Source organism: Chryseobacterium lineare (genome assembly GCF_977014045.1).
Map to the genome: position 1 here is coordinate 3655001 of NZ_CDRNIQ010000001.1, position 57671 is coordinate 3712671.

The window sequence follows — 57671 nt, forward strand, 5'->3', positions numbered from 1 at the left end:
TTGTCCATGGTGAGGCAATGATCAGCGGTACTCTGTATCCTAAACCAACTGTTCCCTCAATCTTTTCGTGATCTTTCAGTGTTTCTGATGACATATATTCCTGATTTCTGTCTACATATTCAACACCATCCGCTCCATTCATATCAACAGGCTGGCTGGGATTTAACGGTGGAGAAAATGGAAGAACATGATCGAAATAGCCGTCATTTTCATCATAATTGATAATGAAAATTGTTTTCTTCCAGGTTTCAGGATCTTTCGTTAAAATATTCAACACTTCAGAAATATACCACGCTCCGTACCATGGCGAACCAGGATGATCTGAGAAGTGCTCCGGAGCTATCAGCCATGACACCAGAGGTAGTTTTTTTTCATCCACATCTTTTCTGAACTGATGCAGAACATCACCCTTAGGAACAACTAATCTTTCACCGTTTTCATCCTGTCCGATTTCAAGATTCCAGTAGTCCGGATCGTCTGAATTGATAGTGAATGCTTTTTCATGAATATTTTTTTCTGTTTGAGAAAGGTTTGCGTAATTATCAGGATGATACTTAATTTTATCTTCCTCCAATTCCACAATCATTTTTTCAAATTTTTCTTTCCTATCCGGATGCTTTTCGATTTCGTTTTGCAGATAAGTAATTATGTTTGGGATATTTTGATAGTAACCTTTTGAAAACTTTACATTAAATTTAGAAAACCATTCAATCGGGTTATCGGTAAAGTTACTGAGCCAGGCTTCCTGCTCGCCTGACATTCCTTTTTGCAGGCTGATTTCATTCTGATATATTTTCCATGAGATGTTCTGTTCTTCCAGAATTTCCGGGAAACTTTTCCATTTTGCCTGATGATCTTTATCGTAATCAATATTATCGTTGTAAACATTTGCTTTTACTTTTCCATTTTTCTGTTCACGCAAAGTTCCGGACCAATGAAAAAGTCTGTTCGGTGTAGTTCCCGTTAAAGAAGAACAGAAATACTGGTCAAAAATCGTAAAAGCATCTGCCAGCTGATAGTAAAACGGAAGATCTTCACGGTTGTAATACCCCAATGTAAGAGGAATATCTTTATAATCTTTATTTCCGGAATGTTTTGCCTGAAGCCACTGATCGTATTTTCCTTTATTTAATGCTTTTTGCTGATTGTCCCAGGAATGAGGAAGTGAGCTCATCCACGTAGATTTTGTATTTCTTAAATCCAGACGTGCAGGAGCTGCATATTTCCCATCATTATTTTTTTGGAAAAAAACAGAATGCCCATCCTGTTTTCTGAAAGCTTTCTGATCCAAAAATCCTCTCACTCCTTTCAGAGTTCCAAAAGCGTGGTCAAAAGAGCGGTTTTCCTGCATGAGAATAACGATATGTTCTGCATCATAAAATGTAGACTCGGCGGCAGGATCTATTGTTAATGCTTTTAAAATAGCCGGATGTAAGATTCCTGAAGTTCCTAAACCTGCTAAAAGCAAACTTGATTTTTCTAAAAATTCTCTTCTTTTCATGTTGAATTGTAATAGAAAGAAACCGCAAGTTAATTTCTTTTCCTGCGATTTCTTTTCTTTTAATGTTAAAAAATAATCAGATTTTTACTGTAACCACCAAGGTTTGGAATTAATATTATCATTTCCTCCGTATTGTGAAGTCAGCGCCGTTTTAAGATTGGCATTGTTGTAATTGTATTCCGATTGAGGATACCTGAATCTGAAAGGTGCGGAAACTCCTGTCTGTAGAGGGAAGTTTGGGTATCCTGTTCTCAGATAATCATAATAAGAAGTCCATTGTGCCTGGTGAAACATGGTCATATATTTCTGAGTCATGATTTTTTCAAGCTGTGTTGACAGTGAAGCGGAGTTATCATAAACAACCAATGAACTTGCAAGATAATTATTGACATTAAATCCTGTAAAGTACTGTCCCGGATTTTTAACATATGTCTGATAAAATGTGAAACTTGCTTTAACAGCATTATCATAATGTGTTTTGGCAGATCCTGAAATCCATCCTCTGGCCGTAGCTTCTGCTAAAATAAATTCCAGTTCGGAATAGCTTAAAACTGATGAAGGTTCGTTGGTAGGATCTTTATAAAAACGGTCGTTTACCTTAGAAATATTTTTTGCGGTAATCAATGCTGCATTATCAGAATATGGAGAAACAGGATTTCCACCGTTGTATCCTGAAAAATCAGTGATTGGTTTCCCTGCTTCTTTAGCGCCGGTTGTCTGCGCAGCAAAAGTAAATAGTCTGGGATCTTGTCTGTCTTTAAATAAGTTGATAAAATAATTTGCCATATATAAACTTGAACCGTAACCACTATTGTTGAACATTGAATATCTGCTGTCTGCAGCATCTGCAAATTTCAGCTCCCCGTTGTCTGTAATGGAAGTCATTAAAGGCTGGCTTCCTGCAACAGATGCAAATTCTGTAGCAACGTTGTAATTACCAACGGTCGTTTTTTTAGACATCGTTATTAAAATTTTCAGGCGGAAAGAATTAATGAGTTTTTTCCATTTTGATGCATCGCCGTTGTAGATGATATCGCCTTCAATCTTGTCATTGGAATTAATTAAATCATTGGCTTCTTTTAATTCCGATAAAATTCCGGCCATGACGGTTTCCTGAGAATCGTATTTTGGCTGTGTAATACCTGATTCTCCTTTTACTCCTTCTGAATACGGGATGCTTCCGAATTTTAAACTTAAATTAAAGAAATAGTATGCTCTGTAAAATTTACCGATGGCCTGGTAATTTTTATTATTGATCTTCTCTGCTTCCTGCATCATTTTTACAGTGTTGAGAAGTCCTTTTGAATAAGTATCAAAAGAAGCATCATTCCATTTCAGATATTGGTAAACATTTTCACCGTCGGTTCCTATCATCATTCGGGAAGCGTACATATTGTCACCGTTTACCTGAAAAGCATCTGAGGAAACATAAGTAAGTAAGACTTTAGGATCTACACTTGCTTTATCATTAGGGTTTTCGTTGATAGTGTCAAGATTAGATTCACAAGCGGTTAATGACAATATTCCTGCAACAAAAACTGATTTTATACTATTTTTCATTTCTTATTTTTACGTTTTAATTAAAATTTAAGATTAAACCCAACTCCGATCCATCTGCTTGAAGGATCCTGAATGTCATTTCCTGTCCCGATTTTATAATCCGGATCTGAATACAGGTTTTTAGATTTTTTCCAAATTGCCAGATTGTATCCTGAAATATTGGCAGTGAAGCTTTTTACCATTCCTTTTGGATTCAGTAAGTAAGAGAAGTCATATTCAAGAGTTACCGATCTTAATTTCACGAAAGTTCTGTCGAAAACGTTTGCAAACAATTCACTTTCATCTTCTGTTACTCTTGCTCTATAAGGATAATTCTGCGCCCAATCCTGGAAGCTTATGGCTTTGGTATGTGGCGTGTACGTTCCTGTTGCTGCATTGTAATTGACACCGTCCGGAACGAAATAGTAAGTTCCCGGGTTGGCATATTCAAGATCTCTGTAGGCGGTAGAGTTCGGATGCTTTCCTCCCCACCACATTTTTTCTACAACCTGCGATCTCATGACACCGCCGATACTTCCGTCGATTCCGATATTTAAAGTGAATTTTTTATATTTAAAAGTGTTGTTGAAACCAAAAGTCCAGTCAGGATTGAAGTGACCAAGATTGGTAGGAGTGTTTGCTTTGGTTGGCATCCCGGTGTTGGCGTTCAGGATTACTTTTCCGTCCGGAGATTTCTGCCAAGTATAGTCGTAGTAGCTGTCCATTCTTTCGCCCAATTGGATGTTGTTGTAATTCGGCATATCGGCATAGATAGAAGTCAGCTTCTGTTCATAAGTACTCCAGTTGATTAAAGATTTCCAGATGAAATTATCTGTCTTAACAGGAGTAAGTCCTAGGGATATTTCCAGACCTTTTGTGGTGTACTCATTTCCGTTGACATACTGTGAAGTAAATCCTGAAGACTGCGCACTCGGAAACTGAAGAATATTATTATAATCCAGTGTTCGGAAATACGTGGCATCCAGCGTAATTCTATTGTTAAATAATCCTGCGCTTAATCCTAATTCATAAGATTTTGTCTGTTCCGGCTTCAATGTATTTTCAACATTCAAAGTGGTAGGATAATAGTATGTAGGATTTCCGTTGAAGGTTATTCCGCTGTTATTGACATAATAATTTCTGATCGAGTAAGGCTGAAAATCATACGCCACTTTCGCCCATGAAGCAGATAATTTTAATAAGCTGATCGATTCCGGCATTTTCACAAGATTTGAAATCACTGCACTTAATGAAGCGGAAGGATAGAAGTAGGATCTGTTGGCTTTAGGCAAAGTAGAAGACCAGTCATTACGTCCGGAAACATTCAGGAAGAAAGCATTGTATAATCCGATATCAATGGTTGTATAGGCACTGTAGATGAGTTTTTCTTTTAAATAATCATAATATTTTACGGCACCGATAGAATTGTCTAATGTGTACAGCTCAGGGATTTTCAGACCATCTGTAGAAGCATTGTCTACATCATTTTTATAATAAAAGGCAGAACCTCCGGCATTAATGGTAAAATCAAAATTCTCTGAAATTTTCTTTTTATAGGTGGCTAAAACATCATAGTTAAGGTTCCATGTTTTGGTATCGTTCAGAATGTATCCGCCACTTCTTGGCGCACTGTAATTGAAATAGGAGTACGGACTCTGAATTTCCTGCTTGTTGTGATTCTCAACAATTGAAATCTTACCTTTTACAGAAAAATCTTTAGTCGCTTTATACTCCAAACCGGTTTGTGCATTGATGATATCGGTTCTGTTTTTATTCTTATAATATTCTGCGCCGAACCATGGGTTGTTGTACCATGCATAATTCCAATTGGCTTGTGCGGTGCCTTGTTTTCCGGGAATCCACATATGATTTTTAAGATCTCTTCCGTCTACGTCGCCTCCCATCCAGATGAGAATGGTGTACATGTGGCCGCTCGGATTATAATCATAGTTTGGAATATTCGGAGTAAACGTTTGGTTAAAATTAAACTTTGTATCGAAGATCAGCTTTTCACCCAGATGATTTTCAGATGAGAAATTTATCCCATAACGCTGAAGGTAAGACTCTGGAACGCGGTCGTCATAATTCATAAAATTTCCGGAAAGCCTGTAAACGTCTTTATTGTTTTTATAGCTGATTGCAAAATTATTATTATTAATAACGGCCGGCTTCAGGAAAGTGTCAAGATTGTCATGATATTTCCAGTCGATGGGTACTCTTTCATATCTTGATTTATCATCATATTGAGTTCCCGTCACGGCCCCATACCACGGTACTACCTGTCCGGTCTGTTTATCTCGGATCGGGCTGTTCCATTGTGCAATTTTCAATCCCGGAACAAATTTCGGTCCCCAGATCATATCACCATCATTCACACCGCCGTCGGCACCGTCCCAGAATTCATACTTACCGTGCGAACCGTTTCCGTATTCGGTCTGTGTTTTGGGAAGATTGGTGAATCCTGCTGTAACCATCGTATTTTGGGAAAACTCTACGGTAAACCCTTTCTTTTTAGCACTTTTCGTAGTGATCAGAACGGCTCCGAATCTTCCTCTTGAGCCGTAAAGCGCTGAAGCAGTTGCTCCTTTCAGAACGTTGATATTGTCTATATTATTCGGATCCAGATTCTGAAAAACTTCTTTTTCAACGATCACGCCGTCGATTACAAAAACAAGATTACTGTTTCCTCTTAACGTAAACTGCGGGGCCTGTTGCATTCCTGTAGGATTTGAAACATTCAATCCGGCAACCTGCCCGGAAAATAAATTCCCGATGCTTGGAGTAGTGATCGTTTCAAATTGTTTAGTCCCGACTTCTTGTGTCGCATACCCGATCTTTTCTTTCTTTTTGGCAATCCCTAATGCAGTGATCACAACGCCTTCGATCTGCTTTTCATTCACCTTTTTCAGAACGACTGAATAATTTCTTCTTGTTGAAACTTCAATCGTATAGGCAGAAAATTCCGGAGCGTAAAATTCAAGAATGTCTTTCGGATTGGCAGAGATGGTGAAATTACCATTTTCGTCGGTGATCGCAGTTTTCCCTGTGTTTTTGTCTGTAATATTGACTCCGGAGACACTGATGCCGTTTTCAGATTTTACGTTTCCGGAAATGTTGATTTCCTGAGCCGTAAGATAAAGGGGAAGTAAAAAAACAGCAAAAGTGGCTAAAGTTTTCTTCATTTTTTTTGAGAACAAATTTAGACAGGTATTGTTACCACAGTTTTACGTCGACATTAAGAAAAAAATATAATTTCAATATGGGACAATGATAAAATTTAACATAAAAATAAAGTCCGGGAACTTGCATTATTCCTCAGATTTTTATTTTTTTTACTTATTATATAGTATCCGTTTTAAGTTTTGGGAAGCAGACCTAAAATTTTGGCAAATTAACCTAAAGTTTTGAGAAGAAGTTCTAAAATTTAAGCAAGGAGATCTAAAAGGAACGTAAATTCACCTAAAGCTTTGTCAAAAAGACCTAAAGTTTTAATGAAGAAGATCAAACGCCCGGTTAAGTAAATTTTGTGTCTGCTTTTAAATTTGACTGAAAACAAGTCTCCCGAGATTATGCAGATATTAATAAAAAAATCCGCTCAATTTGCTCAATCTGCGAGAACATGTAAAAGCCGCACTAAAATCTACTCAGAAAGCTCGTTGTTTTTTAAAATGTAAATTTGCCTGAGAAAAGTCTCTAGCATCATGGAGATTACGCAGATATTAATACAAATAAAAAATCTGACTAAAATCTACTCAGAATTCCCCAATGAATTTTGATATCATTAAACTTAAAAGGATTTCCAAACTCATTACCGTTGGAAAGCTGGAAACTCATAAGCCCGATCGGAATAAAGAAATTGAATCCGAGCCCGACACTGTAGAGTTTGGGTTTTACGTTGAGAGATTTATTGTTGAGCTGACCGTACTGTCCGAATACATCAAAGAATGCCTGACTTCCTATAAGATACCGGTATTCTAAACTTCCGTAATAATAGAAATCGGCGGCGAGAGAATTTTCATTGAAACCCCGCATCGAGTTCCAGCCCCCGAAGCGGTACAATTCATTCGCGGAAAAGTCAACCTTTGAATCCATCATCGCACCTTCCGCTTTGATGTTGAGGAAATGGTTTCCGTTGATATGGTAATTGTGTTCTCCGAAAAAATAGAACTGGTTTTGCGGAGACGTAATATTATCTTTTGTATAAGTTGTGGTGAGATAATCGTATCCCGCGTTGATTCTCGTTTTGTAAAGGAAAAGATCGATATCTGTAGGCTCTACCATTTCAAACCATATCCCGATCCCTTTTTTGTTGTAATCTTTCCCCTGCACATATAAAGTGTCTATGATGCTGGAACTTTCAAAAGTTCCTCTCAGACCGATTTTATTTCTGGAATTGAGGTGATAATAAAACGCTGGAAGCGCTTTTACATTCGCAAAAGTAGAATCCTGGCGGAAAATATTGACTTTCATATTCAATCCGACATTCGATTTGAAAAGATAGGGAACATCAGCTTGAAGATCAAATGTCTGTCCTTTATCCGGATTTCGCTGCCAGTACAGATTGATCGTTTCAAAGCTGTTGAAAATATTTCTGAAATTTACATTCAGGGTTCCGTTCAGCGTAAACTTATCTGTTTTATCATTTCCGAACCCGATCACCCCGTCGAAGCTGTTGGTTTTTTTCTTTTCCATGAAAAGATAAATACTCGTAGAATCTTTGGTAAACATGGTCTGCGGAGGACGCTCCAGGCTTACAAACTGATGACCCTGAAAAGATTTGTTGATCGAGAGAAGGTTTTTGTCGTCATAGGTTTTACCTTTAAATTCCTTTTCAAGATTTTTCATAAATCTTTTCGGAACGCTGGTATAGCCTTTTACTACAAACCCGTCGATGGTTCTTTTATCGTTCTTATTAATGTCTAGCTCTACGATAGGATAGCCGTTTTTCTGCCCCTTATATTTAGATTTGATCCTGCTGAATGCAAAACCATCATCAATATACCTTTTATTAATGTTCTTCTTGGTGGAATCTAAATTTTTGGTAAAAAATTCTTTCTGAATTTTAGTTTTAGATGAAATAGAATCGGAAAGGTTTACATACGTCTGATTAAAATTTTTTCCTTTATCGAAAATTATTTCTGTGCTGTCGCCTTTCGTTCGCACTTCTTTTAATTGGGTGAAAAAATAATTGTTCTGTGCCAGCGAATCAAGAAACTTCACTGCCGAAGCAGAATCTTTTACCTTTTTCTTCACCTTTGTTTCTGAATCTATAAGGAAATAGGATTTCTTCTGCGCCTGAATAGAGACGCAAAAGAGGATAAAAAATATTTTTAAAATTAATTTCAAATTGTCATTCTGAATGTAGTGGAACGGAATGAAGAATCTCGATAAAAATACAAAAAGATTCTTCACTGCATTTCATTCCGTTCAGAATGACAATGCACCATTCAATTAACTGTTTTTAATCCAGTTTATTGTATTTCTTCATCAGATTCTCATAGGTTCCCTGCGGAAGAATCCATTTTAGAGGAACTCCTATTTTCTGCCCGAATTTACCGAAATAATAATGCGCTTTCCATTTGTTTTTATGCAAAAGCTGATCGACATATTCTGCAACTTCAAGAGGCTCGGTTCCATCTCCTACATGGCTGTTCATTAAAGCGTATACTTTATCGAAAACATTCTTATACGGTTCCGAAACTTTTGTCCGAACACGGTTTTCAGCAATATTGGTTTTGATATCGCCTAAATGTAGCGAGCAAACATGGATATTCCAAGGGTAAACTTCATACCTCATCGCTTCTGTTACTTTATCCAAAGCAGATTTTGAAGCTGAGTAAAATCCACGGAAAGGCAGTCCCATCTCACTTCCAATACTGGAAACATTGATGATTTGCCCGAATTTATTGTCGCGCATTTTCGGTATTACAGCACTCATCATCTGCACCGCTCCTACGAGATTCAGGTTGAAGAGTTTTAAAATATCTTCTTTTGAAGAATCTTCCACGGCGCCTACCATTCCCATTCCTGCATTGTTGATCAGGACATCAATTCTTGTTTCTGTTTTCAGTACTTCTGCGATAGCATTTTGAACGGCATCGTTATCCGTTACATCGGTTGGAATGGATCTGAAATACGGGCTTTCGGTATGCTTTCTGCTCAGGCCGTAGACTTTATGACCTCTCTTTCCGAAATATTCTGCTAAGGCGAAACCTATTCCTGATGAAGTTCCGGTGATGATTATGGTTTTTGTATTCATGAATTTTCAGTTAAAATCAATTGTAAATCTTCCCAAAACATCGGATATGATTTTTCGACGACATCTTCATCTTCAATATGTAATTCTTTAATAAGGCAGAACGGCGCAAAAGCCATTGCCATCCTGTGATCCTGATAAGTTTTGATGGAAATATTATCCTCAGGCTCACTAAAGCTAAGTGATGTAATGGTAAGATCCGTAAATTCGGTTTCCGTACCCAGCTTTTTCAATTCTTGATGTAATGCTAAAAGTCTATCGGTTTCTTTTACTCGTAATGTTCCCAAACCTGAAATCTCGAAAGGTATTTTCAAAGCGGCTGCTGTTACACAGAGTGTTTGAGCAATGTCGGGACAATTGTTCATATCTAAAATGATCTTTTCAGGAAATATAAAATCAGGATCCGGATTTAGCGTGATTTTATGTTCATCTCCATTGAAAATGGTTTTAATTCCAAAGAATTCTTCATAGATTTTTGCAATGGCAGAATCTCCCTGAGTAGATTCCTTATAAAAACTTTTCAGATGAATGGTCTTTCTTCCCAAAGCGGCAAAAGAGTAGAAGTAGGACGCAGAACTCCAGTCACTTTCTACTTCATAATTGATCATCGATGATTGGTAATTGGTAAAAGGTTCTACTTTAATCGTATTTCCGGTGAAACTCGTCTTAATACTGAACTTTGCTAAAATGTCGAGAGTCATTTCGATATAAGATCTTGAAGTGACTTCACCAATCAGGTTTATTTCCAGTCCGTTTTCTAGTTTTCCGGCGATTAACAGAAGAGAAGTGATAAACTGGCTTGAAATATTTGCCGGAACATCTACTTTTTCCTGAGTGATTTTTTTGCCTTTAATTTTTAATGGAGGAAACCCTTCATTTTCCAGATATTCTATTTCTACACCGAGATTCTGTAAAGCGGTGACCAGATTTTTGATCGGTCTTTCTTTCATTCTTTTTGAACCGGTAAGAATTGTAGTTTTTCCTTCCTGAATAGAATAATAAGAGGTAAGGAAACGCATCGCAGTTCCTGCATGGTGAATATCTATAATCTCCGTATTCTCCGATAAGGCTTTTTTCAGAAGACTGGTGTCCTGGGAATTCGAGAGGTTTCCGATTTGTATATTGCTGAACAGACTTTCTAAAATCAACAAACGATTCGAAATACTTTTCGAACCGCTGATCTGTATGGTCTGGTTTTCTTTTAATTGTGATTTTTCTAACTTCATTATTTCTTCATTTGGGAAGCTTGGGGCTGGAAGGAGGAAGTATAATAGCTGTACTGAACTTCCTGCTTCGATCATCCGTCTTCATACATTATTTTAATTTCTCATTATTCTGATGACGGTCTTTGTCGCGATCCGTTTTTATCTTCATTTTTTTATCGAAAGTTTCCTGCAGATTGACTCCGGTTTGATTGGCTAAACATAAGGTGACAAATAATACATCTGCAAGCTCTTCGCCGAGATCTTTGCTTTTATCACTTTCTTTTTCACTTTGTTCTCCATATCTTCTTGCAATAATCCTGGCTACTTCGCCGACTTCTTCGGTCAGCATGGCCATATTGGTGAGTTCATTGAAGTAACGAACCCCGATGGTTTTGATCCATTCATCAACTTGCTGCTGCAGATTCGTGATTTCCATTACTTTTTATTATTGATCTGTTTTTCAAGACTGATGATCTTGGTGTTCAGTTGTTTGATTTCTTCTTCCTGATTGGTTGATTGCCCTATTTTTTCAGTAAAATCTGCAAATTTTTTAAACAGTTTTCTCACAATCAGATAGACTGCAATCAATACAACAAAAGTTCCTATTTTTACAATATTGAAATCCATTTTAATTAAATTATTGATATTGGTATGCTCCCAAAGTAGGATTTGAAGTTCTTGAAATTCCTGCGATATCCGTAGGAACGGTTGCCGCAACGCCTGTGCTTCCTTTTCCGATAGCCGGGGAATTCTGCTTTACTCTTAAATTCATTTGTGCTACAAAATAATTTACAAATAAAGGATCCTGATTTTTAACCAGCTGAATTACACTCGGAGCCGTATCCAGAAAACCTGCTTCTGATTGGGTGGAATATTTTAACAGACAGTTTTCTAATACAAAATTAAATAACTGCCCCGGAGTTTGTTCAAAAAATACTGAATTATCACGATCAGAGTAGACAATGCTGTTTCTTACATTCAGGATTAATGCTCCCTGTTCTGTTTGGTTTGACTCATTTTTCCATTCGTTGGTTGCAAAAATTCCGTTTCTGTTGTAAGATTGCAGAAGATCAGAATAATTGGAAATGGTACAATGCGTAAGATTATAGGTTCCTCCCCTGAAAATTCCTATGGCAGATTCTCCACAGTTGTTCATCACCAAATTCCTGGCAGTAATTGTAGATCCGACAGCATAAATCCCATATTCCTGGAAAGTATGAATGAAAGAATTATTGATCGTAGCATTGGTTTGTTTCATTTCGAGACCTTTTGTACCACCAAAAAGTCTTGCATAGTTCATATTTAAAACAGAGCCGGTTTCCATTTTAATGGAATTCCAGTTTTTAGGAATGGTATCGTATGCGGGATCATTTCTGTCGCCACGTAGTATAACATTATTGGCAAGCGTACCGTTAATATTCAACGTTGCTCCTGAGAGAACCTTCATACCGCTGTTTTTATGAAAATACACTTTGGTTCCCGGCTGTATATTCAGGATTACATTCTGATCGACTGTTAAATCACCGTAGATAATTTTAGCTTTATTATTGTTCCATGTTGCATCAGAAGTGATAATATTCGGATTGGATGAGCTTTTAATAAAGAATTCAGCATCCTGAACCACGGAGAATAAAACAACGTTCTGCTGTCCGGCAGGGCTGTCGAAAAGAATTTTATCTTCAGCAATAGCTTCGGGACCGGTAGCTTCCGGAGCAATTTCTACAAAAATATAAAGGCTGTCTTTCTTTCTTAAAGGAACATCTTTAAAATCATATCCCGGTTTCCCGTCTACATTGATTTTATATAATGATGAAGCTCCTTTTTCCAGATGAATTCTCGGAATCAGGATGTCCTTATCTTCATTGTTGTAAACTTTCACCGCATATGTTTCAGAACGAACCTGATGATAAACCGTATCACAGAAAACGGTGTCTTTTGAAAAACTTAGTTTTTGCGAAGGCGCATCAAAACTGATGTCATCCTTATTGCAGGATACTGCCATAACAAGCATCCAGAAAGAAAAAGCCAGTATTAATTTGAATTTCATCGAAATTAAAGTTTAATAAATTTCAAATGTAACGAAAATACTTCGGATTTCTTATGAAGAAAAAAATATTGACATCATATTTGCAAATTCAAAAAAATATTGTACTTTTGCAACCTAAAATTAGCAGAGAAATATCCATTACTATTTCGAAAGCAAACTTTAATTTTTAACATTGTATTATGAAACCGCAAGGTTACATGTGACATTAACAAAAAAAGAAATTTACACATGAAAAACGGAATCCACCCAGAAAATTATAGACTTGTTGTTTTCAAAGATATGAGTAACGACGAAGTATTTCTTTGCAAGTCTACAGCAGAAACAAAAGACACTATCGAGTATGAAGGACAAGAGTATCCTTTGATCAAAATGGAAATCTCTTCAACTTCTCACCCTTTCTACACTGGTAAAGTGAAATTGGTTGACACTGCAGGTAGAGTTGATAAGTTCATGAACAAATACAAAAAATTCGCTAAGTAATTTTTTGACATTAAAATATTTAAAAGTCTTTCGGTTTCGGAAGACTTTTTTTTATTGTAATTTTGTTAGACTTGAATTTTAACATTAAACTTAAAAAAACTGAACGATGCAATTAGTATTTTCAGATGCACAATATTGGGAAGATTTTCTTCCGCTTACTTTTACTCGTCCGGTAGCAGAAATGCGATGCGGAATTCTGACATTCTCCGAGAGATGGCAGAAAATTTTAGAGAACACCGAAATCTCTTTTTTTACCGAAACTTATTTACAGAAAAAATTCCCGGAGCCTGAAAAAAAAGAAAGTCTTTTCCTGGTAACGAATTTTTTGCCCAGTGAAAATGTCATTCAACAAATAAAAGATCTTAAACAAGGAGAAGCATTAGTGTATGAAGATGAATTAATTGCCGCTAAAATTAATATGGATGGTTTTTCTCTACATCAGATTGAGAAAATGACCGACATTAAAGAAGAGCTTGTTTTCTTTAAAAAACCAACAGATCTTTTTACCTATAATCAGAAAGCTATCGATTTTGATTTTGATTTGCTTACAAATGGGAGAACTTCTCAAGAGCTTTCTTCCACCAACGGATTCTTGGGTGATAAAAAAGATCTCTTTATTGAAGAAGGTGCTCAGATTGAATTTTCAACGATCAATACCAAAACAGGAAAAATCTATGTTGGCAAGAACGCTGAAGTGATGGAAGGATGTAATCTTCGTGGCCCAATTGCGCTTTGTGAAGAATCTAAGTTTAATTTAGGCGCAAAAATTTATGGTGCAACGACGGTTGGCCCACATTCTAAAGTAGGTGGAGAGGTGAGCAATATTGTTATTTTTGGATATTCAAATAAAGGACATGATGGCTTTGTAGGGAACTCTGTAATTGGAGAATGGTGTAATCTCGGAGCAGATACTAATTCTTCTAATCTTAAAAATAATTACGGAAACGTGAAACTGTGGAACTACAGAACAAAAGCTTTTCAGGATACGGGGCTTCAGTTTGCCGGACTGATCATGGGGGATCATTCTAAAACGGCTATCAATACTCAGCTCAATACAGGAACAGTTATTGGTGTGGCTTCCAACATTTTCAAAGAAGGTTTTCCTCCAAATCATATTGAAAATTTCTCCTGGGGAGGTTTTAAAGATGATGAAAAATTTAAGCTGGATAAAGCCTATGAGGTTGCAGAAAGAGTGATGGCAAGAAGAAAAATACTTCTAACTGAAGAAGACAAAGCTATTTTAAAACATATTTTTGATACATATTAAACCGATTAATAAAGGAAACTTCAAATTTTTTTGAAGTTTTTTTACTTTTAATGTAATATTATGTAAAATCTGATTGTCTTACTTATAGAAACAAAACTTATGACCCAAGAGACTTTTAAAAGTACGGTATTCATTCTCAAAAATGAGATGTATCGCTTTGCGAAAAGGTTTGTCATGAGTAGTGATGAAGCAGAAGATGTAGTGCAGGATCTGATGATCAAATTCTGGCAGAAAAAAGAAGAGCTTGAAAAGTTTGGGAATTTAAAATCCTATGCGTTGAAAGCGGTCCGGAATGAATGCCTGAACAGACTGAAGCATCACGATGTAAAGATGGGTTTTGCAGATATGCAGGTCCATCGGTCAGAGCTTTACAGTATGGAAGTTAATAATTTGAAAGAACACATCATTGGTTTTATCAATCAGCTTCCGGAAAAACAAAAGATGGTTATCCATTTGAAAGATGTGGAAGAGTATGAAGTCTCGGAGATCGCAGAAATGCTGGAAATGGAAGAAAACGCAGTACGAGTAAATCTGATGCGGGCAAGACAAAAAGTAAAAGAACAAATCTCACAATTGATGAGCTATGAGCAAAGACAAATTTCAAGATAAATACGACGAGATCTTCCAAAATTTAAAGGAAGAAAAAATGGACTGGGATTTCGAGGATTTTCTGAAAAAAGCGGAAGTAAAAGATAATAATGGAACTCCTGTTATTCCGATTGACAGCAAAAACAAACCTTCGATTCCGAAATGGTTCTGGATGGCGGCGAGCGTAGTAGTGCTGTTAAGCATTGGATTTATATTTAATTATAATAATAAAAATATTGAAGACCAAGCTCAGCTGGTGGAAAATCAGATCAAATTGCAGAAAAATAATTTCATCGAAGAAAACAGTGAGCATCAGGCTCAGGTTGCTGTAAACCATGTGTCGGATTCTGTTTCAGGAGCGAAGAAAGATTCTCTTTTTCAGGAAAATACAGTAGCTGAAAAGGATTATTTAGATGAAATTTTACCAAAAAGAGGAAGGCTTAAAAAAGAAAGAAAGCCACGATATGTTTACAACTCCTCTTATCGAAAAGCTTCAAAAGATTCTACAGGATATAAGAATTCTTACGTTATTGTGAACGGAAAAAGAATTGATAATGTAGAAGAAGCCATTAATGTGACTAAGTATTCATTCCAAATATTTGCAAATAACGTCAGTGAAAAATTAGCAAAACCAACAGTCGTAGACGACGATTATTAATTAACCTTAAAAGATTTATGCACCTGATCAGGCACTAATAATCAAAAAAAATAAAATTGACTCATGAAAAAAATATTCATAATATTCGCACTGGCCTTTTCACATTTTTTCAATGTGTATGGGCAGAAAGATAAAGTAGACCAGCTTTTTGATAAATATCAGGAGGTGGAAGGGGTAACTACCATTAAAATTGCAAAACCGATGTTCGGGATGCTGAGCAATCTGGATTTGGGAGATGCAGAACTGGATCAGATAAAACCTCTTCTGGCAAAAATAAAAGGCCTTAAAGTACTGATTGCAGAAAAGCCTTCAAACTTGAAATCGGTCAAGGCGCAGGAGCTGTCGCAGATTAACAAAGATATCAGATCTTATTTAAGTGATCTGAATTACAACGAGATCATGACGATGAACAGTAGTGGCGCGAAAATAAAATTCCTTTCAGCAGAAGAAAAAGACGGAATTCTGGATGATCTCTTGCTGAGCATTGATAGCGGTGGTGAAGAAAGTATTTTGATAAAGCTTGACGGCAGACTTTCTATGGATGACATTAATAAACTCATTAATTCTACAGAAACCAAAACAAATTCTTCAACCAGTACAAGAACCAGCTTTGCTGCTCAGAATACGTCTTCATATCTTAATGGTGAATCCAGAAATGTGGGAGAATTCTCAGGCGTTCAGGTAAGCACCGGTGTCATTGTAAACTTTAAACAGGAAAATCCTACTTCCGTAAAGGTAATTGCAGACGCAGATAAACTTCAATATATTATAACAAAAGTTGACAACGGAGTTCTGAAAGTATATGTTGACAATAAAGGACAGCGAAATTTAAAGTTTAAAAATATCAATGTAAATGTTTCCTCACCGAGAATTGATAACATTAAAACCTCGTCGGGCGCTATTTTCAATGCTGTTAATAATATAAACGAAAATATGGTATCAGTTGATGTTTCATCAGGATCTGTGGTCAATGGTAACTTTAATATTTCAGACAATGCAAAAGTAGAGCTGAGTTCGGGTGCAGTGGTAAACTCTATGATAAATTCAACGTCAGTAAACGTAAAAGCATCAAGTGGTGCAGCAGCAAATCTCAGCGGAAGAGCTAATATCGGATCGATAGATGTGAGCAGTGGTGCCGTTTGTAATGCAGAAAAATTTCAGTTCAATGAGCTTGAGGCTGAAGCTACTTCCGGGGCTGTCGTATCCGGTCATGCAGTGGAAAGCTTAAAGGCAACTGCATCTTCCGGAGGAACCATAAAGTACAAAGGAAATCCTGTCATAAATTCTAATATCAGTAAAACGTCAGGCGGAAGCTTGAAACAAATTAACTAAAAATTAATAGCCATGAAAATATTAAAAAACATCTTTATAGTTCTTTCCGTAATGTGCATGATGCAGTCCTGCATTGTTTCCGAAAAGCCGAATATGGCATACTTTTCAGAGTCGGGACGTGACTTTAAAGGAGCGAAGTTTGTAAGCATTAATGTTCCGTTGTTTTTGGCTAAACCTTACATCAAAAAAGCTTTAAGGGAAGACGGCGGAGATGAAGAACTTATCAGATTGGTGAAAAAAGTTTCTAAGATTAAAGTGTTGACTGTCGAAAACGGAGATCGCGAAATGCTTAAAGATTTTGCCAGCTATCTGAATAACAATAACTATGAAGAGTGGGCAACCATAAAGCACGATGGAGATAATGTAAACATTCGGGTAAAGCAGAAAGGCGATGCTATTAAAAATATGCTGATTACTGTAAACTCAGATAAAGAACTCGTGTTCGTTGATATTAAAGGAAGTTTTACAGCAGATGATATCTCAAGAATGATTGCTTCCGCAAAGGATAAATAGACATTTTCATATTCAATCATATTCTAAATTTTATTTTGTACAAAAGGCCATTTCTCATTAAGGAATGGTTTTTTAATTTACGTCATTGATTATTAAGTTTTATTTAAACTATTAAAATCCATTTTCGTATTTCATCAAAAAACCTTAATTTTGCAAGAAAGTAAAGATGTCTATTCATAACAAAATTGTAGAGACAGCCATCACTTTCGATGACGTGCTTCTAGTCCCTTCTTATTCTGAAGTTTTACCTAATCAGGTTTCATTAAAATCAAGACTTACCGACAAAATTACGCTGAATGTCCCTATAGTTTCTGCTGCGATGGATACAGTAACCGAAGCTGAACTGGCCATTGCACTGGCAAGAGTGGGAGGTTTGGGTTTCATTCATAAAAATATGACGATTGCAGAGCAGGCTGCACAGGTAAACCGTGTAAAGCGTTCTGAAAATGGGATGATCTCTGATCCGGTAACGCTTACAAAAGATCATACTCTGGCTCAGGCTAGGGATACGATGGCTAAATATAAAATTTCCGGACTTCCTGTCGTTGATGCCGAAAATACTTTAATAGGAATCATCACCAACAGAGACGTAAAATATCAGGAAAACCTTGATATGAAGGTAGAAGAGATCATGACAAAAGATAATCTCATCACTTCCGATAAAAATACCAATCTGGAAAAAGCCAAAGAAATTCTTTTGAAGAACAGAGTGGAAAAACTTCCTATCGTTGATGCTGAAAATAAATTGGTTGGATTAATCACTATTAAAGATATTGATAATCAGTTGGAATATCCAAATGCTAATAAAGATCAGAACGGAAGGTTAATCGTTGGAGCAGGCGTTGGAGTAGGGGAAGACACTCTTCAAAGAATTGAAGCATTGGTAAAAGCTGGTGTGGATATTATCGGAATTGATTCTGCACACGGACATTCTAAAGGCGTTTTAGATAAAATCTCAGAAATCAGAAAAACATATCCGGATCTGGATATCGTTGGTGGGAATATCGTTACAGCGGAAGCTGCTAAAGATTTGATCGAAGCAGGAGCAAACGTTCTTAAAGTAGGAGTTGGCCCTGGTTCTATCTGTACAACGAGAGTTGTTGCAGGAGTGGGAGTTCCACAATTATCTGCTATCTATAACGTTTACGAATATGCTAAAACTAAAAATGTCGCGGTCATTGCAGACGGTGGTATTAAACTTTCAGGAGATATCGTAAAAGCTATTGCAAGTGGAGCAGGAGCTGTAATGTTAGGATCTCTTTTAGCCGGAACTGATGAGGCTCCGGGTGAAGAAATTATTTTCCAGGGCAGAAAATTCAAAACATATCAGGGAATGGGAAGTCTTTCTGCGATGAAGAGAGGTGGAAAAGAAAGATATTTCCAGAGTGAGGCTAAAAAATTCGTTCCGGAAGGAATCGAAGGAAGAGTTCCGAGCAAAGGTAAATTGGAGGATGTTATTTTCCAGTTAACCGGAGGTCTCAGAGCAGGAATGGGATATTGTGGGGCTAAAAATGTTGAAGCTTTACAAGCAGAAACCAAAATGGTAATGATCACAGGAAGCGGATTGAAAGAATCTCATCCTCATGATGTTATTATTACTCAGGAAGCTCCGAATTATTCTTTGTAATAATAAATTCAATATAAAATGTAAGGCTATCTCAGTGTTGAGGTAGCCTTTAAATTTATAGTTCATAACATAATTCAAAAATCTTCCTTTAGATTGCACGGTTTTGAATCTTTCAAAGATTTCTGAAGGAACCTTCAAATAGTCATATACCGCACCCGACTGATAAATAATTCTTAAAATTTCAGTCTCAGGAAAATACAGATATTTATGGACTACTGATGACGGCATACATAGTTTTAAACAAAAAATATTCCTTTAACTATTGTTTATCCATAAAAAAGCCTTCCGGAGAATTCCGAAAGGCTGATGAGATATTTTTTAATGAATTATTTGCCTAATTTGTCTTTGAAATCATCGATCCTGAAATTCGTTAAAGCATTTCCTTTTTCTACCTTTTCTTTAGAATAGAGTCGGAAATCATTTTCTGTTTTTTCCAGGAGATAATCATAAGGTCCGATATGAGAAATTAGTTTAACCAGCACCGGAGAAATCTCGAGACAAATGAAAAGTCCCATGATGAAAGCGGCTGCCAAACCAATAATGGCTGAATTTTTACCCAACTCGTCCAGAGCCTGAAGCCGTGCTGCAAAACCGTTAAATTTATCTTCAAATGTTTCCGTAGATTTTCTCTCCGTTTCCAGATTGGTGTAGACTTTTGAAATTTCTTTGTCTAAATATTCCAAACGAGGAGCTGCCTGTTTCTGATAATTTTCCAGATCCAGCCGTCTTTGTTCCTTTAGTTCCTGTTTACGTTTTGCATTGGGTCCGAAACCCTCTTTTCCGCTGGTTAATCCTGATTGTTTTCCCAGAATTTCTTTTTCGAGTTCTACTGATGCAGAATCATAAGATTTCTGATAGTTGGCAATTTTTTCTGAGATCTGCTTCTTTTCGGTTTCAAAAGGTCCGCTTTGCTGCAGAATTCTTCCGTTCATTTCACCCTGAAGCTGTTTTTTATTTCTCTGAATAATGGTATTCAACTGTTTATTAACTTCTTTTTCAAAGATTTTAAGTTCTAACGGTTTAGAAATTATAATTCCTAAGAAAGTTGCCAGAATCAGTCTCGGAATGGCCATTAAAACCTGATTCCACCAGGTCCCTGTCTTTTTAATGGAAGAAACAATGTAACGATCAAGATTAAAGATCATCAGTCCCCATAAAACACCAAAACCGATGGCAGACCAGATATTGTCAAAAACAGTGTACATCGCGTATCCTGCAGATAGGGTAGCGAAAACAGCCGTAAATAAAACGATTCCTCCGATCCCGGCAAATTTGTTCCATTCGCTGGGTGTTTTTCTTAAAATATGAATATTTCCTCCGGAGCATACCATTAGAAATTTCTGAAACCAATTTATGTTATGATTCAACTGATTTATAGTTTGTTGATTATTTTTCATGACAGAAAATTTATACAAATGTACTATTAAAAATCATACCAATGCAAAAGATAGTATTATGTTTTACCAAGTATGATTAAATATTAAGTTATTTTACTGTTAATCAATAAATTAAAATTATTTAAGAAAATATTCTTATCTTTAAGTAGCAATCACTAAAATTTTAAATATGAAAAATGTAATCAGCCTTTCACTGGTATGCTTATCGCTCGCCTTAACTTCGTGTAAAAAAGAAAAAACAATTGATGACGATCTTAAAGAAGTTGCTGCCAATATCAACAAAACAACACCACAAAACCTGGCCGATGGAGTTCGTCTTGATAGTGTATCCGCGCAACCCGGAAAAATTTTCAGATACAATTATACTTTAACTGAAGATGTAAACGAAAGTGTGACCCCGGAGCAGATAGAAGCTTTTAAAAAAACGGCAAAAGAGGGAGCCCTGCAAGTCATAAAAACTTCTCCTGATATCAAGGAATTCCGTGATAATGATGTTACAATGGTTTATACTTATTATGATAAAAATGGTAAACCAACAACAGATTTTAAAATTACTCCTCAGGAATATAAAACAAAATAATTACAAAATATCCCGGAGATTTTCATGCAATATTAGATGAAATCTCTGGGTTTTATTTTAAACGATTTGGGTTTTGCTTTAAAAAACTTTCCCAACCGGTGTAAGATTTCGTGTCTGCAATGGTTCCCATATTGAAATGATGGCATACGGCTACAGCGAGACCATCGGATGCATCAAGATATTTTGTGGGAAATTCTTTTAGATTCAAAAGATTTTGCAGCATACCCGCAACCTGTTCTTTACTGGCATTTCCGTTTCCGGTAATGGCCATTTTTATCTTCTTCGGAGAATATTCTGTGATGGGAATATTGCGGTGAAGACTGGCTGCCATTGCAACGCCCTGGGCGCGTCCAAGCTTCAGCATACTTTGCACATTTTTGCCGTAAAATGGGGCTTCCAAAGCAACTTCGTCAGGATGAAATTCATCAATCAGTGCTAAAGTTTTATCGAAAATATATTTCAGCTTAGTCTCGTGATTTGGATATTTTTTTAGCAATAATTCATGAATGGAAATCATTTCCATTTTACCTTTTTTTATGGAAATAATTCCAAAACCCATTATCGTTGTTCCGGGGTCGATTCCTAAAATAATCTTCTCTGCAATCATTGGGTCAAAGATATGACATTGTCAGAAAATTAGATATTTAAATCATATTTAATTTTCCTTACAAAACTATCGTTTATTTAATCGTTGAAAGGCGGAAATCTGTATAAACTAAAACATTAGTTTATGTACTTTATTTTAAAACCAGATCACAAAACCAGAAAACATAGTCTCCATCATGGCTTTCAATGTCGGATTTTGGTTTGGGATAGGTCTTTTTAACAATTTCACCAATTTCAAAATCAATTGGATTTTTAAAAATCGGTCCATCAAAAGTGAATGTGTGAAATTCTCCGTTTTCTCCGCACGGATCTACATTTGCCGGTAAATCATTAATGAAATTTTTATCGATAATTCTTCCTGCAAAACTTTTGTCAAGATAAGTTTCGTTCACACAAGTCACAATAGTTTTAAAACCTAGATCCAGAAAATCATGAATAAGATCGGTTGTATTGATTTTCCACAGTGGAAAAATACCCTTAATTCCTACAGATTCTAATTGATCCTCTCGATATCTCCTTAAATCTTCCAGGAAAATATCTCCAAAAACAGAATGAGTAACTCCATTGGTTTTAATTTCATTCATGGTTTTACTCATGATTTCACGGTATTCTTCCATAGTCGGTTCTTTCGGAAGCTCCATTTTGATTAACGGAAATCCTAAACTTTCAGCCTGTTTTTCCAACAGCGAGACATGAACGCCATGCATTGATATTCTTTGGAATTCTTTATTAATGCTTGTCAGTAAAGAAGTAATTTCAAATTGGTTTTCTTCTAAAATTTTATATAGAGCAAATGCAGAATCTTTTCCGCTGCTCCAGTTGAAGATGACTTTGGGTTTCATGTCTTAAACTTAGAAAATATTAAATAAAAATCTCGGAACAAATTTATGTTCCGAGATTTATATTTTTTAAATTTTATTTTAAATGTACATTTTTTTCTTCCTCTTTGGCTTTATCTAAAGCTTTTCTTACTCCTTGTACTGAGTTCTCATAATTATTATCTTTCCATTTTTTAAGTGCTTCATTTTTCATATTCATATCAGATAGAACGAGACTTTGATCTGTTAAATTGATAAGGCTTGTATTTAAAAGGACATGTGCCATTTTTCCGGTTTCAATCATTCCATAATATGAAATCATGAAGCCATAGTTTACATCTGTTATTAATAGCTCGTCCACATTGTATTTATTTTTAAAGCTGCTAAAATCATAACGTGAATATTTTTTACCTTCAGTTTTTGGTCCTTCAAATTTAGGAGCTGTTTTCGGATCAAATGCTTCATCAATGATTACAACTTCTTTACCTCTTGATTTCAATATCTCAGAATATAAACTGATTAATTCTTCTTTAGGTTTAATTCTTTCTCCAATTACATTCAGCCCTTCCTGATATTTGTCTCCCGAAGTAACAGCCATATCTAAAAGCCCTTGAGATCCTTCTTTATATTTTGCCGGAGCTCCTGAATTAATTAAAATACCAACTTTTGACGGTTGACTCCAATATTCCGGTGTTAAAGCTACTTTTGGAAGACAGCTTGTTAGTAAAGTTAATGCTGCAAAAACAAGAAATAATTTTTTCATCGTTATCTTAAATTTGGCGCAAAATTAAAAAAAAAAACTCTTGAAGGAAAATAGACTTTGTAAAAAGTTAACCTTTTAGTAAACAAAAAACCTCAAAGAAAATTCCTTGAGGTTTAACTTTATTAAATATTGATACAGTTAGTATTCAATAATTGCCAGTCCGGCTACGGACTACATATTCCGTCTATACTTGCCACCCACTTCAAACAAAGCGTTGGTAATCTGCCCAAGCGAACAATATTTCACAGCATCCATCATCACTTCGAATAAATTTTGCTGATTAATCGCAGCGTGTTGCAAAGTTTTCAGAGCGGCTTCGGATTTATCTTCATTAGATTTCTGGAAGTTGTGTAATGTTTCAATCTGAACCTGCTTTTCTTCCTCAGTCGAGCGGATCACTTCTCCCGGACGAACCGTTGGCGAACCGTCTTTTCCTAAGAATGTATTCACCCCGATGATTGGATATTCTCCGGTATGCTTCAACCATTCGTAATGCATAGATTCTTCCTGGATTTTAGAACGCTGGTACATCGTTTCCATTGCACCCAAAACACCGCCTCTTTCTGTGATTCTGTCGAATTCTGCATAAACTGCTTCTTCCACAAGATCTGTCAGTTCTTCAATAATGAATGAACCTTGAAGCGGATTTTCGTTTTTCGCCAATCCTAATTCTTTATTAATGATCAACTGAATTGCCATTGCTCTTCTCACAGATTGCTCAGTCGGTGTTGTAATCGCCTCGTCATAAGCATTGGTGTGAAGTGAATTACAGTTATCATAGATTGCATAAAGAGCCTGTAAAGTCGTTCTGATGTCATTAAAATCAATTTCCTGCGCGTGAAGCGAACGTCCTGAAGTTTGGATGTGGTATTTCAGCATCTGGCTTCTTTCGTCTGCGCCGTATTTCAATTTCATCGCTTTTGCCCAGATTCTTCTCGCCACACGTCCGATCACTGAATATTCAGGATCAATCCCGTTGGAGAAGAAGAAAGATAAATTTGGAGCAAAATCATTGATGTCCATTCCTCTTGACAAATAATATTCCACGTAAGTGAAACCGTTTGCCAATGTAAATGCCAACTGAGAAACCGGATTTGCTCCTGCTTCTGCAATGTGATATCCTGAAATAGAAACCGAGTAGAAGTTTCTTACTTTTTCGGTAATAAAATATTCCTGAACGTCACCCATCAATCTCAAGGCAAATTCAGTAGAGAAAATACAGGTGTTCTGAGCCTGATCTTCTTTTAAAATATCTGCCTGAACGGTACCACGAACGGTCGCAATCGTTTTAGCCTTAATTTCAGCATAAGCTTCAGCAGGAATCACTTCATCTCCGGTAATTCCTAATAATTTTAAACCTAAACCGTTGTTGGAAGGAGGCAATTCTCCGTTATATTTTGGTCTTTCTAAACCTTTGTCATCGAATTTTGATTTTAAAGCTTTTTCAACATTGGCTTCCAATTGATGTTCTGCGATATATTTTTCAACATTCTGGTCGATCGCGGCATTCATAAAGAAGGCTAACAACATCGGAGCGGGACCGTTGATTGTCATTGAAACGGAAGTCATTGCATTCACCAGATCAAATCCGGAATACAGTTTTTTCGCATCATCTAATGTTGCAATAGAAACACCTGCATTTCCGATTTTACCATAAATATCCGGTGGTAAAGCTGGATCTTGTCCATATAAGGTCACAGAGTCAAATGCTGTCGATAAGCGTTTTGCATCCATTTCCGCAGAAACATAGTGGAATCTTCTGTTGGTTCTTTCAGGACCTCCTTCGCCGGCGAACATTCTCGTTGGATCTTCTCCGGTTCTTTTGAAAGGGTAAATTCCGGCGGTGTAAGGAAATCCTCCAGGAAGATTTTCCTGACCTTTCCATTTAATCAAATCGCCCCAGTCGGTATATTTTGGTAACGCTATTTTTGGAATTCTTAAGTGTGATAAAGATTCTGTTGAGGTTTCCACTTTAATTTCCTTTCCACGAACGAAATACGAATAAAACTCCTCGTGGAAGGCTTTTTTCGTATCATCCCAAGATTTCAGAAAGTCAATATTTTCCTGTTGAAGTTCTTTTTCAGCTTTTTGATATTCAGCATCCAACGTTTCATTAGAAAGGAAATTTTTCACTCCTTCAATATGATACATTTTTCTTGCTAATTCGGCTTGCTTTTCAACATTAGCATCATAAATTCTGTTGTTTTCAACAATTTCAGATAAATAACGAACTCTTTTTGGAGGAATAATCGTTACTTCTTCTGTAATTTCGTGTTCTTCGAAACCTTTTAAATTTAAATCTGAAAATTTAGCGTTCACTTTTTCAACCAATCTGTTGTACAGTTCGGTTGTTCCGTGGTCGTTGAACTGAGAAGCTTTTGTCGCATAAACAGGCATTTCGTCTAATGGTTGTTCCCACAACAAATGGTTTCTCTGGAACTGTTTTCTTACGGCTTGAAGCGCATCAAGAGCTCCTCTTTTGTCGGATTTATTTAAAGCTACCAAATCTGCATAATCCAACATGTCAATTTTTTCCAACTGTGTTGAAGCTCCATATTCAGGCGTCATCACGTACATGGAAACATCCGCAAAATCCGAAACTTCCGAACCGGATTGTCCGATACCCGAAGTTTCCAGAATGATGACATCCGGATGAGCCAGTTTCAAAACATTCAACGCTGAATGAATGAAAGGCGAAACAGAAACATTGTTTTCTCTGGTTGCCATAGAACGCATATAAACCCGTGGATCATTGATCGCATTCATACGAATTCTGTCTCCCAACAATGCTCCTCCGGTTTTCTTTTTCGAAGGGTCAATGGAGATGATGGCAATTTTTTTATCTGTATTGGAACGAAGGAAACGTCTTACCAATTCATCTGTTAAAGAAGATTTTCCGGCCCCGCCAGTTCCCGTGATCCCGATGATTGGAATATTTAAATCTTTTGATTTTTCGTCAATCGCTTTTACCAATTCCGGTTTTTCTTCTGAAAAGTTTTCAACCGCAGAAATGATTTTTGCGATGCTTGTAGGATTTTCAAAATTTATAGAATCTAAATCATTAACATTAACATCTTTTCCTGTTGCAAAGTCAGATTTTTGAACCAGATCGTCGATCATTCCCTGTAGGCCAAGCTCACGGCCGTCATCCGGAGAATAAATTCTGTCGATTCCGTAATCCATGAGATCTTTGATTTCTTCAGGTAGAATAACACCACCGCCGCCGCCAAAAATCTTGATCTGCGGCGAGTTTTTTTCTCTTAAAAGATCGTAGATATATTTAAAATATTCATTGTGGCCGCCCTGATAAGAGGTAAGGGCAATCGCGTTGGCATCTTCCTGAATGGCTGTATTTACGACCTCTTCCGCAGATTTATCGTGGCCGAGGTGGATGACTTCACATCCTGTTCCCTGGATTACACGACGCATAATGTTGATCGCAGCATCATGACCGTCAAATAATGAGGCCGCCGTAACAATTCTTACTTTGTTTTTAGGAGTATATTTTTGGGTTTCCATAAAAAATCTGAACAATTTCTAAATTCCAAATATAACAATAAAATAACAACCTCTTGTGTGTGGTTAATATTTTGATTTTTAAATATTTAATAAAAATTGATGGGTTTTACACTTGCCTAACGAATAAACATTCGTTTAGGATTAAGGTTGAGACTCGAACTAAATTTGAGGTAAAAAAACTTTAAATGGGTTTTGTAGTATTAATTTCAAAAATCAGCAGCTTTTAAATTCTCAATTAATTTCTTTACTTTTGCATTACATTTAATGGATATGAAAAAGGCATTGCTCTATTTTTTATTGGGAACAGTTGTAAGTTTTTTAATCAATTATTTCTTTTACAGTTCAGAGAATATAGGACTTGATATTTACTATGCCATCGCTTTTGGTTTTGCGTGGGGAATTGCCTATTATCTGGATACGCCCAATTTTACACTGCCGCAAAAGTTAGGTCTGTCTTTTTTGGCAATGGCAATATTGGTAGCGGTTGGTGCTTTACTATTCAATCTTGAACTTGCGATCCCTTCAATCCTGAAGTTTTCTACAGTCTTTGTAGCGTATTATCTCATTGCGAGTTTCAGGGCCGGTAAAACGCTTCGTGATTAATGCATCATAATAAAGCTTGTGTACATCAATAAAAGCAGCATGCATAAAATTCCGACGAAGTTAATGATAAGCAGTAAAATACCTTTCATTACACTTATTCCTCTTGAACTTTCATATACACGATGGTGTGCTATGAAAAAGTAAAGAAATAAATAAGTGATACCGGCTATATAAGCTAATGTCTGCAAGATACTAAGGATGATATTGTCTGGAATAATATCAATAAGCCTATTGAAAAATATCAGAATCAGAATTCCTAATAACAGGAAAGAGAAATAATGCAACGTGAAAATCCCATGATCAAAGTACCACCATTTCTTTTTATTGTGGAAAATCCAGAGAAAAAAGGCAAAAATAGGGAGATATATAAAAAGAGCCTTGGGAAGTGTATGAACAAAAGTTTCAGAGAATCTGTTGAAGATTTCTTCTCTTCCCAGACCTTGGCCCTGCAGGTGAAATACTTTTTTAGCGAAAGGTCTCAGGAAGTCGAAAATACGTCGGTCACTAAGTCTTTTAGCATATAAAGAATCAAACTGCTTCATATTTGATGCTCCGAGAATACTTATTTTGCCATCTTTGGTTTCTGATAAAGCATCGGTTTCTATATCATTGCCATTGACTTCTGTGATTTTGGTATCTTTATAATATGCTTTTTTCCCTTCAGCGTTCTGTTTGTTTTTTATCTGTTGTGTAAGGCTGTCTGTAAACTTTGCAATCTTCTGTTCCTGTTGTTTTTCCCTAAGAATTGTCTGGGATGCTTTTTCTGTTTTATCATGCCCTTCCTCAGATTCTTCAAAACCTGAAAATAAGGAAGGAAGAAGGAAAGTAATGAAACTTATAAATATATACAGCTTTACCGGTGCAACATATGCCTGTCTTTTTCCGTTAAGATATTCTTTGGTGAGCCTTCCGGGATTAAATAAAAGATATCTGATTGTTTTCCAGAACTGACCGTCATAATGGGTGAAATCCTCAATAAAATGAGTAAAAAGATAATGGAACGGCTGTTTTGTTTCCGTATTTTCCTGTCCGCAGTGCGGGCAGAATCTTTCTTCAACGGGATGACCGCAATTAAGACAGTTCTTATCTGCTCTGATTTTTCCGTGGCTCATGGTTTTATAAGATTTACCGCAAATATAAATATTTAGTTAATATTGTGATTGTATTCTTAAACTTTAAATACGTTATTGAATAAAGTTTAATAAACGGAGCGTCTTATAATATTTCTAATATTCTTAAATAGGGTAATATGCCTTTAAGGTTATTCTTTTATAAACTTTTCAGAATAAATAATTCCATTCATTGTATAGGTGATAAAATAGATTCCGGGGGTTAATTCATGTATAGAGATCCAATATTCATCATTCTTAAAGACTGATTTACAGTTTGTTTTCTTTCCGTTACTGTCGAGAATTTCCATACCGGATAATTTTTTATCTGTTTTAATTTTTAGAATATCTTTAGCAGGAACCGGATAGGTTTTAAAATCAGGCTTTGAGATTTCAGCCGTTCCTAATGTTGTAATATTTATTTTTTTTATTTTGGTCGTTAACTGTCCACAAGCATTTGTTGTTAGTTTTACATCATATGTGCCCCCGTTATAGATATGCTGAGGATTTTCTATATTAGATACTGTACCATCTCCAAAGTCCCATTGGAAAGTTGTAGCTCCTGAAGACTGATTGGTAAACTGTACAGTATTTACATTTATAATCTGATAATTAAATCTTGTATGGGCATCATTAACATTAATATACCAGGTATCCATGTTATTATAGACTACATTCTTTACGGCATTCCTCACGATATTGGCATCAGCAGGAGACAAATTTCCATTGAAAGTAACTGTAGTAGGATCTCTCTTAAATATAGCAGTATAAAAGGTATAGGCAGCAATCATTGAACCTAAATAACTGGGATGCGATTCATCACTTTCATACAGCTCTAATGCAGGATATTGCGTACGTATATATCTCCATACCCTGCCTACAGGTGAAACTATGCTTTCGTTATCCGACGCAGCCTGCATATATCGCTCATAAAGCATATCATCCATTCCTTCATAGGTGCACAGGTAAGAGCCTGGGGTACAGTTTTGCGTATCTCCGTTTTTTCTACCCCACGTCATATAGAATATGACATTTCCGCAGGGATTGTTATTCCTTATATTATTTGCCAGCTGAGCTGCGAATGGGAAAAATTCTGTTTGAACAAATGATGTGGAAAAAGCAGGTATCTGACTTTGCTCCTGCAGGACCACATAATCCCAGTTTCCCTGACTAATCGTATTTGAAACAACGGGATTTCCTGCATGATCTTGTAATGTAGATCCGCCCGGAGTATAGCTTTGGAAGTTGAGATTGTCACCGGCACTGCCTGCTATGTTACTGATAAGTTGCGGAAGATTGTTTTCTCCGGTGTAGCTATTGCCAATAAAATAAACATTTTTTGTAACCTGACCGGAATTTAGGGAGCCAATTAATAGAAATAAAAAATATAATTTTTTCATCATGAGATCATTTGTTTTGTAAATATAAAAAAAATATTCATTCTTATCAATATTGCTCTACTCATTTTTTATATGATAACAGACTAAATATCTTGATTTTATGTTTACAGGTGTAATAATTCTAAGATATGTTTTTGGGTTACCAAAATAATTTGTACCTTTGCACACCCTTTTAAGGGAAAATTATGTTTAATCTTTAACTAAAACGTGTGAATACATTAAGTTACAAAACTGTTTCAGCGAACAAAGCTACTGCTAATAAAGAATGGGTTGTGGTAGACGCTGAAGGACAACCGTTGGGAAGACTAGCTTCTACGGTTGCAAAGATTTTGAGAGGTAAGCACAAAACAAACTTTACACCTCACGTAGATTGTGGTGATAACGTTATCGTTTTGAACGCTGGGAAAGTTACCCTTTCCGGAAACAAGTGGAACGACAAGACTTATATCTGGCATACAGGATACCCTGGAGGACAGAAGTCTATGACTGCGGCTGAACTTCAGAAAAAAGATTCTTTAAAAGTATTGGAAAAATCTGTAAAAGGTATGTTGCCTAAAAACAGATTGGGAGCTGCTTTATTAAAGAACCTTTATCTATATGAAGGAACTGAGCACAAACATGAAGCTCAACAGCCAAAAACAATTAATGTTAACGAATTTAAATAATTAATTATGTCTATAGTTCACAAAATCGGAAGAAGAAAAACTTCTGTAGCTAGAGTTTATGTAAGACCAGGTTCTGGAAACATTACAGTAAACGGTAAAGATGCTGCAACTTATTTCTCTACAGACGTGATGGTTTACAAATTAAACCAGCCGTTCATCCTTTCTGAAACTGTTGGTCAGTACGACGTTACCGTAAACGTATTCGGTGGTGGAAATACAGGTCAGGCAGAAGCTATCAGATTAGGTATTTCTAGAGCACTTTGCGAAATTAATGCTGAATTCAGATTAGCTTTAAAACCTGCAGGTTTACTTACAAGAGATGCAAGAATGGTAGAAAGAAAGAAGCCAGGTCAGAAAAAAGCAAGAAAGAGATTCCAATTCTCAAAACGTTAAGAATTGCGGTAAGCTTAAAGCAATATGCGATAAGCTATTTGAACTTATTAAAATTTTTAATCCGCTTGAAAGCTTACAGCTTAATGCCTAAAGCTTAAAGCAACTTTGCCCGTTACGTTTAGCATCCAAACATTTCTCCCATCTAAAGAAATTGTTGATTGTTTAAAAAACGGAAAGTAAACTAACAAAAACAGAAAACATGGCAAAAGCAAATGTAAAAGACCTTTTAGAGGCTGGCGTACACTTCGGTCACATGACCAGAAAGTGGAACCCAAATATGGCTCCATACATTTTTATGGAGAAAAACGGTATTCACATTGTAGACTTACATAAAACAGCAGTTAAATTGGATGAAGCTTGTAGCGCTTTAGAAAAATTAACTTCTGCAGGTAAAAAAGTTCTTTTCGTAGCAACTAAAAAGCAAGCGAAAGAAGTAGTGGCAAAACACGCTGCTGAACTTAATATGCCTTATATCACAGAAAGATGGCCGGGAGGTATGTTGACGAATTTCGTTACAATCAGAAAGGCTGTTAAAAAAATGAACTCCATCGACAAAATGAAAAAAGATGGAACGTTCGAAACTTTATCTAAAAAAGAAAGATTACAGGTAGACAGACAAAGAGCTAACCTTGAGAAGAACTTAGGTTCTATCGCTGACATGGTGAGACTTCCATCTGCTGTATTTGTAGTTGATATCTTGAGAGAACACATCGCTGTAACTGAAGCTAAAAAATTAGGTATCCCGGTTTTCGGTATCGTTGATACAAACTCTGATCCTAGAAAAGTAGACTTCGTAATTCCAGGGAATGATGATGCTTCTAAATCTATTGATATGATCCTTAGCGTAGTTTCTGAATCTATCAAAGAAGGTCAGTCTCAGAGAAAAGCTGATAAAGAAAAATCTAAAGAAGAAGGAGAAGTAGTATCTGCTGATAAAGATGCTGACTTTGATGGAGAATAATTAAGATTTTCTTACCATACAAAACCGCGCCGAACGTAAGATTCGGCGCGGTTTCTTTTGTTATACATAAAGCCCTTGGTCAATTGGAAACCGTCACTTTATAAGAACTTTCTATAAATTTTGTTTTTTGATAAACCGCGTTACACACCATTCCCGACAGGTTGTAATTCTGATTTTTAGGAACCATCACTGAGCTTGATTTATAGGCTGCGATAGGTATTTTCTTAAAATAATTAGTGCTGCTTATTGTCATAACCGTATTACAACGTGAATTATTTTCTATCGTGATTGAGGTCCTGGGATCGTCAGAAGAATTATTCAGCAAATAGGTTAAAACCTGCGCTGTCTCAGATTTGTATGTTTTCATTAATGCCTCATACTCTCTTTCAACCTGAGCCGTAGAAGTTGTACTGCTTCCTGTATTTGTGGAAATAGGATGGAGTTTCCTGACAGGGTAGTTTGTCTTATGATTTGTAGTGCCACAACTATTCAGGAGCAGAATAAAAACTACTGAAAAAGGAATGTATTTCTTCATATTGCTACATTATATCTGCAAATGTAGTCTTTTTACTTTTTTACTGAAGTTTTGCCTGTCTCAGGTTTAGGATTGTTTATCGTTAAAAACAGACTCTTGTTAATCTCTTTTTTTGAAGAATAAACAACATCACAGACATTGCCATTCAATGTGTAAGTGCCTTTATTTATTACAATAAAATTTTCACCTTTTGCCGGGACGGCCATATTATAAAAATCTTTTCCCTGAATTTTCAGGACAAGATTGCAGTCAGATTGATTTTTAAATAAGAGAATAACTTCCTTACTGTTGATGTCTTCATTGAACATGGCATTCAACAGTTTTACCGTTTTATCTTTATGTTCCTGTGACGTTGATGCGATCAGACGTTTAAATTCTTCGGCCTCTTCTGAGTTGGGTCTTCTGAAGGCATCGCTTGGGATTTCGGAAATTATAGGTCTGGCTTCCATAGGTTTGGCATTCTTCTTTCCTTTGGTCCATTCAGCATTTTTCAAGGCAATAAGTTTAGGCTTCAGGACGCTTCTTTTCGGATCATCAGGATGAGTTGTAGCCAGGTAGTTTTCGATTTCCTTGATGTCTGTACTTTCTAAAATGTTGTGGGAATGGTTTTTAACGCTTGTGCTTTTACAGGCGAAAAGCGTACATAACAAAATAATAAAGATGTTTTTTTTCATGACTGATTTTTTAATGTGTTTTATACGAACAAGAATGTAAGGACGTATAATTTACATCCTTTATAGTGAGCAACGATAAGTTGCTTACATGCGATAAGTTAGATTTGTAATAGCGAGTATTGTTTTTTTTTCATCATTTCTTTGTTTTTTAATTAATTCTGAACTTGATATAAGTAATCGTTTTCCCTTTAGCAGAAAACAATTCTTCGTAATAAGTTTTGATGTCCCTTAAATGCGGGGTGTCAGGGTCGTATTCCGGTGCGCCATAGATATCATGATGTGCAGTAATGATTTCATATCCGGCACCCTGCAGAAAGCCAAGAGTATAGCCGTGAAGGAATTCAGAATCTGTTTTTAAATGAATAATGCCGCCGGGTTTCAGGAATTTTTTATATCTGTTTAGAAAGTCGGGATGCGTAAGCCTGTGCTTGGTACGCTTGTATTTGATCTGAGGATCCGGGAACGTGATCCATATCTCATCTACTTCATTTTCACCAAAGAAATAGTCTACCAGCTCAATCTGAGTTCTCAAAAAACCAACATTGTGCATCTGGCTTTCATGGGCTTCTTTAGCGCCGAACCAGAATCTGGCACCTTTAATGTCAATTCCGATAAAGTTTTTCTCAGGAAAGGTTTTAGCGAGTCCTACAGAATATTCTCCCTTACCACAACCCAGTTCAAGAACGATCGGGTGATCATTCTTAAAGAATTCTGTTCTCCATTTTCCTTTAAGGTCAAAACCATTCAGGGCATCTTCTCTTGTCGGCTGAATAACGTTTGGTAATGTCTTGTTTTCTGCGAATCTTGCTAATTTATTTTTACCCATAGACACTTCTAAAATCTTGCAAAAATAGCGATTTTTATAGATATTTTGTTTAAATGGTAAAATTAAAATTAAGATTTATTTCTTGGATGAGCTGCCGAGAGCAACCATTAAAGGTTTCTGTATTGTTTTTTGAGATGCGTACTGAGCTCCGCATACAATGCTTGTAAAAAGATAATCTCCTTTCTGCACCACAATAGAATTGTCTCCGTGGGCGGGAACAGGAAGCCTGTACTTCGTGACGCCGATGCCTTCCATTCTTACAATAATATTACAGTCAGATTTGTTTTCAATCATTACAATACATTCTTTGGCTGTGGGATCGTTATCAAAAAGAGAGTTCAATATTTTTACGGTTTTATTTTTATGCTCTACAGGGTTTTCTGCCATCAGCATATTGAACTCCGAAGCTTCGGTGTCGGGAATTGCAACAGTCTTTGCTGTTTGGGTGGAGACGGTAGGAGCTATATACACATTTTGCGGATTACTCGGAGTGTAAACGACAGCAGATTGACCGACCTGTAATTCTTTCTGATATTTTGCAATTTGCTTTTTCCTGATATTGGCATTCAGTTCCTCGAAAGATATTTTTGTGGAAGGGCGCCTTCTCAGCATGGCAAGCCAGTCCTGCATCTGCTTTACCTTTGTGTCACCGGGCTTGGCATTTTTAATGTATTCCTTCATCATATCCATAACGCGTGGTTTCAGAACAGATCTTCTGGGATCGTCGGGGTGCGCATCCCTCAGGAATGCATTGATTTCATAGATATTTTTACTTTTTAATATATCACTGTAGTCTTTACCTTTTTTCTGAGCTGAAATATTGACAAAGAGTATTGCGCTAAAAATCAGGAGTATCTTTTTCATTCACTGTCGTTAAAATTATTATCAAATTAAGGTGTCTGAAATATAACGGAAAATATGAGGTTTTCTGCGAAGGTCATTAAATTGTGATAAAAATAAGTATAATTTTTAAAAACAAAAAATGCATACTACAACGGGCAATATGCATTTTGGGGTGTTATGGGTGATGTATTATTTTACAACTTCCTGAAGGTGAGAATTTCTGAGTCTTCTCTGATAGATAGGCAGATATTTCTCGATCGGAATTTTTACAGCCTCGAAATTACCGGTCATAATATAAGGTTCTATATTTTCTGAAGTATATACAAACTGAAGAAAGTTATCAATAAGATTTTCAGGAATTTTAAACTTGATAAAATAGTCTTTTCCCAGATAGTTTTTAATCTGATTTACGGAGCTATTCATTTTTTCATACGCCATATAGCGCTGTTTCTTCTTGCGTTCACCGGAAAGGATATCGTAAATACTTTCCAGGCTGAAGGTTAATCCGCCATCTCTCAATCCTGCCACAGGGAGCTGAGGAGGTGTGCCGTCTCCTTTAGGTTCGGGAAGTCCGATCACTTTTTTTATTGCCAGTGCCTTATCTTCTTTTCGGATGGCATTTACATCGTATCTGAGATTTCCGGTAGGCTTAAACCTGTTGATCACAACTTCCTGAATATCATGATATGCTATTTTTAGTTCGATTAAATTTCTCTGCCCGATCATTTGAGGGGTCAGTTTAATATCCTTTCTTTCGGTGACAATTGATGTGAATCGTATCACATCGCCGCTATTGGCGGAAATCGTAAAATCACCATTGAAATCACTGAGAACGGTGTTCTGAGTAGTAAGATTGGTGACGTACACCTGATTAAGATATAAAACGGAATTATCTCTTAAAAAAACTTCACCGGAATAGGACTGCGCGTTAATTTTCACCAGAAAAACCAACACCAATAGTGTAAATAGCTTATTCATATAATTAGGGCAAAATTACGCAGAATTGTATCAATTTATACCTATTTTAGTAGTGAACAGTGGTTAAAGTTATATTAAACTTTGCTTTATAATTGTTAATGAATGTTATAAATATTTATTTTAAATGAAATTTTAGCTTTGATTTAATAATTTTTCACGAGCAGCCAGCTTGAATATTTTACGGTTGTTTTTCCGCCGAATTCAGTCCAGCTGATGAAATACCAGTAGGTTGCAGTATTTACGTGTCTTCCTGTAATCATTCCGTCCCAGATAAATTTGTTAGTGGGAGTTCCTCTGAAAACTTCGGCGCCATATCGGTCGAATATTCTGAATACGATATTGTCATTATTCATTAATGATGAATAATCAATCACATCGTTGTATCCATCCTGATTAGGCGTAATGGTATTGATAAGGTTGATAATCACAAAATCCTTTGTCACCTCATCACATCGGTTTGAATCTCGAACATGCACAGTATGATTTCCGCGAGGTACATTTACAAAAACATTCGAACTTTGCCAGTTGTTGCCGTCCAGAGAATATTCATAAGGAGGAGTTCCTCCGCTTACCCCGATTGTAACTGTGCTTCCGCTTATCTCAATCAGCGAAATGACAGGAAGTACAGACTCTGTAACCGTCACATTCTGTCTATACGTACAGCCTCCAAAAGTAAGGTCTACCCAATAATCGCCGGGGCCGACATTGTTGATGGAAGGAGTTGTTGCTCCGGTATTCCATAAATAACTGTCAAAACCGGGGCCTGCATCCAACATGGTTTTTGTTTTGGGACAGATTACTTTATTGACCAGAATGTCGGAATGCTTCGGTATTTTAATATTAATGATAATGGAAGCAATATTGGGGCAGGATCCTGGTTTTTCAAAACGGATGTAAATTGTCTGCGTTCCTGTAATGTCTATTGGGTTTGAGGATACTGCGGTATTATTTTGTGCATCCGACAGAGTGGGATGAAATGTTACCGTCACAAGCGGATCTGTCGTGAACTGACTGATATATGTTGATAGGTCAATCGTCTTTGTGCCATCCAGATTATCGTCACATACCGAAACGGAATATGATGTTTTAATAAGAGGAATTTTAGCACCAATCGTAAAGACGAGAGGTTTCACTACCGGAGCACATCCGTCCGGAGAATCTACTCTTATGTAGATGGTGGTACTCGCTGTATAAGACCAGTTGTTGGGAAGTGTATTATTGTTCCCGGCATTTGCATCATTAATATTTCCATAATATCTTACCCCTGGAAAATAACCTGGGTTGCTCAGCACAATAGGGGTAATATTTGATAAAATTACATTGATGACACCGTCCAGATTATCATCGCAAAATGATCCTGTATAGTTAGAAACGACTGTGGCATAAGGATATAAATGAAGAGTAATTTGTGCAATATTTTTACAGCCCAGACTGTTTTTTACTACGGCGTAAACAATAGTTCCATTGGTAGCCGTATAGTTGGAAGAGGTTGTAATATTCGTTCCGGGAGTTTCATTCTGTGCAGCCAGTAAAGATGGATAATAGGTAATGGTTACGGGAGAATTACTTGTTACGTTGGCGGTTGTTAAATTAAATATTCCCTGTCCCGATCCATTGTCACAAGCATTAAGAGTTACGTTGTTCACCGTTATGGTCTGAATATTAATCGTTACCGTTACCGTCTCGCAATCCGGAAGATTGGGGTCATTTCCGCAGAAAGTATAAGTAAATGTATCTGTTCCTGCTGTCCCCGGATTGGTAACAGTATAGGTGATCACTCCTGTGCTGGCGTTCACTGTTGCTGTTCCCAAAGTTGGTGCAGTAAGGATGGAAACTGTTGACGTAAGAGGTGTTTGTGCGGAAGATGTAAATGCCGGAGTAATGGTTTTTGTCGTACAGACATCATAGGCTATTGATGAAAGCTTAGTACAGTTCAGGACTTTATACGGTTCGGTCACCAATGGCGCACAACTTCCCATCGTTACCGAGCAGGTGTAATATCCTGATTGGGTAAGGGTGATTGATGGGTTTGTTGCTCCAGGAATGATATTTCCGTTATTGTACCATTGATACGTGTCGTAAATAATAGGATCGACTGTAAGAATAATTCCGGGCACGCAATCTCCGCCTGATTTTAAAATCACCGGCTGGGTAGGAAATCCTGCGAAAAATCCTCCGTATCCTACAGCGTCACTTCCTGCATTGATTCCCGCCATGATTGCTTTGGATGAAACAACTGTTATGGTACCTGTTGTATTCGGAATGCCATAGGTTACCCAGTTGTTGGTACCTGTCATATTAAAAGGTCCCGTAGTGGCAGGCGGTACCCCTCCGTTTACGGTAACTACAGCGCCACGTTCGGTGATAAGATTTAATTTTGTAGGAATATTTAAAATTCCCGTTGGATTTCCGTTGGAATACACGAAATTTTCATCAATAAAACCGAGCTCATTGATCTGTTTGGGAAGGTAGCAGTTTAATGCCGGAATAAAATTGAAGCCTCCGGTTGCGACCTCGTTTCCTGCAGTACTTGCTCCTGCCAGTACCTGATAAATATAAGCATTTTTCGAAGTTCTGATATACAGATTATAATGTCCGTTTCCCTGAAGCTTATATTTCGAATCCGGGATCATAAAATACTGCCCGATATTTAAAGTGGCAATAGGCAGTGTTTCGTCATTCACACGGACTTCAGTATTATTTTCTGTGGCAATGACCAGCGCTCCTTCCATATTGGAACCTATACTGCCATTACCTTTTACAAGGGCAAATTCATTTCCGAGCCGTTCTACAGGAACCGACTGGTCCATAAGGATATCCGAGCTGGTAGGGAAATTTCCCGCATACTGCCCGTTGAAGTTCCCGTTTGTGACATTTACAGGTTTGTCGGAAACTATTTTTGCTCCGATAAATCCATCGGAATTTCCTGCAATATTTCCGATACCGTCGATAATGTATGATTGTCCTTTGTTTAAAGTAAAAGTAATTGTCGGGTTTGTAACTCCTGTTGTTCCGTTGGAAAACTGCACTACAGGCTTATATCCGGAAATGGTAACGGTTGTGTTGTCTTCCGTTGCCAGCACACTCGTCATAAAATTCAGAATGCTGTTATTTACGGTAATCGGTGCATTAGCAGCGTAAAAAAGCTTTCCGGTGGATGGAATTCCTTTTGATGTAATGATTTCCGCATGATTGTACACGGAAAATCTTAAATTGGCATAAAACGGAAATTCTGCTTTTACATAAATTCCTTTTGTAGTGGGCGTAAACAAATCCGTTTGTAATGTGGTAATAATAAAATCCCGGGGGATGTCAATCTTCTGAGGATTTCCTTTGCTGATATTAACTGTAGCGATAAGAACATTATTATTATAAATGCTTACCGGGAAACTCGTAATACGATTGGTGGAAAGATATAATTTCTGGTAAGGGTTGGCGTTTCCGGTTCTGTCTACCATAGGTGCAAACCAATGCTCCCTGTCCAATTGTGCAAATGCAGAGGTGAAAAAATAAAATATTAATAAAAAAGATAGAATTTTCTTCATTCAGATATTGCTTTTGTCACAAATTTAATAATAATATCCATTACCTTATTGAAAATATACAAAAAACCATAACCGAGCGTTATGGTTTCTGTATATCTGAATATTAATCAATATTTTTTACCAGAATCCAGCCGGAATATTTTACCTGGGTTTGCGCTTTATTAGGCTCTGTCCAGGTGATTTCGTACCAGTAGGTTGCGGTTGGAATCTTCTTGCCGTACATTGTTCCGTCCCATCGATAAGAATTAAACTGATTGGCCTGATGTACTTTATTGCCATATCTGTCATAAATATTGAATACCAGGTTTTTCTTATAGGATAGCTCAGAATAATCAATATAATCATTTTTGTTGTCTCCGTTCGGTGTGATGGCGTTCAGTAAATTAGGAACAGTGACTGTGACATCAATCGGTTCACAATTGTAAAAATCTTTTACATATATGCTGTTTTCGCCTCTCGGAAGATTGTCAAAGAAGTTTGAATCCTGCCAGTTGAAACCGTCCAGAGAATATTTGTATGGAGGTGTTCCTCCGACTGCGGTTACGGTGATCGTATTGTTTTTGATCTCAAGATTCGAGATAACAGGTTGGGTAGCAGGTACTACGTTCACATTTTGTCTTGTAAAGCATTCTCCTGTTTTCAGATTTACCCAATAGCTTCCCACTCCTGCAATGATCGTCTGGCTTGTCTCTCCGGTACTCCATTGATAAGCATCAAATCCGGGGCCTGCATCAAGAGTAGCTTTATTTTCGATACAAATGATTTTATCACTTAAGACCGTAGATTTTACCGGCGGAATGACCATCAGCGTGATTTCGGCAATATTAAAACATCCGTTGGAGTTAATCACCTTTACATAAACTTTAGTATTGGAAGAAATGAATGCTGATGCAGGCGAAATTTCATTCGTTCCGTTGTTGAGGTCTGTCAGAGTCCGGTAATATTTTTTAATCAGCCCGGTTTGAGTGGTAAATCCTGAAGTTTCAAGGTTAAAGGATGCGGTATTGGGATTGGATTCAATAGGGCAGGATCTCACCATCACGTTGGTTACTTTAGGATTGGGATCTACAATAAGGCTCATGGTAACCTGCTCGCAGCCTACACCGCTTATTGGATTGGCGCAAAAGTGATATACCATCGTATCTGTCCCGGAAAATCCCGGATTGGGCGTGTAGGTGATATTTCCTGTGGCGGGATCTAATGTAGCGGTTCCGTTGTTTGGTGGTGTGTCAATTGTTGCCGTACCTAAAACAACAGAAACATTATGATTGGTAAACTGCGGGACAATTGTTTTCTGAGTATCACAAATGATTAAGCTCTTTGTCACCTGTTCGTAGCAGGATTCTACAACGAAAAGCGGTGTTGAGGTAAAGCAACTTCCCATTCCTACTTTTACCGTGTAGGTTCCGGCCTGCATTGGAGTGTATGTGTGGCCGGTGGCTCCGGGAATTGGGGTGGTACCGATGTACCACTGATAAGAATCAAAACTGTCACCTGTTTCCAGAACAGCTCCGGGGATACAGTCTTCGCCCGATTTAGTGATCGCCGGAACAGAAGTAAATCCTGCAAAATAACCTCCATATCCTACAAAGCCACTGCCTCCGGCAATTCCTGCTGTTACTGCTTTTGTTGAGGTAATGGTTACATTTCCCGTAACGCCCGCAAGAGAATAGGATTCCCAGCCAAGAGTTCCGGTGACGTTATACGGTCCCTGAGCTGCTGTCGGTATTACGCCGTTTACGGTAACGACGGCACCTTTTTCCGTTAGAATATTTAGTTTAATATTATTGTTGCTCTGAGTGTTAGGTGCCAGGGGAAGCATTGAAATCAAACCGATTTCATCAATTTTCCTGGGCAGCAGGCAGCTCAAAGGCGGAATGTAATTAAACCCGATAGTAGCGCTGGTTGTAGCCGTTCCTGCAAGAAGCTGATACACATACACATTTTTGGAGGTCTTGATATACATATTGTAATGTCCTGCTCCTTGATCGATATAATTATTATTGTTGACTTCATTTACCCTGTAGTGTTCCCCTTCATTAATAGTTGTCACTGCTACAGGATTATCGTTGACATAGATCTGGGTATTATCTTCAGTAGCTACGATAAGGGCATCTTCAGTTGCTGCAGAAATATTTCCGTAGCCTTTTACAAGAACAAATTCATTCCCAAGTCTGTCTGTAGGAACCGACTGATCCATCACGATATCTCCGCCCGTCAAAGGGGTTCCGAGATTATATTCCCCCAGGAAGTTTCCGTTGGTTACAGAGATTGGTTTGTCAGAGACAATTTTGGCACCGATAAAGCCTTTCAGGTTTCCGGGTTGGTTTCCTCTGCCTTCTATAATATAAGATTGCCCTTTGTTCAGGGTTATATTTAAAGTAGGAGAAACTGCACCGGTCACTCCGTTTGTAAAAGAAACGGTTGGGGCATATCCTGAGACCGTAACCGTTGTATTATCTTCGGTGGCAAGGACGCCGGTGGTGAAGTTCATTCCACTGGTAGAATTGGTGATAGGAGCGACAACTGCATAGAATTTTTTTCCGATACCTGCTTTTCCTTTAGACGTTAAAATTTCACCATGTGCAGGAACGGTAAACCTGAATGTCGCAAAAAAGGGTTTTGTTCCTTTCAGATAGAGGCCTTTACTGCCTACTGTGAAAAGATCTGCAGAAGAAGATCCGATCATATCTGCAGCATTAATATAGTAGTATTGCGGGCTACCTTTGCTGATCGTAATAGTCGTAATGACCGTATTGTTATTATAGATTTCAACAGGAAAGGGAACTGTAGAATCTGTTGACAGGTAGACAGCCTGTTTTGCTGAAGAGGACAGACTAGCCGCTGAAAAGGGAGCAAACCAATGTTCAGTATCTCTTTGTGCCGAGATGTGGTTAAATGTAAATAGAAATAAAATAATAAAGTAAAGCTGTTTTTTCATAGCAATCTGTTTAGTTTTTTAGCAAAAATAGATTTTTATTTTGTAAATGGTATAAAAAATTCAAAAAATATAGCATAATAGCCATGTTTTTACTAATGATATATTTCTCTGCAATTGTCTTGCACCGAGCGTATCGGATACCTTACATCGGGCGGTGCATGCCTCTTGCATCGGGCGTCACAATCACCTTGCATCGGACGATATAAGTTCCTTATAAAATATAGCGAGGGATTCTCAATTTCTGACGGGACTAACCTTAATGATAAATTAGATCCCAAAAAAAAGCTGTCTTTATGACAGCCTGGGTATTTGAATCAGTTTTTAATTAATGTTTTTCACTAGTATCCAGCCGGTGTATTTTATCGGTGTTTTCTCTTTATTGGTTTCATTCCAGTTGATGTGATACCAGTAGGTTCCGGTGATGAGTTTTTTGTCATAATGTTTTCCGTCCCACTTGTAGTTACTGAATTTATCTCCTGTAAATATTTTGTTTCCGTATCTGTCGTAGATTACAAACGAAAGATTTTCTTTGTAGGCAAGTTCACTGTAATCAATGAAGTCATTCTTGTTGTCACCATTAGGAGTGATGGCATTGATCAGATTCGGTACCGTTACTTCAACAAAGACCGGCGTACAGTTATAAGAATCTTTTACATAGAAAATATGCTGTCCTCTGGATAATCCGGTGAATACGTTGGAATCCTGCCAGTTGGTAGGTGAATCTACTGCATACTGATAAGGGCCTTGTCCGCCTGTAACATGAACGGTTGCGGTGTTATTTGAAATTTCAATTTCAGTAATGACCGGAGCTTCGGCTTTCTTTACATGTATAAATTGTTTCACAAAGCATCCGTTGTCTTCCAGAATTACCCAGTATTCTCCTACTGTTACCCCTTCCAATACCTGTGTTGTCGCACCGGTATTCCACTCATAAGATTCATAGCCGGGTCCTGCATCAAGATTTGTTCTTCCGTCGATACAGATGATTTTGTCTGTGAGTAGTTCAGATCTGTTGGGAGGAATTACCTTTAAATTGATTTTTGCGATAGTGTAGCACTGATTGCTGTTGTAAACCCTTGCAAAGACAGCACCATCTCCCGAAATATACAAATCAGAGACAAGTATTTCATTGGTTCCGTTGCTGGCATCTACAAACGTAGGATAATATTTTTTTGTAACAGGGCTTTCGGTGGTTACACTGGCCAGGTTTAAATTAAATTTAGCTTTTGTTTCATCAGCTTCCAGGAAGCATTCACTTAAAGTCGCTTCGTTTACCACAGGGGAAGGCAGGAATGATAATGTTATTTTGGCAGTTCCCACACATCCTTCATTGGTCGTGACTCTTACATAGACAAATCCTTCTGTTGAAAGATAATTGGTAGGGTTATTAATCTGGTTGGTGCTGGCATTAAGATCAGCAAGGGTAGGATAGAACTTCTTGGTCACCGGATTATACATAGTAACATTTGCGGTCGTAAGATCGAAGAAACCTTTACCATTGTACTGGCATGCCTTGATGGTAGTATCTGTTAAAATGAAAGGAACTACATTTAAGTTTAATGTCACATGTTCACAGTCGGTAAATTCGGCAGCATTGCCACAGAACTGGTAAACGATAGTATCCGGACCGATGTATCCTGCATTCGGAATGTAAGTGATCTGTCCTGTAGCAGGATTCAGGGTAGCTGTTCCGTGGGTAGGATGGGTAAGGATGGTCACGGTACTTGCTACCGGAGTCTGCGTAGTGTTGAATGAAAACGCAGGGACGATTACTTTGGTTGCACATGCATTAAGATTAGCCGTTGTGTTTTGTACACAGGAGAATACCTTGTAAATAGGCGTAGTCTCCGCCTGGCATGTTCCCATGGTTACTTTTACCGTATAATTTCCTGCCTGAGTCGGGGTGTAAACATTTTGGGTAGCGCCAGGAATGGCAATATTGTTTACGTACCATTGATAGGTGTCAAAACTGTCATCAACCTCAAGAACTATTCCCGGAACACATTCTCCTGATTGTTTTGCAATTACCGGGATGGATGAAAACCCGGCAAAATATCCTCCGTATCCCACAGCTCCACTTCCTCCTGCGATACCTGCAGTTACGGCTTTCGTAGAGTGTACGGAGATATTGCCTGTTAGTCCGGGTATAGAGTAAGTGACCCAGTTTGAGGTACCTTGCACAGGATATGGTCCCTGTGCTGCCGTTGGTGTGATTGGGGCGCCGCTTCCTGTATTATAGGTAACTGTAGCTCCTGCTTCTGTAATAATGTTTAATTTAATATCATTTAAACTTCCGTTAAGATTGTTAATTAAAGCAATCTCATCTATTTTATTTGGTAAAAAACAGTTCAAAGGTGGAATATAATTATAGCCCAAGGTTGCAATACTGGTTGCCAGACCTGCGAGAAGCTGATAGACATATACATTTTTAGAGGTCTTAATGTGCATGTTGTAATGCCCGTTACCCTGATCTATATAGTTCACATTATTGGCAGGAGTTCCTGCATTTGGACCGTTTACTCTGTAAAACTGCCCTTCATTAAGTGTTGCTACTACCGGACCGCCGTTAATTCGTACTTCCGTGTTGTTTTCAGTGGCAATAATGATGGCGTCTTCCATCTGTGCAGATACATTACCATTTCCTTTTACTACAATAAACTCGTTTCCTAATCTATCTACGGGTACAGACTGATCCATAATGATATCAGAACTAGAACCGACAGGTCCCCACGAAAACTGTCCGTTGAAGTTACCGTTGGTTACTGAAATCGGTTTGTCAGATTCAATTTTAGCGCCGATGAATCCTGTTGCATTTCCGGATTGGTTTCCTCTTCCTTCAATGATGTAAGATTCTCCTTTATTCAGAGTGAAAGACATGGAAGGGGTATTGGCCCCGGTAGTTCCGTTAGAGAATATTACACTGGATGAATATCCTGAAACCGTAACGACGGTGTTGTTTTCTGTCGCGAGAATTCCTGTCATGAAGTTATAGATAGCACCGCCCCCGATATCAGTAATCGGTGTAGCAGCTGCATAGAATTTTTTGCCGATTCCGGCCTTTCCTTTGGAAGTGATGATTTCACCGTGGCTGGGAATTGAAAATCTAAGATTGGCATAATAAGGTTTAGTCCCCTTTGTATAAAGCCCTTTTGTAATTGGTTGGAAAAGATCGTTCTGTAATGTTGTGATAATATCTGAATTCCCGCTTGTGATCGGAATATTATAAATTACCGGTGAACCTTTAACGACAGTTACCGTTCCGATTACTACATTATTATTGTAAATATCAACATCAAAAGGAACGGTAGAATCGGTAGAGAAATAAATTGACTGGCTGTTTGCGCCACCGTTCAGACCTGTTCTGTTCATCATTGGCGCGAACCAATGTTCTGTATCTCGCTGGGCAAAAACAGTATTAATTGCCAAAAGCATTAATACGAAAGATAGTAGAAATCTTTTCATATGGAATGGATTATGATTTCTACAAAAATAAACTTTTATTTAATACATTATTAATAAATCATAAAGAAAGTTAATTTTATTCACGATTTTTAATCAATAGCCATCCTGAATATGAAACTGGTAATTTTGTATCGGGTTCTGTCCATTTTAATAAATACCAGTAGGTTCCTGTAGATAAAGGTCTTCCGTTCAGCTTTCCGTCCCAGGTGTAATTCTTATCGGAAGATCTGTAAACAGGAGTTCCGTATCGGTCTACAACTTCTATCGAAACATTTTGTTTGATTCTGAGATCAGAATAGTTCAGAATATCATTGATGCCGTCTCCATTCGGGGTGATTGCATTAATAAGGTTTAACACTAAAAATTCTTTAACAACCGGGAAACAGCGGTCTGCACCCAGAACATATACGGAATGCATTCCTCGGGATAAGCCTGTAAATACGTTCGATGTCTGATAATCAATTCCGTTTAAAGAGTATTGGTAAGGAGGTTGTCCTCCGGAAACAAAAATGGTGGCATTATATCCGGAAACTTCAATTTTATTAATGACAGGAGACTGAACCGTAGTGACATCCACTGATTGGCGATAGATACACCCGTTGAATTCAAGATCTACATAATAATTTCCTGCGCCTGCTATTATAGTCTGGGTGGTTGCTCCGGTACTCCATTTATACGATGTAAAACCTGGTCCGGCATCTAAAATAACTTTTTGGTCATTGCACACAATCTGATCTTTCAGTATAGTCGATTTTTTCGGCGCCTTCATATTAATGGTTAAAATACCTGTATTGGGACATTCCGTTGCGCTGGTAAATCTTATGTAAAATATAGTAGTAGATGCATTGACGGACTGGGCCGGAGATATGGCATTTGTTCCTGCCTGTGCATTGGCAAGTGTAGTGTAGAATGTCAGAGTAACACCTGCATTTGTTGTAAACAGGTTTTTATAATCATTTAAGTTTACACTTTCAGAGCCGTTGATATCGTTGTCACAAACTTCAGCATTGGCTGCTGAGGTAAGTAATGTAATCCTGTTACCTGTTTTAAAGTTAATCTGTCCGAAAGCAGGAGGGCAGCTTCCTGTAAGTGCATCAACACGTACATACACTGTTGTGTTGGCAGTATAGGTCCAGGCGGTTGGTAGGTTGTTGGCATTTCCGGCATTGGCATCTGTCTGCAGGAGATAGTATCTGACATTAAAATTAGCAGGATTGGTAACAATAGTTGAGGTGACTGTGGAGAAATTAACATTAACGATTCCGTCGAAGTTATCATCACAGAGCGTAGCATTGAAATTTGCGGTATTAACAGTCGGGGAAGGGGTAGTGGTTAATATGATCTGTGCCACTTTTGGGCATCCATATTGAGAAGTAACGTTGGCATAAACAATCCCTGCCGGTCCGTTATAAGCCGAAGAGTTGGCAATCGGAGTTCCCGTTAAGGCTGAATTTGTAAAATACTGAACCGTAGTTCCGGAATCCGGGGTAACATTAACGGAAGCCAGATTGAAAGTTCCGTTACCGTTTGAATCTGCGCAGGATGTTAATGAACCATTTGTTGTTTGTAAAACATCTATATTAATAATTATTTTAAAATACTCGAAATCGGCGGGATTGCCATTTCCTTCAGCGTAGTAGATAAAAGTATCTGTTGCATCTGATGTAAGCCCGAGGTTGGGAGCATAAGTAATTTGCCCTGTTGCAGGATTTACCGTTGCCGTTCCTGAAGTTGGTGCTGAAATAATACTGGTGTGGGAAGGTACAATGGCCTGAGTTGATGTAGTAAAAGCGGGAGAAATAACTTTCGTATTACAGGAACCGATATTGTAGGTTGTAGTCGTAATAGGCGGACACAAAGTATAATTATAACCGGTTGTCAGTTTAGATTCGCAGTTGTTTTTCGTTACGAGGCAAGTATATGTTCCGGCTCCATATAACTCCGGATTGATAGAGTATGAAGTTGCGCCGGAAATAATGTTTCCGTTCAGGTACCATTGATATCCGTCGTATGTATTGTCTACCTGCAATAAAATTCCCAGATAGCAGTCTCCTGTTTTTGAAATGACAGGGATTGAGGAAAATCCGGCGAAATATCCGCCATATCCTACCGCGCCGCTACCGGCTGCGATTCCTGCCGTAACTGATTTTGTAGAGTTTACCGTAATGGTTCCCGAAACACTGGGAATAGAATAAGTAACCCAGTTTGGGTTTCCGTTTACAGGAACAGGACCGTTGTTTGCGGCAATTGGGTTTCCATTTAATGTAACTGTTGCACCGGTCTGTGTAATGATGTTGAGCCTTGTACTGTAAGTCTGGCTTCCTATTCTGTTGATAAATCCTATTTCATCAATTTTATTGGGGAGAAAGCAGCTTAATGGTGGAATAAAATTCATGCCTCCCGTAGGATATTCATTGCCGGTTGAGATTCCTGCCAGAAACTGATATACATACACATTTTTATTAGTGGAAATTCCCATATTGTAATTTCCGTTTCCCTGATTGATGTAGTTGGAGCTAGGAATCATATAGTATTGACCCGTATTTAGCGTAATTCCGGAATTCACACCGTTAACAGTGATTTGTGTATTGTTTTCAGTGGCTACAACCAAAGCTGATTCCATTTGTGAAGCTACGGAGCCGTTGCCTTTAACGACCACAAAATCTTTACCAAGCCTGTCGACCGGTACAGCCTGATCCATGAGAATGTCGTTATTGCTAAGGCCATTATCAGGATAGTGCATTCCGTTAAAATTACCATTGGTCACAGATACTGGTTTTGTTGCCACAATCTTTGCTCCGATTAATCCGTCCAGGTTATAAGGGCTGTCTACAGCTAAGGCATCTAATATATACGACTGTCCTTTATTGAGGGTAAAGCTTTTTGTAGGAGTAGACGAGCCGTCAGAAAAAACAACATTGGGATTGTATCCCGAAACGACAACCGCTGTATTGTCTTCAGTTGCTGTAACTCCGATAGTTGAATTTATTATAGGAATACTTACATTCGGAGAATTACTGTTATTAGGAGCCATTGCGGCATAAAAAGTAGTACCCAATCCTGCTAAACCTTTCGACGTGATGATTTCCGCATGGTTCTGAAGTGAAAACCTGTAATTGGCAAAGAATTTCTTGGACCCTTTTACATACATTCCCATAGAATTCGGGATGAAAAGATCCTGCTGGTTCGTAGTAATCAGAAAATTGTTCGGAATTGATACTTCTGCGGGATTACCTTTGCTAACCTGTACTGTAGTATATAAGGTATTGTTGTTGAAAACCTGCACGTTAAAAGGAGTTGTCTCATTGGTTGAAAGATACAGATAACCCTGCAATCCTAAGTCGCCTACTTTTGAAGCCATCGGCGCAAACCAATGATCTGTATCAAGCTGAGCGTTAAACAATAAACAAAGAAAAGTAAAGATGGTTAGTAGAAGTTTTTTCATGTTTCCCAATAAAGAATGCAAATGTAAGTATTAAGCATGAATTATTTATATTAAATTAACAATTAGACTGCGTAATTTATTCTTTTATTGAATATTTAATAAATTTTTAATGTATAATAACATCTCATAATTGTGAAATGCATAAAATATCCCGATGAAAACTCACCGGGATATTTTATTTTTAAATCAGAAAAGATTATAAGCTTACTCTTACAAATCCTGTTACTTTAAGATCAGCATTTACAGATTTTACATAATCAGCAACTGACATGCTTCCGTCTTTAATGAAAGACTGGTGTACCAAAGTATTGTCTTTGTAGAATCTCTGCATTTTACCTTTAAGGATATTGTCGATAATATTTTCAGGTTTTCCTTCTTTAGTAAGAAGTTCTCTTTCGATTTCCAATTCTTTATCGATAGTAGCTTGAGAAACAGCAGTTTCGTCAAGAGCAATCGGGTTCATAGCGGCAACCTGCATAGAAACAGCTTTTGCAGCTTCAGAAGCCCCTTCTACATTAGCAGAAAGTGCTGTAATAGCAGCGATTTTATTTCCTGCGTGGATGTAAGCTCCCAAGAAAGGTCCTTCGATTCTTTCGAATGCTCCGATCTCGATTTTTTCACCGATAACACCTGTTTGCTCGATTAATTTCTCAGCAACAGTGATTCCGTGGAAATCTGTAGCCAATAATTCTTCTTTAGTAGCAGCGAAAATTGCCATTTCAGCCAATTCATAAGCTAGCTCGATGAAAGCTTCGTTTTTACCAACGAAGTCAGTCTCGCAGTTTAAAGAGATAATAGCACCTAAAGTGTTATCTTCGTTTACTCTAGCGATTACTGCACCTTCAGTAGACTCTCTGTCAGCTCTATTAGCTGCAACTTTCTGTCCTTTTTTTCTAAGGATATCTACCGCTTTTTCGAAATCTCCTTCAGCCTCAACTAAAGCTTTTTTGCAGTCCATCATACCTGCACCTGTTTGGTTTCTCAATTTTGCTACGTCTGCAGCAGCTGGTGTATAAGACATAATATCTATTATTTTTTTATTTTAGATTAGTATTAATTTTTAGCTTAATTTTAAAGCAGTGCAAAGATAATGATTTTAATGACAAACTAAAAAATGACTTTTTGCGTTATTTACATATTTAATAAATTTTTAAATGTATAGTTAATGAAAAAAATATTTCTCCTTATTTTTTTATGCATATTTACCCTTGGTTTTTCACAGAAAAAGAAAAAGGCAAAAACGAAAGCCATCGTAGAAAAAGAAACCGTGATCATCTATACAGAAAGTGATGCGGAAGCTACCGCAGAAGCCAGAGTAGTGGCAGGATTTCTAAAGCAGAATCCCGGTCATGCGAAGACCGATTATTTTAAGAGAAAACTGATGCAGATTGTTATGGCAAACAATTCTCCTGAAGCCAAACCCACCATAAAAGCAATAAGTGAAGACAAAATCAAGCAGATGGTTCTTGATGAGAATAAACTTAATAAAGGTAAAGCAATGGCTGTTAATACAGGATCTGCGGCTCCCGAAAGAACGGTAAACTATGCAAGTGTTGCAGGAACGGCGACTAAAAAATCCGGGGCAAGCGAGCAAAATAAAAAAACGGCGGCGATGCTTACTCATCTTTTCAATAATGATCCGATGGATAGGGAAGCTTATATTAACATCAAAAACAGATCTAAATGTAACCTGATCGTGAAGATCAACGGGAAAAAGTACTACAATCTTGATGTTCCGGCAAACGGACAGAATTTCCTTCTGGTTGAAAAGGGAGAATATATCCTTACAACCATGGTTTGTGATGCGAAATATTCTTCATTAAAGAAAATAAACAAAGATATTGAGATCGAATTGAATCTTCGGGAAGAGTAAAATTACTGTATTTGAAATATTAGAAACAAAAAATTAATGGCTAAGAAATTTTCTCTTAGCCATTTTATTTTATCCTTTAAATTGCCCCATCGCAATAAATTTTTCCTGTCTTTGGGTTTCAAGTTCCTGACCTGTGAATTTTGAAAAGGCTTTGATGTTCTGTAAAATAGAAGTTTTCAGATGCTGAAAAGTTGCTGCCGGATCATAATGTGCTCCTCCAAGCGGTTCTTCGATAATACCATCGATGAACTTTTCTCTTAAGGCATCTTTTGGAGTAAGATTTAATGCATTGGCTGCATCTTCCTTATGATCCCAGTTTCTCCAAAGAATTGATGAGCAGCTTTCCGGAGCAATTACGGTGTACCATGTATTTTCCAACATATATACTTTATTTCCTACACCAATTCCTAACGCACCACCACTGGCACCTTCACCGATAATGTAAGTGAAAATTGGAGTTTTAAGCTGTACCATTTCAAAAATATTTCTTGCGATGGCTTCCCCCTGACCTCTTTCTTCAGCTTCAAGACCAGGATACGCTCCCGGTGTATCTACCAAAGTTACTACAGGAATCTGAAATTTTTCAGCAAGCTTCATCAATCGTAAAGCTTTTCTGTATCCTTCAGGATTCGGCATTCCGAATCTTCTGTGCTGCCTTTCCTTAGTGGTACGCCCTTTTTGGGTTCCTATGATCATTACTTTCTGACCGTCTAATGTCGCCAGGCCGCCAATCATGGCAGGATCATCAGCGAAATTTCTGTCTCCGTGAAGCTCAAGAAAGCTTCCTTTGTCTACCATTCCGTTGATGTAATCAAGGGTATAAGGACGATCCGGGTGGCGAGACAGTTGTACCCGTTGCCAAGGAGTAAGATTAGAATAGATTTCTTTTTTCTTTTCTATGATTTTGTCCTCTATCTGGCTACATGCTAATTTTACATCAACACCACTTTCTTCTCCTACTAAAGAACAGGTTTGGTACTGATCCATTAATTCTTTGATAGGTAGTTCGAAACTTAAATATTCCATTTCTTGAAGTAAATTAAATCTTTCAAATTTATGAAAAATTATATGAATCTATTTAAAATTATTGATCGCATTGTTTATTCTGGAGATAGTTTCCTCTTTTCCAAGAAGTTCCATGATGTCCGGAACGTCCGGGCCTTTCAGTTCTCCAACTAAAGCTAAACGCAGAGGCATCATCACTTTACCCATTCCCAAACCTTTTTCTTCAGCCATATCATGCATAGTTTGCTTCAAAGTTTCAGCTTTAAAATCTACAGATTCAAGTTTTAAAGTCAAATCACCTAAAATAGAAGATGTTTCATCATTCCATGCTTTTTTTGATGCCTTTTCATCATAAGATATTGGAGCTTCAAAGAAGAATTTTCCATTTTCATAGATATCTTTCGGGAAGGTTGCTCTTTCTTTCATCAGATGAATGATCTTTAATAATGTATCATCCGAAAGCGTTATATTTAAATCCGATTTTTTTAGAATATTTAATAATTCTTCATCAGATGTTTTCTGAATATATTGATGATTAAACCATTCTGCTTTTTCCTTGCTGAATCTGGCTCCGGCTTTATGAACTTTATTTAAATCAAATTCTTTCGCCATTTCATCCAACGATAAAATTTCTTTATCATCTGCAGGCGACCATCCCAATAATGCCACCATATTAATGAATGCTTCAGGAAGATAACCACTTTCTCTATATCCTTTAGAAACATTTCCTGTTGCAGGATCTGTAAAGTTTAAAGGGAAAACAGGGAACCCGAATTTATCACCGTCTCTTTTGCTTAGTTTTCCTTTTCCTTCCGGCTTTAAAATTAAAGAAAGGTGTGCAAACTGAGGAGCTTCCCAGCCCATCGCTTCATAGAGTAAAGTATGTAAGCCTAAAGAAGGAAGCCACTCTTCGCCACGGATCACATGTGAAATTTCCATTTCGTGATCATCGATGATGTTGGCGAAATGATAAGTTGGCATTCCGTCGTTTTTTACTAAAACTTTATCGTCTAACGTATTGGTATTCACGGAGGAATTTCCTCTGATAATATCTGTAAGGTTTAAAGTTCTGTCAATTGGCATTTTAAATCTTACCACATAAGGTGTTTTTTCATCCAATAATTTCTGAACTTCTTCTTCAGAAAGGGTTAAGCTGTTTCTTAGCTGATTTCTCGTTCTGTTGTCATAAGAGAAAACATCACCTTTTGCTTCGTATTCAGCACGGATCGTATCAAGCTCTTCTGCTGTGTCGAAAGCAATATAAGCATAATCTGTTTTCAGGAGCTGCTCTGTATATCGGTCGTAAATATCTCTTCTTTCGGATTGTCTGTATGGAGCGAATTTCCCTCCTTTTTTTGGGCTTTCATCAGCGATGATTCCGCACCATTCAAGGGCTTCTTCGATGTATTCTTCTGCGCCTTTCACGTATCTTGCGGTATCGGTATCTTCGATTCTCAATACAAACTCACCACCCTGGTTTTTAGCAAAAAGATAATCATATAATGCGGTTCTTACGCCTCCCAAATGCAAAGGTCCGGTAGGACTTGGAGCGAAACGTACTCTTACTTTCTCCATTTTCAATAAAATTTTGGTGCAAATTTACTTAAAATTATACGTTTTTAAGAATGTTTAATAGATGGGTTGCTTGCTTTTTTAGTTTGAATATTTACATTTGTATTCGTAAAAAGTAAATTATGTTAGAAATAGGAGAAAGACCTTGGGGAAAATATTATGTTTTGGCAGACGAACCCAATTATAAGTTAAAAAGAATAGAAGTAAATCCGGGTCAGAAGCTGTCTTATCAATACCATCATAAAAGACAGGAACAATGGACGATCATTGAAGGTGATGCCACGGTGGTTTTGGATGACAAAGAAATAAGCCTGAAATATGGTGAAAGTATTTTTATACCTCTTGGAGCCAAACACAGGATGATGAATCTTTCTGATAAGCCTGTTGTGTTCATTGAGGTTCAGACCGGAACTTATTTTGGGGAAGATGATATTGTGAGGATTGAGGATGAATATGATAGGAAGTAATCGATTATGTAATTAAGAACAAGACATGAATAATAGTATTTCCTTTTTAGTAGGATTAAAAAATAATCTGGAATATTCCCGGAAGTTCTACGAAATTACACGCAGCAATTTTCCGGAACAGGAAATTGTTTTTGTGAGTTTTGGAAGTACAGATGGGACGCATGAATGGCTGGATTCTTTAAAAGATCCCAATCTCAAATATTATTATTCTGATGAAAATAAATCTTTATCTGATACTTATAATAAAGCGATTGAAATAGCAAACGGTAACTATGTAAGTTTTTTACATAATGATATGGTGCCTGGAAAATTCTTTATTGAAAATCTTCAGAGGTATTTATCTGAAGAAAAAGTTATCTGTTATCTAGCTGTAGAACCTCCTTTATTTGCTGGAGATCATAGATCATGGAAAACAGTTGAAGATTTTGGGAGTGATTTTTGGGATTTTAGATATGATGATTTTTTTTCGTATGAAAAAAATAATGCCGATAAAAACAATGAATTATTGCAGATTTCTGACACTACATTTTTTATTACAGCATCAAGGAAAAAGCTGATGGAAATCAAAGGGCTTGACTCTCTTTTTTTTCCTATGTTCTGTGAAGATGATGATTTGATCTTAAGATTAAAGCTTGCAGGTCTTCAGCTATTTCTTTCAAAAGGAAGCATTGTATATCATTTTGTGAGCAAAACTTCGAGGTTTTCTGAAGAGTTTTCAAAAAAAACAAAAATTGTTGAAGAAAATTCTTTGAGAAACTTTACAAGAAAATGGCATTTTTTCACTAACAGCAAGGTTAAAAAATCATACGATATAGGCTTTATTTTAAAGAATACTACCGCCGAAGCCTTAAATGTTACCGAGCCTTTTGGCACAGATTTGTATGTTGATAATCATGATGTTGTAATTGATTATCTTGAGAAAGAAAGTTTAAAGTCAAAAATTGATATTCAACAAAAATTTAAACCTTATTCGGCGGCAAAATCAAACGACATTCTTATCACTATTGATGCTAAAAAATGGAGAAGCAGTTCTTATAAAGTAATTAATAATATTCCTGAAATTATTGACAAGCTGTCATCCCGAAAAACAATTTCAAAAATACTTTTTGGTTTTGATAAAAAATACAGAAAGTTGGGTATTACCATTCGCATCGTAAAAAAACGATCTTACGAAAATCAAAATATAAATAAATCTTACAATGAGTTTTTTTAGTCTTTTTAAAAAAGTGAATATTTCTTATGGAATTACTGTCTGTAATGAGGCTGAAGAATTGGATTCATTGCTTACATTTCTAACTAATTATCTCGATAAGGAAGATGAAGTTATTGTTCTGCAGGACGTCACTGCGAGAAATGTTGAAGTAGAAGCTGTTATAGAAAAATTTAAAACAAGAATAGTACACAAAGAAGCTTTTCTGAATGGGGATTTCGCATCTTTTAAAAATGAGCTTATAAAATCAGCAACGAAAGATTATCTATTCCAGATTGATGCAGACGAAATTCCTCAGGAAAATCTTATGAAATCTATAAAAGATGTACTGAAGAAAAAATCCAGCTTCGATATGTTTTTTATTCCGAGAATCAATACGGTAGATGGAATTACCGAAGAGCATATGATGAAATGGAACTGGAATATAAATGATAAGAGTTACATTAATTATCCGGATTATCAGATGAGGCTTTTTAAATTAAATAAAAATATTCATTGGGTAAATAAAGTACACGAAAAACTTATTGGTTTTGAAAAAGCATTTTACTTTCCGACAGAAAATTTTGATCATTGCCTTTTGCATCATAAAAATATTGACAGGCAGGTTACGCAGAACAAATTCTACGATGCATTGTAATATATACTAATTTTCTTCATCAAATGAATATGAACAGACAGTTTGGAATTAATGTTTTTGGCTTCATAAAAGGGGAGTTTGGTATCGCAGAAGCTACAAGACTCAATTGTAAAGCTATTTTACAAGCGGATATACCATTAAATATTATCAATTATGATGTTAAAACAAATCATAACGACAATGATAATACCTTTACCGAATTTGCTGAAAAGGCAGAATATCCAATTAATCTGATACAGATTTCTCCATCTGAGGAGGTTTTTAATTTTTTCTCGCATTTTGATTTTTCTTTTTTTCAAGGAAAATATAATATTTTATATATGGCCTGGGAATCAGAAACCATCCCAGAATCTTATATAGCGCATATTAATCTCTTTGATGAAATCTGGACGCCTTCGGAGTATTGTAAGAAATGCATAGAAAAGTATGTATCGTTGCCTGTGATTGTAATTCCTCATCCTGTACAATTTCCGTTAAATGAGCCGGAAGATAAGAGTGTCGAGGATATTTTTGATGAAGACAAATTTAATTTTCTTTTTATTTTCGATTACAACAGTTCTTTAGAAAGAAAAAATGTATTAAACCTTATCAAAGCTTTTCGGAAAACTTTTGATACAACAGAAAACAATGCTTTTCTGATGATTAAAACCTCCTTGTCAACACGTTTTTCAGAAGAAAAGAAGCAGATACTTGATGCTATAGGCTCTTCCGAGAAAATTAAAATTGTTGAAAAAATATTTGATAAAAACTCTCTCAACAATCTCATCAATCATTGCGATTGCTACATTTCCCTTCATCGCGCCGAAGGCTTTGGATTAACCATGGCAGAAGCTATGTTTCTTGGAAAGCCGGTTATTGCGACAGGTTATTCTGGTAATTTAGAATTTATGAATTCGGAAAACAGCTTTCTTGTTCATGCTCAAAAGGTAAATTCTCAATCTGCTGTTATTAATTATGATTCCAATACCATTTGGTCGGAACCGGATTTGCAGCAGGCGGAAGAGTATTTAAAAATTGTATTCAGCAACAAAGAATTATTAAAGTCTAAAGCTCAAAAAGGTTATGCTACGGTACATGAGAAATTATCATTCCAACATATAGGTCAGCTTATTAAGGAGAGGGGACTGGAAATTATTGCTCAGAATAAAATTCAGAAGAACAAATCTTCATTAATAAAAATATATTCAGAATATGTTCACCTCAAGAAAGATATTAAAATCTATAAAAAGAGTGCGCCAATACAATTTATCTACAACATAAAAATGTATCTGAGAAACAGAAAAGACAGAAAATAATTATTCCCTGCCTTTTATTTTTTTAAGAAAAGCGTTTACTTTTTTTCTGATTTTATTGTATGCTGTTCTTTCCAGATAATTAACTTTCTTATTTAATCTTTCAATTTCACTTAGATAGAAAATATTATTTACATTTGAACTGACATTGCCTTCTTCTTTTTCAAAAGAATTGATAAAATTTAACCTGATTTTAAATAATTCACCAACGGATTCTAAAGAGAAATTGTTTTTAATCTGTGATTTTGCATTTTCTCTGAAATAATCTAATGAGTTGAAGTTGTTTTTGATATATAATAATTTTGCAACAGCATCCTGTAGGCGAGGTTTTGCCAAGGTGAGTCCTTCATCAATTAATCCTTTTGTATTTGAAGTTTTTGTGAAGTCATATTGAACCAAAAAACTGTTGTTGACATTCATAAAGTCCAGATTCCCGGAATAGCCCGTTCCGATAACAATTTTTCCGTAGGCCATCGCTTCCGCCATAGTTAGGCCAAATCCTTCAGAGCCGTGAAGAGAAATCAAAACATCCGACTGCT

General features: G+C 37.0%; 47 protein-coding genes (2 of these 47 running past the window's edge). 17 read left to right on the forward strand and 30 right to left on the reverse strand.

The features are described 5' to 3' along the window. The 9 genes from ACWNCI_RS16410 to ACWNCI_RS16450 form a co-directional block, all read right to left on the reverse strand. Nucleotides 1–1501: the 5' portion of a phosphocholine-specific phospholipase C gene (locus tag ACWNCI_RS16410; RefSeq protein ID WP_449389115.1), read on the reverse strand. The gene continues 845 nt to the left of window position 1, outside the view; only the first 1501 of its 2346 coding nucleotides appear in the window; the start codon lies at nucleotides 1499–1501; the stop codon falls past the left edge of the window. An 84-nt stretch (nucleotides 1502–1585) separates the two neighbouring features. Beyond that, entirely contained in the window at nucleotides 1586–3061 is a 1476-nt protein-coding gene (locus tag ACWNCI_RS16415) for a SusD/RagB family nutrient-binding outer membrane lipoprotein (protein WP_449389116.1), read from the reverse strand. A 20-nt stretch (nucleotides 3062–3081) separates the two neighbouring features. Next, a complete protein-coding gene (locus ACWNCI_RS16420; protein ID WP_449389117.1) occupies nucleotides 3082–6222 on the reverse strand; it encodes a SusC/RagA family TonB-linked outer membrane protein in 3141 nt (1046 codons plus the stop codon). Between the two features lie 559 nt (nucleotides 6223–6781). Then, on the reverse strand, nucleotides 6782–8293 hold the full coding sequence (locus ACWNCI_RS16425) for a hypothetical protein (RefSeq protein ID WP_449389118.1): 1512 nt from the start codon (nucleotides 8291–8293) through the stop codon (nucleotides 6782–6784). A gap of 208 nt (nucleotides 8294–8501) precedes the next feature. Beyond that, a complete protein-coding gene (locus tag ACWNCI_RS16430; RefSeq protein ID WP_449389119.1) occupies nucleotides 8502–9299 on the reverse strand; it encodes an SDR family oxidoreductase in 798 nt (265 codons plus the stop codon). Beyond that, entirely contained in the window at nucleotides 9296–10522 is a 1227-nt protein-coding gene (locus ACWNCI_RS16435) for a 3-phosphoshikimate 1-carboxyvinyltransferase (RefSeq protein ID WP_449389120.1), read from the reverse strand. Before ACWNCI_RS16435 ends, ACWNCI_RS16430 begins: the two co-directional genes overlap by 4 nt. 88 nt (nucleotides 10523–10610) lie before the next feature. After that, complete coding sequence (locus ACWNCI_RS16440) at nucleotides 10611–10937, reverse strand: nucleotide pyrophosphohydrolase (protein ID WP_449389121.1); 327 nt, start codon at nucleotides 10935–10937, stop codon at nucleotides 10611–10613. Continuing rightward, entirely contained in the window at nucleotides 10937–11128 is a 192-nt protein-coding gene (locus ACWNCI_RS16445; RefSeq protein ID WP_449389122.1) for a hypothetical protein, read from the reverse strand. Before ACWNCI_RS16445 ends, ACWNCI_RS16440 begins: the two co-directional genes overlap by 1 nt. A gap of 10 nt (nucleotides 11129–11138) precedes the next feature. After that, nucleotides 11139–12548 (reverse strand): hypothetical protein, encoded by a 1410-nt coding sequence (locus ACWNCI_RS16450; protein ID WP_449389123.1) that lies wholly within the window; start codon nucleotides 12546–12548, stop codon nucleotides 11139–11141. Between the two features lie 228 nt (nucleotides 12549–12776). On the opposite strand from ACWNCI_RS16450, the gene ACWNCI_RS16455 reads away from it, so the two are divergent. The 7 genes from ACWNCI_RS16455 to guaB all read left to right on the forward strand — a co-directional run bounded on the left by ACWNCI_RS16455 (nucleotide 12777) and on the right by guaB (nucleotide 19013). Next, entirely contained in the window at nucleotides 12777–13028 is a 252-nt protein-coding gene (locus tag ACWNCI_RS16455) for a type B 50S ribosomal protein L31 (protein WP_002976190.1), read from the forward strand. A gap of 106 nt (nucleotides 13029–13134) precedes the next feature. Continuing rightward, nucleotides 13135–14295 carry a GlmU family protein gene (locus tag ACWNCI_RS16460; protein ID WP_449389124.1) on the forward strand — a complete coding sequence of 387 codons (1161 nt, stop codon included), beginning with the start codon at nucleotides 13135–13137 and terminating at the stop codon, nucleotides 14293–14295. Between the two features lie 99 nt (nucleotides 14296–14394). Next, nucleotides 14395–14904: an RNA polymerase sigma factor gene (locus tag ACWNCI_RS16465; RefSeq protein ID WP_042723033.1), complete on the forward strand. Its 510-nt coding sequence runs from the start codon at nucleotides 14395–14397 to the stop codon at nucleotides 14902–14904. Then, nucleotides 14879–15541: a hypothetical protein gene (locus tag ACWNCI_RS16470; RefSeq protein ID WP_449389125.1), complete on the forward strand. Its 663-nt coding sequence runs from the start codon at nucleotides 14879–14881 to the stop codon at nucleotides 15539–15541. The genes ACWNCI_RS16465 and ACWNCI_RS16470 overlap by 26 nt, the downstream gene beginning before the upstream one ends. Before the next feature lie 63 nt (nucleotides 15542–15604). Then, complete coding sequence (locus tag ACWNCI_RS16475; RefSeq protein ID WP_346983345.1) at nucleotides 15605–16873, forward strand: DUF4252 domain-containing protein; 1269 nt, start codon at nucleotides 15605–15607, stop codon at nucleotides 16871–16873. Nucleotides 16874–16885: 12 nt separating this feature from the next. Next, the gene (locus tag ACWNCI_RS16480) at nucleotides 16886–17386 is read left to right on the forward strand and encodes a DUF4252 domain-containing protein (RefSeq protein ID WP_449389126.1); all 501 of its coding nucleotides are present in this window, start codon (nucleotides 16886–16888) and stop codon (nucleotides 17384–17386) included. A gap of 166 nt (nucleotides 17387–17552) precedes the next feature. Then, the gene (gene guaB, locus ACWNCI_RS16485) at nucleotides 17553–19013 is read left to right on the forward strand and encodes an IMP dehydrogenase (protein ID WP_449389127.1); all 1461 of its coding nucleotides are present in this window, start codon (nucleotides 17553–17555) and stop codon (nucleotides 19011–19013) included. On the opposite strand, the gene ACWNCI_RS16490 is transcribed toward guaB, so the two are convergent. Further along, nucleotides 18909–19241, reverse strand: a complete 333-nt coding sequence (locus ACWNCI_RS16490) for a KTSC domain-containing protein (protein ID WP_449389128.1) — start codon at nucleotides 19239–19241, stop codon at nucleotides 18909–18911. The two genes, guaB and ACWNCI_RS16490, sit on opposite strands and share 105 nt — an antisense overlap. Nucleotides 19242–19339: 98 nt before the next feature. Continuing rightward, nucleotides 19340–20410, reverse strand: a complete 1071-nt coding sequence (locus ACWNCI_RS16495) for a DUF4407 domain-containing protein (protein WP_346983341.1) — start codon at nucleotides 20408–20410, stop codon at nucleotides 19340–19342. Nucleotides 20411–20579: 169 nt separating this feature from the next. Between ACWNCI_RS16495 and ACWNCI_RS16500 the strand changes: the two genes are divergently transcribed. Continuing rightward, nucleotides 20580–20990, forward strand: a complete 411-nt coding sequence (locus ACWNCI_RS16500; RefSeq protein ID WP_346983340.1) for a hypothetical protein — start codon at nucleotides 20580–20582, stop codon at nucleotides 20988–20990. 52 nt (nucleotides 20991–21042) lie between these two features. Here the strand turns inward: ACWNCI_RS16500 and ruvC are convergent, their stop codons facing one another. The 4 genes from ruvC to ACWNCI_RS16520 form a co-directional block, all read right to left on the reverse strand. After that, the gene (ruvC, locus tag ACWNCI_RS16505) at nucleotides 21043–21597 is read right to left on the reverse strand and encodes a crossover junction endodeoxyribonuclease RuvC (protein ID WP_449389129.1); all 555 of its coding nucleotides are present in this window, start codon (nucleotides 21595–21597) and stop codon (nucleotides 21043–21045) included. A 130-nt stretch (nucleotides 21598–21727) separates the two neighbouring features. Beyond that, on the reverse strand, nucleotides 21728–22438 hold the full coding sequence (locus ACWNCI_RS16510) for a Dph6-related ATP pyrophosphatase (RefSeq protein ID WP_449389130.1): 711 nt from the start codon (nucleotides 22436–22438) through the stop codon (nucleotides 21728–21730). Between the two features lie 73 nt (nucleotides 22439–22511). Beyond that, a complete protein-coding gene (locus ACWNCI_RS16515; protein WP_449389131.1) occupies nucleotides 22512–23177 on the reverse strand; it encodes a hypothetical protein in 666 nt (221 codons plus the stop codon). A 171-nt stretch (nucleotides 23178–23348) separates the two neighbouring features. After that, nucleotides 23349–26696 carry a methylmalonyl-CoA mutase family protein gene (locus ACWNCI_RS16520; protein ID WP_449389132.1) on the reverse strand — a complete coding sequence of 1116 codons (3348 nt, stop codon included), beginning with the start codon at nucleotides 26694–26696 and terminating at the stop codon, nucleotides 23349–23351. A 270-nt stretch (nucleotides 26697–26966) separates the two neighbouring features. Here ACWNCI_RS16520 and ACWNCI_RS16525 point away from each other — a divergent pair, with 270 nt between their 5' ends. Next, nucleotides 26967–27299: a hypothetical protein gene (locus tag ACWNCI_RS16525; RefSeq protein WP_449389133.1), complete on the forward strand. Its 333-nt coding sequence runs from the start codon at nucleotides 26967–26969 to the stop codon at nucleotides 27297–27299. On the opposite strand, the gene ACWNCI_RS16530 is transcribed toward ACWNCI_RS16525, so the two are convergent. Together ACWNCI_RS16530 and ACWNCI_RS16535 are read right to left on the reverse strand one after the other, a co-directional pair. Continuing rightward, nucleotides 27296–28411 carry a DUF3667 domain-containing protein gene (locus ACWNCI_RS16530; protein WP_449389134.1) on the reverse strand — a complete coding sequence of 372 codons (1116 nt, stop codon included), beginning with the start codon at nucleotides 28409–28411 and terminating at the stop codon, nucleotides 27296–27298. The two genes, ACWNCI_RS16525 and ACWNCI_RS16530, sit on opposite strands and share 4 nt — an antisense overlap. Nucleotides 28412–28560: 149 nt before the next feature. Then, nucleotides 28561–29811, reverse strand: a complete 1251-nt coding sequence (locus ACWNCI_RS16535; protein WP_449389135.1) for a DUF4886 domain-containing protein — start codon at nucleotides 29809–29811, stop codon at nucleotides 28561–28563. Between the two features lie 206 nt (nucleotides 29812–30017). Between ACWNCI_RS16535 and rplM the strand changes: the two genes are divergently transcribed. From rplM to rpsB, 3 genes are all read left to right on the forward strand, one after another. After that, nucleotides 30018–30473: a 50S ribosomal protein L13 gene (gene rplM / locus ACWNCI_RS16540; RefSeq protein ID WP_042722889.1), complete on the forward strand. Its 456-nt coding sequence runs from the start codon at nucleotides 30018–30020 to the stop codon at nucleotides 30471–30473. Between the two features lie 6 nt (nucleotides 30474–30479). Continuing rightward, on the forward strand, nucleotides 30480–30866 hold the full coding sequence (rpsI, locus tag ACWNCI_RS16545) for a 30S ribosomal protein S9 (RefSeq protein WP_042722891.1): 387 nt from the start codon (nucleotides 30480–30482) through the stop codon (nucleotides 30864–30866). 199 nt (nucleotides 30867–31065) lie between these two features. Further along, nucleotides 31066–31827 (forward strand): 30S ribosomal protein S2, encoded by a 762-nt coding sequence (gene rpsB / locus ACWNCI_RS16550; protein ID WP_346983333.1) that lies wholly within the window; start codon nucleotides 31066–31068, stop codon nucleotides 31825–31827. Nucleotides 31828–31906: 79 nt separating this feature from the next. Here rpsB and ACWNCI_RS16555 read toward each other — a convergent pair whose 3' ends face one another. The 10 genes from ACWNCI_RS16555 to tsf all read right to left on the reverse strand — a co-directional run bounded on the left by ACWNCI_RS16555 (nucleotide 31907) and on the right by tsf (nucleotide 50097). Next, entirely contained in the window at nucleotides 31907–32362 is a 456-nt protein-coding gene (locus ACWNCI_RS16555; protein WP_449389136.1) for a DUF6759 domain-containing protein, read from the reverse strand. 32 nt (nucleotides 32363–32394) lie between these two features. Continuing rightward, a complete protein-coding gene (locus tag ACWNCI_RS16560; protein WP_449389137.1) occupies nucleotides 32395–33036 on the reverse strand; it encodes a DUF6759 domain-containing protein in 642 nt (213 codons plus the stop codon). A 148-nt stretch (nucleotides 33037–33184) separates the two neighbouring features. Next, entirely contained in the window at nucleotides 33185–33862 is a 678-nt protein-coding gene (gene trmB, locus ACWNCI_RS16565) for a tRNA (guanosine(46)-N7)-methyltransferase TrmB (RefSeq protein WP_346983330.1), read from the reverse strand. Nucleotides 33863–33937: 75 nt separating this feature from the next. Next, nucleotides 33938–34726, reverse strand: coding sequence for a DUF6759 domain-containing protein (locus tag ACWNCI_RS16570; protein ID WP_449389138.1), 789 nt, complete (start codon nucleotides 34724–34726; stop codon nucleotides 33938–33940). A gap of 168 nt (nucleotides 34727–34894) precedes the next feature. Then, nucleotides 34895–35683 (reverse strand): hypothetical protein, encoded by a 789-nt coding sequence (locus tag ACWNCI_RS16575; protein ID WP_449389139.1) that lies wholly within the window; start codon nucleotides 35681–35683, stop codon nucleotides 34895–34897. A 143-nt stretch (nucleotides 35684–35826) separates the two neighbouring features. Then, on the reverse strand, nucleotides 35827–39081 hold the full coding sequence (locus ACWNCI_RS16580) for a T9SS type B sorting domain-containing protein (protein ID WP_449389507.1): 3255 nt from the start codon (nucleotides 39079–39081) through the stop codon (nucleotides 35827–35829). A 250-nt stretch (nucleotides 39082–39331) separates the two neighbouring features. Next, on the reverse strand, nucleotides 39332–42169 hold the full coding sequence (locus ACWNCI_RS16585) for a T9SS type B sorting domain-containing protein (RefSeq protein WP_449389140.1): 2838 nt from the start codon (nucleotides 42167–42169) through the stop codon (nucleotides 39332–39334). A gap of 321 nt (nucleotides 42170–42490) precedes the next feature. Next, on the reverse strand, nucleotides 42491–45631 hold the full coding sequence (locus ACWNCI_RS16590) for a T9SS type B sorting domain-containing protein (protein ID WP_449389141.1): 3141 nt from the start codon (nucleotides 45629–45631) through the stop codon (nucleotides 42491–42493). 76 nt (nucleotides 45632–45707) lie between these two features. Next, entirely contained in the window at nucleotides 45708–49076 is a 3369-nt protein-coding gene (locus ACWNCI_RS16595; protein ID WP_449389142.1) for a T9SS type B sorting domain-containing protein, read from the reverse strand. Nucleotides 49077–49272: 196 nt separating this feature from the next. Then, complete coding sequence (gene tsf / locus ACWNCI_RS16600) at nucleotides 49273–50097, reverse strand: translation elongation factor Ts (protein ID WP_089853039.1); 825 nt, start codon at nucleotides 50095–50097, stop codon at nucleotides 49273–49275. Nucleotides 50098–50241: 144 nt separating this feature from the next. Here tsf and ACWNCI_RS16605 point away from each other — a divergent pair, with 144 nt between their 5' ends. Then, a complete protein-coding gene (locus tag ACWNCI_RS16605) occupies nucleotides 50242–50949 on the forward strand; it encodes a DUF6759 domain-containing protein (RefSeq protein ID WP_346983322.1) in 708 nt (235 codons plus the stop codon). Nucleotides 50950–51018: 69 nt separating this feature from the next. Here the strand turns inward: ACWNCI_RS16605 and ACWNCI_RS16610 are convergent, their stop codons facing one another. Continuing rightward, a complete protein-coding gene (locus tag ACWNCI_RS16610) occupies nucleotides 51019–51975 on the reverse strand; it encodes an acetyl-CoA carboxylase carboxyltransferase subunit alpha (RefSeq protein WP_346983321.1) in 957 nt (318 codons plus the stop codon). A gap of 48 nt (nucleotides 51976–52023) precedes the next feature. Further along, nucleotides 52024–53529: a glutamate--tRNA ligase gene (gene gltX / locus ACWNCI_RS16615; RefSeq protein WP_449389143.1), complete on the reverse strand. Its 1506-nt coding sequence runs from the start codon at nucleotides 53527–53529 to the stop codon at nucleotides 52024–52026. Nucleotides 53530–53648: 119 nt separating this feature from the next. Here gltX and ACWNCI_RS16620 point away from each other — a divergent pair, with 119 nt between their 5' ends. Genes ACWNCI_RS16620 through ACWNCI_RS16635 form a run of 4 tightly spaced genes read left to right on the forward strand, consistent with a single transcriptional unit; the run spans nucleotide 53649 to nucleotide 57135 of the window. Further along, nucleotides 53649–53993, forward strand: a complete 345-nt coding sequence (locus ACWNCI_RS16620) for a phosphomannose isomerase type II C-terminal cupin domain (RefSeq protein WP_449389144.1) — start codon at nucleotides 53649–53651, stop codon at nucleotides 53991–53993. 25 nt (nucleotides 53994–54018) lie between these two features. Next, nucleotides 54019–55206 (forward strand): glycosyltransferase family 2 protein, encoded by a 1188-nt coding sequence (locus ACWNCI_RS16625; protein WP_449389145.1) that lies wholly within the window; start codon nucleotides 54019–54021, stop codon nucleotides 55204–55206. Next, nucleotides 55193–55840, forward strand: coding sequence for a glycosyltransferase (locus ACWNCI_RS16630; RefSeq protein ID WP_449389146.1), 648 nt, complete (start codon nucleotides 55193–55195; stop codon nucleotides 55838–55840). The genes ACWNCI_RS16625 and ACWNCI_RS16630 overlap by 14 nt, the downstream gene beginning before the upstream one ends. A gap of 29 nt (nucleotides 55841–55869) precedes the next feature. Next, on the forward strand, nucleotides 55870–57135 hold the full coding sequence (locus ACWNCI_RS16635) for a glycosyltransferase (protein ID WP_449389147.1): 1266 nt from the start codon (nucleotides 55870–55872) through the stop codon (nucleotides 57133–57135). Here ACWNCI_RS16635 and ACWNCI_RS16640 read toward each other — a convergent pair whose 3' ends face one another. Continuing rightward, nucleotides 57136–57671: the 3' end of a glycosyltransferase gene (locus ACWNCI_RS16640; protein WP_449389148.1), read on the reverse strand. It continues 712 nt past the right edge of the window; 536 of the gene's 1248 nt are visible here — the last part of the coding sequence; the start codon falls outside the window, past its right edge — the gene reads right to left on this strand; its stop codon occupies nucleotides 57136–57138.

What these genes read in the sequence shown, in the direction of transcription:
- ACWNCI_RS16570 (WP_449389138.1), bottom strand. Translation starts at nt 34,726, where the DNA reads ATGAAAAAGATACTCCTGATTTTTAGCGCAATACTCTTTGTCAATATT.
- ACWNCI_RS16490 (WP_449389128.1), bottom strand. Translation starts at nt 19,241, where the DNA reads ATGCCGTCATCAGTAGTCCATAAATATCTGTATTTTCCTGAGACTGAA.
- ACWNCI_RS16520 (WP_449389132.1), bottom strand. Translation starts at nt 26,696, where the DNA reads ATGGAAACCCAAAAATATACTCCTAAAAACAAAGTAAGAATTGTTACG.
- rpsI (WP_042722891.1), top strand. Translation starts at nt 30,480, where the DNA reads ATGTCTATAGTTCACAAAATCGGAAGAAGAAAAACTTCTGTAGCTAGA.
- ACWNCI_RS16630 (WP_449389146.1), top strand. Translation starts at nt 55,193, where the DNA reads ATGAGTTTTTTTAGTCTTTTTAAAAAAGTGAATATTTCTTATGGAATT.
- ACWNCI_RS16445 (WP_449389122.1), bottom strand. Translation starts at nt 11,128, where the DNA reads ATGGATTTCAATATTGTAAAAATAGGAACTTTTGTTGTATTGATTGCA.
- ACWNCI_RS16605 (WP_346983322.1), top strand. Translation starts at nt 50,242, where the DNA reads ATGAAAAAAATATTTCTCCTTATTTTTTTATGCATATTTACCCTTGGT.
- ACWNCI_RS16595 (WP_449389142.1), bottom strand. Translation starts at nt 49,076, where the DNA reads ATGAAAAAACTTCTACTAACCATCTTTACTTTTCTTTGTTTATTGTTT.
- ACWNCI_RS16415 (WP_449389116.1), bottom strand. Translation starts at nt 3,061, where the DNA reads ATGAAAAATAGTATAAAATCAGTTTTTGTTGCAGGAATATTGTCATTA.
- ACWNCI_RS16510 (WP_449389130.1), bottom strand. Translation starts at nt 22,438, where the DNA reads ATGAAACCCAAAGTCATCTTCAACTGGAGCAGCGGAAAAGATTCTGCA.
- ACWNCI_RS16620 (WP_449389144.1), top strand. Translation starts at nt 53,649, where the DNA reads ATGTTAGAAATAGGAGAAAGACCTTGGGGAAAATATTATGTTTTGGCA.
- ACWNCI_RS16530 (WP_449389134.1), bottom strand. Translation starts at nt 28,411, where the DNA reads ATGAGCCACGGAAAAATCAGAGCAGATAAGAACTGTCTTAATTGCGGT.
- ACWNCI_RS16585 (WP_449389140.1), bottom strand. Translation starts at nt 42,169, where the DNA reads ATGAAAAAACAGCTTTACTTTATTATTTTATTTCTATTTACATTTAAC.
- ruvC (WP_449389129.1), bottom strand. Translation starts at nt 21,597, where the DNA reads ATGATTGCAGAGAAGATTATTTTAGGAATCGACCCCGGAACAACGATA.
- ACWNCI_RS16450 (WP_449389123.1), bottom strand. Translation starts at nt 12,548, where the DNA reads ATGAAATTCAAATTAATACTGGCTTTTTCTTTCTGGATGCTTGTTATG.
- ACWNCI_RS16465 (WP_042723033.1), top strand. Translation starts at nt 14,395, where the DNA reads ATGACCCAAGAGACTTTTAAAAGTACGGTATTCATTCTCAAAAATGAG.
- tsf (WP_089853039.1), bottom strand. Translation starts at nt 50,097, where the DNA reads ATGTCTTATACACCAGCTGCTGCAGACGTAGCAAAATTGAGAAACCAA.
- ACWNCI_RS16515 (WP_449389131.1), bottom strand. Translation starts at nt 23,177, where the DNA reads ATGAAAAAATTATTTCTTGTTTTTGCAGCATTAACTTTACTAACAAGC.
- ACWNCI_RS16430 (WP_449389119.1), bottom strand. Translation starts at nt 9,299, where the DNA reads ATGAATACAAAAACCATAATCATCACCGGAACTTCATCAGGAATAGGT.
- ACWNCI_RS16625 (WP_449389145.1), top strand. Translation starts at nt 54,019, where the DNA reads ATGAATAATAGTATTTCCTTTTTAGTAGGATTAAAAAATAATCTGGAA.
- ACWNCI_RS16470 (WP_449389125.1), top strand. Translation starts at nt 14,879, where the DNA reads ATGAGCAAAGACAAATTTCAAGATAAATACGACGAGATCTTCCAAAAT.
- rpsB (WP_346983333.1), top strand. Translation starts at nt 31,066, where the DNA reads ATGGCAAAAGCAAATGTAAAAGACCTTTTAGAGGCTGGCGTACACTTC.
- trmB (WP_346983330.1), bottom strand. Translation starts at nt 33,862, where the DNA reads ATGGGTAAAAATAAATTAGCAAGATTCGCAGAAAACAAGACATTACCA.
- ACWNCI_RS16610 (WP_346983321.1), bottom strand. Translation starts at nt 51,975, where the DNA reads ATGGAATATTTAAGTTTCGAACTACCTATCAAAGAATTAATGGATCAG.
- ACWNCI_RS16455 (WP_002976190.1), top strand. Translation starts at nt 12,777, where the DNA reads ATGAAAAACGGAATCCACCCAGAAAATTATAGACTTGTTGTTTTCAAA.
- ACWNCI_RS16535 (WP_449389135.1), bottom strand. Translation starts at nt 29,811, where the DNA reads ATGATGAAAAAATTATATTTTTTATTTCTATTAATTGGCTCCCTAAAT.
- ACWNCI_RS16525 (WP_449389133.1), top strand. Translation starts at nt 26,967, where the DNA reads ATGAAAAAGGCATTGCTCTATTTTTTATTGGGAACAGTTGTAAGTTTT.
- ACWNCI_RS16590 (WP_449389141.1), bottom strand. Translation starts at nt 45,631, where the DNA reads ATGAAAAGATTTCTACTATCTTTCGTATTAATGCTTTTGGCAATTAAT.
- ACWNCI_RS16435 (WP_449389120.1), bottom strand. Translation starts at nt 10,522, where the DNA reads ATGAAGTTAGAAAAATCACAATTAAAAGAAAACCAGACCATACAGATC.
- ACWNCI_RS16475 (WP_346983345.1), top strand. Translation starts at nt 15,605, where the DNA reads ATGAAAAAAATATTCATAATATTCGCACTGGCCTTTTCACATTTTTTC.
- ACWNCI_RS16420 (WP_449389117.1), bottom strand. Translation starts at nt 6,222, where the DNA reads ATGAAGAAAACTTTAGCCACTTTTGCTGTTTTTTTACTTCCCCTTTAT.
- ACWNCI_RS16460 (WP_449389124.1), top strand. Translation starts at nt 13,135, where the DNA reads ATGCAATTAGTATTTTCAGATGCACAATATTGGGAAGATTTTCTTCCG.
- ACWNCI_RS16500 (WP_346983340.1), top strand. Translation starts at nt 20,580, where the DNA reads ATGAAAAATGTAATCAGCCTTTCACTGGTATGCTTATCGCTCGCCTTA.
- ACWNCI_RS16635 (WP_449389147.1), top strand. Translation starts at nt 55,870, where the DNA reads ATGAACAGACAGTTTGGAATTAATGTTTTTGGCTTCATAAAAGGGGAG.
- ACWNCI_RS16440 (WP_449389121.1), bottom strand. Translation starts at nt 10,937, where the DNA reads ATGGAAATCACGAATCTGCAGCAGCAAGTTGATGAATGGATCAAAACC.
- guaB (WP_449389127.1), top strand. Translation starts at nt 17,553, where the DNA reads ATGTCTATTCATAACAAAATTGTAGAGACAGCCATCACTTTCGATGAC.
- ACWNCI_RS16560 (WP_449389137.1), bottom strand. Translation starts at nt 33,036, where the DNA reads ATGAAAAAAAACATCTTTATTATTTTGTTATGTACGCTTTTCGCCTGT.
- ACWNCI_RS16575 (WP_449389139.1), bottom strand. Translation starts at nt 35,683, where the DNA reads ATGAATAAGCTATTTACACTATTGGTGTTGGTTTTTCTGGTGAAAATT.
- ACWNCI_RS16480 (WP_449389126.1), top strand. Translation starts at nt 16,886, where the DNA reads ATGAAAATATTAAAAAACATCTTTATAGTTCTTTCCGTAATGTGCATG.
- ACWNCI_RS16495 (WP_346983341.1), bottom strand. Translation starts at nt 20,410, where the DNA reads ATGAAAAATAATCAACAAACTATAAATCAGTTGAATCATAACATAAAT.
- ACWNCI_RS16555 (WP_449389136.1), bottom strand. Translation starts at nt 32,362, where the DNA reads ATGAAGAAATACATTCCTTTTTCAGTAGTTTTTATTCTGCTCCTGAAT.
- gltX (WP_449389143.1), bottom strand. Translation starts at nt 53,529, where the DNA reads ATGGAGAAAGTAAGAGTACGTTTCGCTCCAAGTCCTACCGGACCTTTG.